This is a genomic window from Pseudomonas sp. H1h, from assembly GCF_000633255.1.
In the GTDB taxonomy this organism is placed as follows: domain Bacteria; phylum Pseudomonadota; class Gammaproteobacteria; order Pseudomonadales; family Pseudomonadaceae; genus Aquipseudomonas.
Genome location: NZ_AYMJ01000015.1, coordinates 339,557 through 397,070 on the forward strand (window position 1 = coordinate 339,557; position 57,514 = coordinate 397,070).

Annotated in this window: 56 protein-coding genes (2 of these 56 cut by a window edge); 5 read left to right on the plus strand and 51 right to left on the minus strand. The window is 59.1% G+C overall.

Features of this window, described 5'->3' with window-relative positions:
* The 20 genes from U862_RS0113265 to U862_RS0113355 all read right to left on the minus strand — a co-directional run.
* Window positions 1-272: the 5' end (the start) of a hypothetical protein gene (locus U862_RS0113265; RefSeq protein WP_025110845.1), read on the minus strand. 757 nt of this gene lie to the left of the window's left edge; 272 of the gene's 1,029 nt are visible here — the first part of the coding sequence; it begins with the start codon at window positions 270-272; the stop codon falls past the left edge of the window.
* 9 nt (window positions 273-281) lie between these two features.
* A complete protein-coding gene (locus U862_RS0113270) occupies window positions 282-494 on the minus strand; it encodes a tail protein X (protein WP_025110846.1) in 213 nt (70 codons plus the stop codon).
* Window positions 487-870: a phage tail protein gene (locus tag U862_RS0113275; RefSeq protein WP_025110847.1), complete on the minus strand. Its 384-nt coding sequence runs from the start codon at window positions 868-870 to the stop codon at window positions 487-489. Before U862_RS0113275 ends, U862_RS0113270 begins: the two co-directional genes overlap by 8 nt.
* Window positions 867-3,293: a phage tail tape measure protein gene (locus U862_RS0113280; protein ID WP_025110848.1), complete on the minus strand. Its 2,427-nt coding sequence runs from the start codon at window positions 3,291-3,293 to the stop codon at window positions 867-869. Before U862_RS0113280 ends, U862_RS0113275 begins: the two co-directional genes overlap by 4 nt.
* Window positions 3,294-3,421: 128 nt before the next feature.
* A complete protein-coding gene (locus U862_RS0113285; RefSeq protein WP_025110849.1) occupies window positions 3,422-4,003 on the minus strand; it encodes a phage tail assembly protein in 582 nt (193 codons plus the stop codon).
* A 154-nt stretch (window positions 4,004-4,157) separates the two neighbouring features.
* The gene (locus U862_RS0113290; protein ID WP_025110850.1) at window positions 4,158-4,664 is read right to left on the minus strand and encodes a phage major tail tube protein; all 507 of its coding nucleotides are present in this window, start codon (window positions 4,662-4,664) and stop codon (window positions 4,158-4,160) included.
* A complete protein-coding gene (locus U862_RS0113295; protein WP_025110851.1) occupies window positions 4,664-5,830 on the minus strand; it encodes a tail protein in 1,167 nt (388 codons plus the stop codon). The genes U862_RS0113290 and U862_RS0113295 overlap by 1 nt, the downstream gene beginning before the upstream one ends.
* Before the next feature lie 2 nt (window positions 5,831-5,832).
* Entirely contained in the window at window positions 5,833-6,018 is a 186-nt protein-coding gene (locus U862_RS0113300; RefSeq protein ID WP_025110852.1) for a hypothetical protein, read from the minus strand.
* Window positions 6,019-6,120: 102 nt separating this feature from the next.
* Window positions 6,121-6,669, minus strand: a complete 549-nt coding sequence (locus U862_RS0113305) for a DUF4376 domain-containing protein (protein WP_025110853.1) — start codon at window positions 6,667-6,669, stop codon at window positions 6,121-6,123.
* 27 nt (window positions 6,670-6,696) lie between these two features.
* Window positions 6,697-9,216: a phage tail protein gene (locus U862_RS0113310; RefSeq protein ID WP_025110854.1), complete on the minus strand. Its 2,520-nt coding sequence runs from the start codon at window positions 9,214-9,216 to the stop codon at window positions 6,697-6,699.
* The gene (locus U862_RS0113315) at window positions 9,217-9,852 is read right to left on the minus strand and encodes a phage tail protein I (protein ID WP_025110855.1); all 636 of its coding nucleotides are present in this window, start codon (window positions 9,850-9,852) and stop codon (window positions 9,217-9,219) included.
* On the minus strand, window positions 9,849-10,844 hold the full coding sequence (locus tag U862_RS0113320) for a baseplate J/gp47 family protein (RefSeq protein ID WP_025110856.1): 996 nt from the start codon (window positions 10,842-10,844) through the stop codon (window positions 9,849-9,851). Before U862_RS0113320 ends, U862_RS0113315 begins: the two co-directional genes overlap by 4 nt.
* Window positions 10,841-11,173 carry a phage baseplate protein gene (locus U862_RS0113325; protein WP_025110857.1) on the minus strand — a complete coding sequence of 111 codons (333 nt, stop codon included), beginning with the start codon at window positions 11,171-11,173 and terminating at the stop codon, window positions 10,841-10,843. Before U862_RS0113325 ends, U862_RS0113320 begins: the two co-directional genes overlap by 4 nt.
* A 14-nt stretch (window positions 11,174-11,187) precedes the next feature.
* Window positions 11,188-11,796 carry a phage baseplate assembly protein V gene (locus U862_RS0113330; RefSeq protein WP_025110858.1) on the minus strand — a complete coding sequence of 203 codons (609 nt, stop codon included), beginning with the start codon at window positions 11,794-11,796 and terminating at the stop codon, window positions 11,188-11,190.
* 3 nt (window positions 11,797-11,799) lie between these two features.
* Window positions 11,800-12,321: a hypothetical protein gene (locus tag U862_RS0113335; protein ID WP_025110859.1), complete on the minus strand. Its 522-nt coding sequence runs from the start codon at window positions 12,319-12,321 to the stop codon at window positions 11,800-11,802.
* A 219-nt stretch (window positions 12,322-12,540) separates the two neighbouring features.
* Window positions 12,541-13,386, minus strand: a complete 846-nt coding sequence (locus tag U862_RS0113340) for a putidacin L1 family lectin-like bacteriocin (RefSeq protein WP_025110860.1) — start codon at window positions 13,384-13,386, stop codon at window positions 12,541-12,543.
* Between the two features lie 36 nt (window positions 13,387-13,422).
* Entirely contained in the window at window positions 13,423-13,581 is a 159-nt protein-coding gene (locus tag U862_RS29605) for a Com family DNA-binding transcriptional regulator (RefSeq protein ID WP_081794879.1), read from the minus strand.
* Between the two features lie 38 nt (window positions 13,582-13,619).
* A complete protein-coding gene (locus U862_RS0113345) occupies window positions 13,620-13,964 on the minus strand; it encodes a phage holin family protein (RefSeq protein WP_025110861.1) in 345 nt (114 codons plus the stop codon).
* A gap of 258 nt (window positions 13,965-14,222) precedes the next feature.
* Window positions 14,223-14,648: a tail fiber assembly protein gene (locus U862_RS0113350; RefSeq protein ID WP_025110862.1), complete on the minus strand. Its 426-nt coding sequence runs from the start codon at window positions 14,646-14,648 to the stop codon at window positions 14,223-14,225.
* A gap of 553 nt (window positions 14,649-15,201) precedes the next feature.
* Window positions 15,202-15,945 (minus strand): XRE family transcriptional regulator, encoded by a 744-nt coding sequence (locus U862_RS0113355; RefSeq protein WP_081794880.1) that lies wholly within the window; start codon window positions 15,943-15,945, stop codon window positions 15,202-15,204.
* A gap of 200 nt (window positions 15,946-16,145) precedes the next feature.
* Between U862_RS0113355 and mutS the strand changes: the two genes are divergently transcribed.
* A complete protein-coding gene (mutS, locus tag U862_RS0113360; RefSeq protein ID WP_007964305.1) occupies window positions 16,146-18,728 on the plus strand; it encodes a DNA mismatch repair protein MutS in 2,583 nt (860 codons plus the stop codon).
* Window positions 18,729-18,891: 163 nt separating this feature from the next.
* Window positions 18,892-19,215 carry a ferredoxin FdxA gene (gene fdxA, locus U862_RS0113365; RefSeq protein ID WP_007908827.1) on the plus strand — a complete coding sequence of 108 codons (324 nt, stop codon included), beginning with the start codon at window positions 18,892-18,894 and terminating at the stop codon, window positions 19,213-19,215.
* A gap of 532 nt (window positions 19,216-19,747) precedes the next feature.
* On the opposite strand, the gene rpoS is transcribed toward fdxA, so the two are convergent.
* The 8 genes from rpoS to U862_RS0113405 all read right to left on the minus strand — a co-directional run bounded on the left by rpoS (window position 19,748) and on the right by U862_RS0113405 (window position 26,965).
* Window positions 19,748-20,755 carry an RNA polymerase sigma factor RpoS gene (gene rpoS / locus U862_RS0113370; RefSeq protein ID WP_025110864.1) on the minus strand — a complete coding sequence of 336 codons (1,008 nt, stop codon included), beginning with the start codon at window positions 20,753-20,755 and terminating at the stop codon, window positions 19,748-19,750.
* A 105-nt stretch (window positions 20,756-20,860) separates the two neighbouring features.
* Entirely contained in the window at window positions 20,861-21,742 is an 882-nt protein-coding gene (locus U862_RS29615; RefSeq protein ID WP_029977643.1) for a peptidoglycan DD-metalloendopeptidase family protein, read from the minus strand.
* Between the two features lie 212 nt (window positions 21,743-21,954).
* The gene (locus U862_RS0113380; protein ID WP_177327338.1) at window positions 21,955-22,590 is read right to left on the minus strand and encodes a protein-L-isoaspartate(D-aspartate) O-methyltransferase; all 636 of its coding nucleotides are present in this window, start codon (window positions 22,588-22,590) and stop codon (window positions 21,955-21,957) included.
* Window positions 22,591-22,631: 41 nt separating this feature from the next.
* On the minus strand, window positions 22,632-23,381 hold the full coding sequence (gene surE / locus U862_RS0113385) for a 5'/3'-nucleotidase SurE (RefSeq protein ID WP_025110866.1): 750 nt from the start codon (window positions 23,379-23,381) through the stop codon (window positions 22,632-22,634).
* Complete coding sequence (gene truD, locus U862_RS0113390) at window positions 23,369-24,427, minus strand: tRNA pseudouridine(13) synthase TruD (protein ID WP_025110867.1); 1,059 nt, start codon at window positions 24,425-24,427, stop codon at window positions 23,369-23,371. The genes surE and truD overlap by 13 nt, the downstream gene beginning before the upstream one ends.
* The gene (gene ispF, locus U862_RS0113395) at window positions 24,424-24,897 is read right to left on the minus strand and encodes a 2-C-methyl-D-erythritol 2,4-cyclodiphosphate synthase (protein ID WP_025110868.1); all 474 of its coding nucleotides are present in this window, start codon (window positions 24,895-24,897) and stop codon (window positions 24,424-24,426) included. The genes truD and ispF overlap by 4 nt, the downstream gene beginning before the upstream one ends.
* 44 nt (window positions 24,898-24,941) lie before the next feature.
* Window positions 24,942-25,787 carry an S-formylglutathione hydrolase gene (fghA, locus tag U862_RS0113400; protein ID WP_025110869.1) on the minus strand — a complete coding sequence of 282 codons (846 nt, stop codon included), beginning with the start codon at window positions 25,785-25,787 and terminating at the stop codon, window positions 24,942-24,944.
* A 65-nt stretch (window positions 25,788-25,852) separates the two neighbouring features.
* Window positions 25,853-26,965, minus strand: coding sequence for an S-(hydroxymethyl)glutathione dehydrogenase/class III alcohol dehydrogenase (locus U862_RS0113405; protein ID WP_025110870.1), 1,113 nt, complete (start codon window positions 26,963-26,965; stop codon window positions 25,853-25,855).
* Window positions 26,966-27,081: 116 nt separating this feature from the next.
* On the opposite strand from U862_RS0113405, the gene U862_RS0113410 reads away from it, so the two are divergent.
* Window positions 27,082-27,978 (plus strand): LysR substrate-binding domain-containing protein, encoded by an 897-nt coding sequence (locus tag U862_RS0113410; RefSeq protein ID WP_025110871.1) that lies wholly within the window; start codon window positions 27,082-27,084, stop codon window positions 27,976-27,978.
* 164 nt (window positions 27,979-28,142) lie between these two features.
* On the opposite strand, the gene ispD is transcribed toward U862_RS0113410, so the two are convergent.
* From ispD to rpsB, 23 genes are all read right to left on the minus strand, one after another.
* Complete coding sequence (gene ispD / locus U862_RS0113415) at window positions 28,143-28,850, minus strand: 2-C-methyl-D-erythritol 4-phosphate cytidylyltransferase (protein ID WP_025110872.1); 708 nt, start codon at window positions 28,848-28,850, stop codon at window positions 28,143-28,145.
* Window positions 28,847-29,125 carry a cell division protein FtsB gene (gene ftsB / locus U862_RS0113420; RefSeq protein ID WP_003222158.1) on the minus strand — a complete coding sequence of 93 codons (279 nt, stop codon included), beginning with the start codon at window positions 29,123-29,125 and terminating at the stop codon, window positions 28,847-28,849. Before ftsB ends, ispD begins: the two co-directional genes overlap by 4 nt.
* A 329-nt stretch (window positions 29,126-29,454) precedes the next feature.
* Window positions 29,455-30,744 carry a phosphopyruvate hydratase gene (gene eno, locus U862_RS0113425; RefSeq protein ID WP_025110873.1) on the minus strand — a complete coding sequence of 430 codons (1,290 nt, stop codon included), beginning with the start codon at window positions 30,742-30,744 and terminating at the stop codon, window positions 29,455-29,457.
* A gap of 156 nt (window positions 30,745-30,900) precedes the next feature.
* Entirely contained in the window at window positions 30,901-31,746 is an 846-nt protein-coding gene (kdsA, locus tag U862_RS0113430) for a 3-deoxy-8-phosphooctulonate synthase (RefSeq protein ID WP_025110874.1), read from the minus strand.
* Window positions 31,747-31,752: 6 nt separating this feature from the next.
* Window positions 31,753-33,384: a CTP synthase gene (locus tag U862_RS0113435; protein WP_016985083.1), complete on the minus strand. Its 1,632-nt coding sequence runs from the start codon at window positions 33,382-33,384 to the stop codon at window positions 31,753-31,755.
* A 274-nt stretch (window positions 33,385-33,658) separates the two neighbouring features.
* Window positions 33,659-34,975, minus strand: coding sequence for a tRNA lysidine(34) synthetase TilS (gene tilS / locus U862_RS0113445; RefSeq protein ID WP_025110875.1), 1,317 nt, complete (start codon window positions 34,973-34,975; stop codon window positions 33,659-33,661).
* Between the two features lie 146 nt (window positions 34,976-35,121).
* A complete protein-coding gene (locus tag U862_RS0113450) occupies window positions 35,122-36,069 on the minus strand; it encodes an acetyl-CoA carboxylase carboxyltransferase subunit alpha (RefSeq protein WP_025110876.1) in 948 nt (315 codons plus the stop codon).
* Window positions 36,070-36,208: 139 nt separating this feature from the next.
* Entirely contained in the window at window positions 36,209-39,730 is a 3,522-nt protein-coding gene (gene dnaE / locus U862_RS0113455; protein ID WP_025110877.1) for a DNA polymerase III subunit alpha, read from the minus strand.
* A 76-nt stretch (window positions 39,731-39,806) separates the two neighbouring features.
* Window positions 39,807-40,433, minus strand: a complete 627-nt coding sequence (rnhB, locus tag U862_RS0113460; protein ID WP_025110878.1) for a ribonuclease HII — start codon at window positions 40,431-40,433, stop codon at window positions 39,807-39,809.
* Between the two features lie 11 nt (window positions 40,434-40,444).
* On the minus strand, window positions 40,445-41,575 hold the full coding sequence (gene lpxB / locus U862_RS0113465; RefSeq protein ID WP_025110879.1) for a lipid-A-disaccharide synthase: 1,131 nt from the start codon (window positions 41,573-41,575) through the stop codon (window positions 40,445-40,447).
* Between the two features lie 2 nt (window positions 41,576-41,577).
* A complete protein-coding gene (gene lpxA / locus U862_RS0113470) occupies window positions 41,578-42,354 on the minus strand; it encodes an acyl-ACP--UDP-N-acetylglucosamine O-acyltransferase (RefSeq protein ID WP_025110880.1) in 777 nt (258 codons plus the stop codon).
* Window positions 42,351-42,791 carry a 3-hydroxyacyl-ACP dehydratase FabZ gene (gene fabZ / locus U862_RS0113475; protein WP_025110881.1) on the minus strand — a complete coding sequence of 147 codons (441 nt, stop codon included), beginning with the start codon at window positions 42,789-42,791 and terminating at the stop codon, window positions 42,351-42,353. The genes lpxA and fabZ overlap by 4 nt, the downstream gene beginning before the upstream one ends.
* 106 nt (window positions 42,792-42,897) lie before the next feature.
* A complete protein-coding gene (gene lpxD / locus U862_RS0113480; RefSeq protein ID WP_025110882.1) occupies window positions 42,898-43,953 on the minus strand; it encodes a UDP-3-O-(3-hydroxymyristoyl)glucosamine N-acyltransferase in 1,056 nt (351 codons plus the stop codon).
* 3 nt (window positions 43,954-43,956) lie between these two features.
* Entirely contained in the window at window positions 43,957-44,460 is a 504-nt protein-coding gene (locus tag U862_RS0113485; RefSeq protein ID WP_003222140.1) for an OmpH family outer membrane protein, read from the minus strand.
* Between the two features lie 45 nt (window positions 44,461-44,505).
* The gene (gene bamA / locus U862_RS0113490) at window positions 44,506-46,893 is read right to left on the minus strand and encodes an outer membrane protein assembly factor BamA (RefSeq protein WP_025110883.1); all 2,388 of its coding nucleotides are present in this window, start codon (window positions 46,891-46,893) and stop codon (window positions 44,506-44,508) included.
* A 74-nt stretch (window positions 46,894-46,967) separates the two neighbouring features.
* Window positions 46,968-48,320: a sigma E protease regulator RseP gene (gene rseP, locus U862_RS0113495; protein WP_025110884.1), complete on the minus strand. Its 1,353-nt coding sequence runs from the start codon at window positions 48,318-48,320 to the stop codon at window positions 46,968-46,970.
* A 54-nt stretch (window positions 48,321-48,374) separates the two neighbouring features.
* Window positions 48,375-49,565, minus strand: a complete 1,191-nt coding sequence (gene ispC / locus U862_RS0113500; protein ID WP_025110885.1) for a 1-deoxy-D-xylulose-5-phosphate reductoisomerase — start codon at window positions 49,563-49,565, stop codon at window positions 48,375-48,377.
* Window positions 49,562-50,368: a phosphatidate cytidylyltransferase gene (locus U862_RS0113505; RefSeq protein WP_025110886.1), complete on the minus strand. Its 807-nt coding sequence runs from the start codon at window positions 50,366-50,368 to the stop codon at window positions 49,562-49,564. The genes ispC and U862_RS0113505 overlap by 4 nt, the downstream gene beginning before the upstream one ends.
* Entirely contained in the window at window positions 50,368-51,123 is a 756-nt protein-coding gene (gene uppS / locus U862_RS0113510; protein WP_025110887.1) for a polyprenyl diphosphate synthase, read from the minus strand. The genes U862_RS0113505 and uppS overlap by 1 nt, the downstream gene beginning before the upstream one ends.
* A gap of 13 nt (window positions 51,124-51,136) precedes the next feature.
* Window positions 51,137-51,694 (minus strand): ribosome recycling factor, encoded by a 558-nt coding sequence (gene frr, locus U862_RS0113515; protein WP_025110888.1) that lies wholly within the window; start codon window positions 51,692-51,694, stop codon window positions 51,137-51,139.
* Window positions 51,691-52,434, minus strand: a complete 744-nt coding sequence (pyrH, locus tag U862_RS0113520; protein ID WP_003222124.1) for a UMP kinase — start codon at window positions 52,432-52,434, stop codon at window positions 51,691-51,693. The genes frr and pyrH overlap by 4 nt, the downstream gene beginning before the upstream one ends.
* A 210-nt stretch (window positions 52,435-52,644) precedes the next feature.
* Window positions 52,645-53,508, minus strand: coding sequence for a translation elongation factor Ts (gene tsf, locus U862_RS0113525; protein WP_025110889.1), 864 nt, complete (start codon window positions 53,506-53,508; stop codon window positions 52,645-52,647).
* A gap of 203 nt (window positions 53,509-53,711) precedes the next feature.
* Window positions 53,712-54,449 carry a 30S ribosomal protein S2 gene (gene rpsB, locus U862_RS0113530; protein ID WP_003222119.1) on the minus strand — a complete coding sequence of 246 codons (738 nt, stop codon included), beginning with the start codon at window positions 54,447-54,449 and terminating at the stop codon, window positions 53,712-53,714.
* Window positions 54,450-54,822: 373 nt separating this feature from the next.
* Between rpsB and map the strand changes: the two genes are divergently transcribed.
* On the plus strand, window positions 54,823-55,605 hold the full coding sequence (gene map / locus U862_RS0113535; protein WP_025110890.1) for a type I methionyl aminopeptidase: 783 nt from the start codon (window positions 54,823-54,825) through the stop codon (window positions 55,603-55,605).
* A 41-nt stretch (window positions 55,606-55,646) separates the two neighbouring features.
* Window positions 55,647-57,514, plus strand: the 5' portion of a protein-coding gene (locus U862_RS0113540) for a [protein-PII] uridylyltransferase (RefSeq protein WP_025110891.1). The gene runs 835 nt beyond the window's last position; 1,868 of the gene's 2,703 nt are visible here — the first part of the coding sequence; its start codon is at window positions 55,647-55,649; its stop codon lies off the right edge, out of view.

Consider the following 57,514-nt stretch of genomic DNA (forward strand, 5'->3'; position numbering starts at 1 on the left):
AGGGTCAGGCGGAACGGGAACAGCGTCGGCGTCAGGCGCGTCACTTTGAACTGGCCCTTGTCGACCAGTCCCGATTCCAGATAACCGATCTCCAGGCCGATTTTCCCGCCCAGGTTCGGCAGCCCCTCGAGGCCTTCGAGATCAATCGTCAAGGTCAACTGATCGGACTCGAAACCGGCAGCATCGATGTGCTCCCAACTGATCAGGCGTTGATTGAGCAGGGCCGAATGGGCCCCGTAGATTCTTATCGCCGGGGTAAAACCCAGTGCCATGCGCCCTCCTTAATCCCAGGCCGTCAGCGGCTTGATCGTGGCCGGTTTCAAATCGAGTTCCGGCAGTACGACCCAGACCCCGGCGGGCAGCACCGGCCCCTGTTCGGCGAGGGTCGGGTTGAGTTTCCACAGCGCCTCTTCGGCGGCGTCATCACTGCGCCCCGTTTCGCGGTAGAGCAGCAGATTCACCGAATCGCCAGCCACGCTTCGTACCTTACGCATTGTTGAACTCCGTTAATCCGACCACCCACTTGATCACCATCGCGGTGCCGTCATCGATGACCTCACTCTGGTTTTCGTCGATGCTGTTGATCCGCCACAGGCCCCAGTTGCGCCCGATGCCGTCAATCAACGGCAGCGGCACCCGCAGTGCCTGAAGTGCGCGTAACTCATCGAGTCGATCCATGGCCACGGCATACATCGAGGTGCCGCTGATGGTCAGCGTTTCCGCTTTTTGCCCGGTCTGACTGGACTTGGGTTTGCTGGTCAGGATCTGTATGTCGGTCCAGCCCCCGTCGGACTTTCGCGCCAGCGTGCTGTACGCGAAGTTGCGCGAGAGGCCGAAGATGAAACTGCCCAGTGCCATTTGCTGTTTCATGTGGCGACTCCATCGGTCAGGGCTGCGTCACGGCGGGTGGCGAGGGGGTTGGTCGGCATGATCTGGGCCAATTGCCCCATCGTCGTCTGCACCACCAGATTGGCCAGCGCCTGGGCGCTGGTCTGGTCCTGACCATTGATGTGAATGGTGGAGTTGAACGTGACAGGCTGACCGGCATTTTCGACTGCAGGTGCCGCCGGGATTGCAGAGGTTGCAGAGGTTGCGATCAGTTCTTTACTGACCTGTGCAGGAGAGCCAAGGCGATCGACTTGATTGCCTAATTTGTCGCCCAGCGATTCACCAATGGCTCCCCCTGCCATGCTTCCGAGCCACCCACCAATCGCCGTGCCCACACCCGGCAGAATCAGCGTGCCGAGCGCGGCGCCGACAGCGGCTCCCGCTGAAGACCCGGCCAGCGAGGCGCCGGATGACACCACTGAGCGGGTGTCTCCGTGCATGACGCCATTGACCAACTCATAACCCGCGCTGAGCAGACGCAGCGGCGGCGCTTTTTTGGCAAGCAATGCGCCAGCCTTGGCGTAGGTACCGGACAACGGTGCCGCACGCATCGGACTGGCGCCCGATGAGCCGGCGAACGCCGTCATGCTCGCGGGCCATTCCCCACCGCCAAGTAATGGCTGCTCCACGACGTCGGAGCTGGGCGCAACAAAGTCTCTGGGATCTCTCAGCGGTTTGCCGCCAACTTTGCTTTTTTTTCTGTAGCGAGGCCGGTTTTTTGCCTGACGGGGCCGCAACGAGCCCCCCTTGGGTTTATCCTTTCCGGATCCACCCGAGTTGTGGTCGGTGGGCGTCGTTGATTCTTTGGCGCTGGCTTCCTTCTCTTCGGGGCGCTCAACTTTGGCTATCCAGTCGCCATAGGGCAATCTGGAAGCAGCGCTCTGTAATAGCTTGTCGGTGAAACGGTCGAAGACCTTTCCAAGCACCACCGCCAAAATCGCCGTAAGCCCAACCGCAGCAACCCCCAAACCGGTGGCAATTTTCGGATTCGCCTCGGCTTTTTCCGCCATCCAGTTCACACCCGTGGTGATCGAATCCACTCGTTGCGCATCCGGCGCTGCCGCTGTCAGCAATCGATTGATACTCGCGTCGAGTGCGTTCCAGCTTTGTTGCGGGCTGCCCCCCGCCGGATCAGCGATCCTTTGCACCGCACCTTTGTATTGCGGCTCCAGACTCTGACTCGGCCCCGCAAGTGGGACCGGCAAGAATGGTGTCTCGGCAGGTTTTGCCATCAATCGATGCAAGCCGTCGCCACCGTTGGACAACCTCTTCAGCAGCTCGGTCTGTGGATCGAGCGGTTTTTTCGCTGTCAGCAGAGCAAAGGTCTTTTCGACGTCTTGCGGTTTTTCCAACAGTTTGCTGACGCCCTGGTCACCGCTGAACAACGTCTTGATAAGCGCAGATTGCTGGCTCGCCGGCTGTTTCTTCAGCGCCTCGAGGGCGACGGAGATCGTTTTCGGTACGTCATCTGTGAGTTGGTCTGGCTGAAGTCCAAGTGTTGCCCAGGCCGTACGTTCGGCAGCTGAGCCTTTGGCACCTTTGACCAGCGCCGCACTGATGCTCTTCACCGAGGCAGCAGCGCCAGACTTGTCCACATCGGCGTTGAGCAAAGCAGCCGCCAAGGCGGCGAGTTGCTCGGGGGCAATACCCGCCGCTACCCCTGCCTCGCCGGAATTTTGTACCACTGAGCCGATGTCGGCTGCCGTCGCTTTAAGCGAATTTTTCTCAAGGTGAACGCTGGCATCGGCCAGACCCTGACTTTGCGTCCGATCGAGCTTGAGCGAGGTTCGCCAGACGGCCAGCATTTCTCCAGCCGCTTTCAGTTCAATGCCAAACGCCGTCGCATTCGCTGCGGCATCACCGCCGAAATCCAGCAGTTCTTTTTCCTTGGCATCCCCAGTGAGATTGGCACCCACACCGGACCTGCTCGCTGCGTGTTCGACTTCGGCCAGATTCACCGCAGTCGCACCACTGCCGGCCACCGCCGGATCACTGGCCATTTTCAGGTTGGCAATCGCCATGCTGCTGAGATCGCTGTCCATCCCCGGCAGTCGTTTCAGCTTGTCCATTGCAGTCGTGAGTGCAATGGAGGGCTGCATGGATGCCGGGGGTGGACGCTGCTCGATCTCCGCCGTCAGTTTTGACTTCGGTGCACTCGCGGTCGCGGGTGCTGCTGCACTGATCTTCGACAGCGATTGCAGCGCGGCCATGACTTCACGGAGCTTGATTTGCTCCTTGATTAGCAACCGGATGTCCTGGCTTGCGGTCACGATCACCAACTTCAGATCCGCCAGCGGTTTGGCGAGCGCATCGGTGACTGACCGCTCATTTGCCAGGCCAGTGTCGCTGAACCCGACGCTGCCATTGATGGTGGCCAGCATTGGCGAATACTTTGTGTCTGCCATGCCGCTCTACTCCTGTTTCACGCCAAGGCGAGTGATCGCTATGTCGTAGCGGCGCAACGCCTTTTCGGCGTCCCATTCCAGAATCTCCGCCTCACTTACCGGGTAAATGAGCGGGACGATATCGAGGATTACTTCGATGTCGCGTTCCGAAAGTAGGCCGCCGGCTGGTTTAAAAAATCGTCGATGCGCACCTGCAATTGGGTCCAGTCAGGGACGCTGAGCTGGGCCAGATCGGGGATCATCAGACCGGTGCAATGGGCGGTGATGAACTCGGCGCGTTCCTTGGCCGTTTTCAGTTTCTTCATCACTTTGGTGGCGCGCAGTGCGGGCATTTCCAGCGACAGCGAGGTCACCGTGCGGCCGGTCACGGCGAGCGGTTGCAGCAGTTGTACTTCGTCGGGATCGGCGGATTTTTCCGCGTCCTCGACCTGCTCCAGAAAGTACGCCGCCGGACGGGTCGACATCTCGTGAACGTACTGGGCGATGCTCACGTAGTCCGGGCGTTTGAGCTGGTCGAGTTCCTTGATCGACAGGCCGGTGGCGAGCAGCGCCAGTTCGAAGAACTGATCGTCTTCATCATCGCCAGCGCGTTCCAGCGCTTCTTTCTGTGCGGCGTAGAACAATGGCTTGAGCTGGATCTGCTCGATCTGCGCGCCGTCGTCGCCGGTGATCGGCGACAGCAGGTCATGCTTGGGTGGCATCCACGACATGAAAGGAATTCCTTTGTGATTCTTGAAGGGGTGTTGCAGTCCCTTGTAGGAGTGAGCCTGCTCGCGATAGCGGTCTTGCAGTCACATCGATGTTGAATGTGCTGGCGTCATCGCGAGCAGGCTCGCTCCTACAGAGGTTGTGCGGTGTAACGGGTTACGGCATCAGCACCGCACGACGCGCATCACCGAGGATGTCGACACCGTTGAGCACGAACTTCTGGGTGCGCACGTCGATGTCGATCACCGGAATGCCGTTTTCCAGGCGGTTGTAGGTGCGGCAGGAGAACTCAAGCGTCGTCAGGGCTTTGCCACCCATTTTGATTGCATCTTCAGCCATGGATTTGAGCTTGCCGCCGATGGTGTGATAGGTGAACCAGGTGTTGCCGTCCTGATCCTGACCGGCTTCACGCACGTTCAGCAGGATGTCGTCCCCCAGTTTCACGCCCATCGCCAGCAGCACTTCAGCGCCAGTGCCTTGCAGCTTGAGCGTGGCATTCAGTGCCTTGGCGCTCTTGGCCATTTCCTCAACGATGAAGCGTCCACCTGTCATGTTCTCCATCTCGAAGTCGATCTTCGGTGGAGTGAACTCTTCCACGGTCGCCGACAACGGCAGGCCTTGCAGGGTGGCCGCGATGGCCTGTCTTACGCGGTTGGTAAACATTAGAGAACGTCCTCCAGGAACTGCTCGATGATTTCATCGCGGGCGTTGAGTTGATAAACCATGTGTTCGTTCGGCGCGTAGCGGCCGTAGTCGATGACCACGTACCAGGTGCCGTTCTTGTACTTCTCGACGCTGTTGAGTTCCGGGTGCAGGTACACGCTGCCGCCAGGAATGGTTTCGTCGGCGACCAGGGTCTGCAGCCAGTCGTTGATGCGCTTGACCTCCTGATCCATGAACGACTTGGTCAGGTTCTTGGCCATGGCTTTCTGGCCGGCCTTGACCAGCTTGCGGCTGATGGCGTCTTCGAGGCCGACGTAGCTGATGAACTTGCCGGTGATCGAACGGTTACCCAGCAGCGAGAAGCCGCCCAGCACGGTGCGAGCGTAGTAGCTGACCCCGTAGCGGTTGAGCAGATCGCCTTCGGTGGAGGTGTCGAGAATGTTGTACTCAACCACCCGCGACACGTCTTCGGCGTAAGTCACCTGGTTGCCCGGGCTCTCCCACTGCTTGACCTTGGCCAGCGCGGCAATTGCCAGGCTGGACGGCGACAGGAAGACGTTTTTCTTCGCCGCTTTCGAGTACACGGCCGGCATGTTGTGCACCACCAGGCAACGGTCGAAACCCAGATCGGCGCCGCCCAGTTCCTGGCTGTAAGCCACTTGGTCAGCGACCGAAGCGTCCTTGCCGTCCAGTACCACACGGGCCTTGATGCGCTTGCCGAACGAGGCGAACTCGCTGGCCACCGCTTTGGTGCCGGTGAAACCCGGCGCGCCGATAATGGTCAGGTCTTCCGGGACACTGCCCAGCGCAGCCAGACCGAGCTTGCGGCCGGTGGTTGGATCAACGCCGCCGATCACCGCGTTAACGGTGTCAGCCGGGGTCGCGCCCGCTTCGACGATCACCACGTACACCGGCACCTTGACCACTTTGAGGATCTGGTAGACGGCGTGATACAGCGTGCCCTCTTCAGCGCCGGTCGGATCGAGCAGCGCGTGAGTGGTGAAGCTGTTGATGCGAAACGGGGCGTTACGCGGAATCAGCGGATCGGCTTTCGGCGCGGTGCCGACCAGACCGATGACGTTGTCACCCAGGCCACCCATGGCCTCGGGGGATTCGGTGGCATTGACGGTAATGCCGTTGTGCTCGAAGTTCAGAACCTCAGCCATGGTTAGTCAGCCTTCTTGGCAGTGGCCTTTTTGGCCTGGGTGGAGGGTGTTTTCAGTTCAAGTCGACCGGCGCTGTGCAGCGCACTGGCTTCGACGTCGAGCAGATCAAGGTCTTGACCGACGCTCGACCAGTGCCCACCGCCGGTGGGGAATGGAACGAGCACGGTGTAGGTTTGGCGGGTTGCCATTTTTCGTTTCTCCATAAACGGGAAAGCCCCTCGTGGGGAGGGGCTTTGGCGGGTGTTGAATACTTTTAAGCGGACAAGAAAACGCCCCGGGGTGCGGGGCGTTTATTGAAGTGCTGGATTGGGTTGGACTGGAGAGGAATCAGGCCAGCCTTCTGTGAGCATTTCGCTGCTATAGGTACCGTTTTCCAATGCCTGGAGCAGAACATGTTCACGATCGAAGCACGCCTGTATATGCACACGGACAGCTTTGGCGATTGCCAGGATCTGTTCTGAGCCGATCTCGACGAAACCTCTCAACGTTTTGAAATTACAGCGATACTCGGGATCAAGCATGACTGATAGTGCCGTGCTGGCAATCAGCGCCTGGCTGTCACGGGTTGTCTCAATGTACAAGCCGTCGACACAAATGCCGGAAACCTCATGGGCGAAACGTTCAACAGCGAACAATGCTGGGTAATCCGTTTCAACTTGAAAGAGTCGTGTCTTGACGACCTTACCGTCAACCAGCATCCAGATGCCGTCATTTTCAGTCCTGGTTGCCATATACAATTCTTCGCTAAGTTCTATCGCCGCTTCGGGAATAGCAGAATGAATCGTGGAGTCATATCGTCCGTTCAGCTCTCCGGCGTCATTGAATGTTGCGTATTTCATAGATAGCTCTTCGTAAACTTCTTTAAGTTAACGGCTAATTGCCAGGTAGATAAATTGCACCGATGTATCGGTTAAATTACGGATCGTAACATTCGCTTTATTCACCGACCGAATCTGAGCTACACAGTTTGTACCGACGGCGCTATCTGCGGCTGAGTTGGAATATGAAGTAAATACGGCTGGATTGGATGCAGTAAAAGCCACGGGAAAAACCTGTACATAATTGGCTCCCGAAGCAATGACGTTCGTAATTCCCCACTGAATTATCAAGCCGCCAAGCCAGCTTGGGAAAACCACGTAGTTCCCTGCAAGATCACCTGCAATGTTGACGGAAAAGCCCCAACGCAACTTCTTCGGTGTGATGATGGTCGTGTCATCCGCGCCAGCATCCGCTTGCAACTGAGTGGCAACTTTCGCAGTCCCTTGATTAAGCTCAGTTGCTTGCTTCGCCAGAGCAGACACCGCAGCAAGATCAATACTTCCCTCATTGACAGGTGCGTTCCAGGCCTTGATGCACCACATGACGGCGAGGTTACGCGGACGAGTTTCTGTCGCATTACCGAAGTTGTAGGTTCTCACGCTACCTATAGACAACTCGGCATTGTCGCCCCCGAATGTAGATCGTAGAGCCCAATCTGCTGCCGTGTCCTTCAGCACAACGGATGGAGTTTCTCCATTTGGATCGACGGCCTGCCCACCTCCCGAGCCTGTTGGAAGGTAATGACTATGTGCCTTGAGCGTGTCCGCCTGATAGCTTCCGGCAGCTCGCCCGGCATCCACGCCGCGTCCATGATCCCAGCCACGCAGGAACTCGCCGCGCGACTCCGGCAAGCGGAAGTTACCCGCCCCCTCATTCCCCTTGTTGTAAGTGGTACCGAGAAATGCAGCCAGATCCGGATAAGTCGCAATGTTCTGAACACTGCCATCCAGCTCCAGATAACCCGGCGCAACAATCCCCGTCGGGAATGCCAGAACTGCACCCACTGGAACGGCAGATTTGAGCCGTTCGACTTCCTTGGCCAGTGCGGCTACATCGATGGTCCCCTGATTGACCGGGGCGTTCCAGGCTTTGATGCACCACATGACGGCGATGTTGCGGGGGCGGGTTTCGCCGTTACCCAGCGAAATGGCTGGACCTGTCTTCAGCCAACTGTCCTCACCGGAGGGGTAGTAAGTTGTATTGGTGCTTACAGAGTTTGTTCCAGCAATACCGATAGCTTCCGCACCGTAAGGCCAACTTCCTGCGCCTGCGCCTATGCCACGCGCACTCTGAATCGACGCAACTGCCGCCGTATCATTCACGCCCGTTACATGCGTGTGCCCCTCTGCCTGCATGGACTGCAGACTACCGAGGCCACGCCCGGCATCTACTCCACGGCCATGATCCCAACCGCGCAAGAACTCCCCACGCGCTTCCGGCAAACGGAAATTCCCGACACCCTCATCACCCTTGTTGAACTTGCCGCCCAGATAAGCGCTCAGGTCCGGGTAAGTCGCACTGCTCTTGACGCTATTATCCAGCTCAAGAAAACCCGGCGGCGGTGCATCCACCGGGAACGCAACAATCGATCCCACCGGCAACGCCGATGCCTTGGCAATCAGCGCTTCGACTTCAGCCTTGGTGTACGAATCCTTGATCCCGAAACCAGCCAAGGTTTCAGGATTCGCGCCAGCAGTCGCCCGACCATATTCGTCAACGGTCAGACTCTTGTAAGTCCCGGCAGCAATCCCGGTGCGCCCGGCCAACATCTTGAAAGTCAGTGCGCTGGTGCCGAGGGTGATCGGCGCGTTGGTCGTCAGGTGCCACAGCGAATCGCCGTTGGCCGTGCCCTCCTCCACCATGACCGTCAGGCCCGGCGTGACCTTGGCGCTGCTGTTGGCATCGGTTGCCCGTACCCAGTCGCCATTGGCGACGATCCACAGGCCGTTGTCCTTGGCCAGGGTCTGGTTCGCCAACAGTACACGGTCGCCGGCAATCACGGCCACGCCGTCGATTTGCTGCGCACCGCTCAACACGATGTTGGTGGATGCTGCGACGCGTACCGATTGCTTGCCATCGAGTTTGCCGAGTTCTTCGGCGAGATAACTCATGACCCAGGCACGCGTGGCCTTGACCACGGTGTCATCGATCAGCAGCGTTACCAGCGACGCATTGCTGGTCTCGAAAATCGAGCGAATGTAGAACTCTTTGCCCGAACCCGAGGTGGCCAGAACCGGTTTGAACGACTCCGGGTATTTGACGATGGCGTAGAGAATTCCGGTGTCAGTCCACAGCCCTGCTTCACGCACGTACCAACCGCCAACATCAGGCGGAATGGTCACTTCGGCAAGCAGCCAGCTCGGGTTTTTCTCGTCCTGGAACAGCGCGTTGAGCGGCCCGCGCCAGACTTCGCGCTTCAGCGCCGTGGCAGTCGCGGCCGGGTTGTAGACCGAGCCGCCGCCATCGCCGACGGAAATCTGCGTCAACTTGATCGGCACGCCCGCGGCCTTGCACGCCGTTTCGTAGGCAATCCCTGCGTTGGTGAGCAGGGTGTAATAGTCAGCCATTCAGGCCCCCTGAGGATAAATTGTGGATGTTTCGACGGTGTACAAAGCTGCGGCCATGAACGCCTCGCCAGAGGTCTCAAGCCCTTCGATGAACACCGGATAGATCGTCGTCAGCTCACCGCAAAAGGTCGCGGCGGCGATGGAGTGACTGCCGAACGCGCTCAAGCCAACCGTTACCGAAAGAATGTCCCGCTCGCTCTTGGCATCCGCCAAACGGCGGTCGAGTCGGGCGTCGATTTCTTCGCTATAGGGTTGGTCGCTGAAGGCGCGTACGGTGAAGCTGTAAGGCGCGCCGGGCGGTGTCTGCTCGTACCAGGCGCGGACTTCCGGGCGCAGTTGCAAACCCTTGGCCGCGTTTTCCAGCGCCTTGCGAGTACCGGCCTGGCGCGCAGTGGGCCAGGCCAGTTCGACGGTCAGGCGTTTTTCCGTTTCCGGTGCAGCAGAACTCCATTCGGCGACGCCGCGATCCGCCGCCAGATACGGCAGGAATGCCACCGGCGTTTCGCTCGGATTCATCAGCTCGGGGAACGGCGGCGCAATGCGGTCAAGCAGCGCGCCCAAACCCAGATCCAGTCCACGTTCGAGTGCCGAGCTGTTGGCCGGCAACAAGGTCGGGCGTTGCGTCGGCTCACTCATAGCGTCAGCACCTCAACCTCGACCGCCGTGCAATAAGGAGCCTGAAAGGCGCTGGTGATGATCGGTTCCAGCGGTTCGAGAATCTGCAGTTGCACAGCGCCAGCGCTGTGCAGCGTGTAGTCGATCCAGCTCGGATCGACCCGACCTTCGAGGCGATGACAACTGTCGGCGTAGGATTGCAATTGCTGCTGTGCGGCGACTTTGGTCAGGCCTGAATCCGGGCCGGAATTGATCTTCGCCAGCACGCGAATCCTGTAGCGCTGAATGTCGGCAGCCTTGACCGTGACGAGGTCGGTTTCCGGTCGAACATCGGGCCGGGCGAAGTGCTGACGCACGCCTTCCAGCAACGCTGCAGACGGGGTGCCATCGCCGTCTCGCGAGAGCACGGTGACCTGCACTTCACCCGGCGCGGTACGGCGACCGTTGCCGTCCTTGACCTGTGCAGCGAGGCCGTCCGGGTTGAAGGTGTAGGTGACATTCACCACACCGGCATCGGTGGATTCGACCTTCACCGTTGGCCGTTCGCCAAGGGTGAACACCTCGCGGCGATACTGCATCCGCGAACCCGCAGCCGGCGCATGCGGCGCCAGGTAATAACGCAACCGCGCATCGTCGTCGCTTTCATGAGTCGGCGGTACCGGCGGGAATGCAGCCGGGTCGCCCGGGTCGAGCAACTGCCGCTCCAGGCCCATGTCCGCCAACCGTGCATCGAGGTTGCTGCCGGTAGCCCACCACGCCAGCATCTGCTTGATACGGGCGTTGTATTTGCGTTCGTGGGTTTGCAGACGCACGCAGAAGGCTTCGAGCGCCAGGGTCAGCAGTTCGCTTTCGTTGTCCAGGCTGGTCTTGAGTTTCGCCGCGCTGTCGGGCGCTCGGGCGCCGACGTATTCGACGACGAAGGTCTTGAACTCGGCGAGCAGGTCTTCGAAGGCGTCGACGGTGATCAGCGCCGGTTCGGCCAACTGGTTCTGGCCGGGGATCAACATGCTCATGTCACTACCTCAAAAGTCTGTTGACGGTTTTTCCAGGTACCGGCGAAACGCAGCAGCAGACCGGCGCCCTGGCGGCTGGCGACGATCACACTCGGCTGAAAATCGCTGATCCCGTTCTGCGTGTTATAGAACGCCTGAGCCGCGTGGCTCTGGGCCAGCAGCAGAACGTCATCACCAAGGTTCTGCCCCAGCAGCATGGGGATCAGCGAGCCATAAAGGGGCCTTTTTTGCCGGGTGCCCAGCGGCGTGGTCAGGGCCCGGGTCGCGCGCTGCACAAATTGCAGCCAGTCGTCGACCGTGGCCCCGCTGTCTCTATCGATTCCGATCATGGGAAGCTCTTGATTCAGGGACTGATAACGCGGCCCTGGTGATCCACCAACGGGCCGCTGAAGTGCACGCCCGAGGCGTCGATGCTCAGGCCGACCGCGCCCAGTTGCAGGCTGATGACCTGCGGCGTCATCAACAGCCGTGCCGGGCCGATGCTCAGTTCCAGCGACTCGCGAGAGCCGGTGAAAGCCGCCGGCCCGTTCTGCCAGTGCAAGGTGTGGCTGGCGTCGTCGTAACCGCTTTCGCTGCCGTCGACATGCACCCGGCGCGTCAGCGTCGGTACAGACGCCGTCGGCGGGAAGCGCTCGCTGTTCAAGCCAAACAACGCCACGCTCTGTGCCCCGCTCTCACCGCTGCCGTAGTTGAACAGCAGGCACTGCTCGCCCACGCTCGGAATCCGCGACTCGCTCTGGGCGCCGGCACTCGGGTTGAAGAACTTGATGGCCGGCGTAAGCAGCCCACCGTGGCTGACCTGACAAGTGTTGCTCGCCGCATCGACAGTCTGACAAATGCCAATGCGACAGAAACTCTCGGCGCGTCGGTGGAGGTCGTCTATTTCCGCTTCCATTTCCGCCAGCCGCTCGATGATCGGCCCCAGTTGCATGCGCAGTAATGCGTCAAACATCAATCAGGCCTCCAACGCGGTGTATTGGTCGGGGTCGTCGATGTTGCTGACTTCCCAGGTGCGGGCGAATTTTGGCGTACCGAGCGGATCGTCGAGCAGGGTCGGGCCGAGATAGAGGGTCTGGTTGAACGTCAGCGCCCAGGCTTTGAACTGCTGCTCGCCTCGAATCAAGAGTGACGGCAAACCATCAATGTTCATCGGCAGATCGCATTGAGCGCCGGGCAGGCCCCAACGGTTGTCGGTGATCAGGTTTTTCAGTACGGCGATCAGATCGCAGGCGGCAAATGCGCTGGCAGAGACTGCCGGGATGACTTGCATTGAGACCGTCAGGACATGTGCGATACGTCCGTCAGCGGCACGTGCACCGGGTGCGTTGCGGTCAAAGTCGATCAACACCCAGGCCTTAGCGCCAGGCGCGGTGAAGTCATCGTGATTGCCAACCTGAACATTCAGGCCGGCAGCGTTGCGCAAGGTTGTCGCCATCGCGGTGAACAGCTGCGAAGGCTGCTGGATCGAAGCGGGCATGCATGACCTCCTTTTCAATTGTCCACGCGCAGCCCCGCCGCATGAGTTGCAGCGAGGCAAAAAAAGTGGGGGTATGGCTGATTGCGGTGATGGTGTGAGATGGCTCGGCCAACGTAGCTCTTTATCGGCTGCCAACGAGAATAAAAGCGCCGCATGACGGCGCCAAACTTGAATATAAAAGCCCCGTTGCTACACGGGGCTCACATCATTAGCTGTACATCAGAAGGTCCAGAGGATTTTACTCAGAGGCAAACTCCAAGTGCTGTTATCCCAATGGTAAACACGCTTCGGCAAAATGGTCGGCGTAAAACCAAATCGAGCCCAGACCGGTTTTTCACTGACAATGGAGAAGCTTCCATTTGCCTGAATTTTTGCAATCGCCCCAGGACGACCAGCCGTGCCGGTAAACCAAAGCGGCGTATTGTTCGCGCCATAGATCACGAAGTTTCCGTCATCCTGCATCACGGCCCGAGTCGCACCCTTGTTTTGTGTCCAACTCGCCCAGAGAACACCGAGCGGTCCGTTCGAAACGACCAGATTACCGTCCGACTGGAAGACCAGCGTAGTGCCACCGACCACGTACCGTCGGTCGACTTCGAGAGTCGTCCCGGCTGGGATATAGATCGATTCCACAGAGGGACTGATCGGGATCGCAGAGTTACTTGCCCAGACCGGGATCGAGTCGATCACGACGAGATTGCCGTCATTTTGCAGGGACAGATAGGCCCGATTGTAAGCGGCCCAGATGTCCGCGTTGAGCGGCGTGCTGTTGGCAGTGCCCCACATGCGGCCCCGCGTTGGATCATTGAGAAACGCGTAATACATCAGGTAGAAATAAATTTTTGAGTTATCTATCTGCTTTCCGGAACTTGTATACGGTTGACCGGCAATGGCCACCCAAACTGTATTGCCCCCCTCATAAATGGCCAGATTGCCATCGGGCTGGACAATTAACTTGAAGCGTTTGTCCGGTGACTCAAGATATTGCCCAGCGGACATCTCATGCAGAGGCAGCAAAATCGAACTGCCGTTCGTAGTAAACGGATAGCGTGGAAGCGTAGCCATATATTCACCTATTGACCGATTGGTTATTGTGGGCAGTCAATGCTGCGTTGGGTCGCTCACAGGCGGGCTGACGAGACCTCGGGTCTTCGTGTGATTCAATGTCCTGCACCGAGGACATTTGATTTGCACTTGATGAAGTGCATCTACTTTTGCAAGTAAACGATTGCATTTACCGCAACGGAAATCGCTCAGCATGAATTGAACTCCCTCTCAAATGCCGCTGTAACGCCTCTTCACTCCTTGTTTGTATTGCCAGGCGGTACTTCGCAGACGCCAATGCGTTTGGCGGCCCAGCGTTCGTAAAGACCGATGGCCACATCGGCACCGGCCATGGCGGTCAGGCAACCGAATGCGCCGGCGGCCCAGATCGACAACCCTGCGGCATACAGCAGCATGATTGCCGACACGCCGCAGATCATGCAGGCGCCGGAGCGCAAGGCCAGGCGCCGAAGCAGCGACCAGCCACGGGCGCCTTCCTTGTCGGCGCGCCACATTTCGCCGGACACTCCGCCCACTACAGCGAGGAGGATGACCAGCCAGATCGGCATGTCCGCCAATGCTTGTTGCTCGTTTGTCATGTCACGCCTCCGGGGGGTGAGTTATTCGCTTTTTATGTCCGTTCAAACGATATCTCTGAAAGCGGGCATGCCAGGAATGCCCGGAGGAGTACACGCTGAATTGTGACGAGACCAATCTTGCTGCTGAAAGCAAAAAGGGCTTTAGTACTGGCTCGTTCTTTGATCGTCTGACTGAACACAGGCACTTTGCAGACGAGGCTAAACAGTCGCGCCAATGCACAATGCAATCCCGATGCTGAATTTATTCAAGGTGGTCAATTAGAAAGGAGCAACTGGCCAGTTGATTGTGTAGGGATAGCCAGTTTGTTTTTTGATCTCACTGATTGCGATGCAATACTGCTTATAGGCAAGCAGCAGTTCAGTCTCGGAAGTGCTGGCAACACCCAAGTCGAGTTTGTATTGCAGAGGATTGACTGTCAGCCAATTGGCTGCCTGAGTAAATAGCTGGCGCGCTCGAGCATCGAGGACAGCGACGTTTTCTTGATAAGTCAGCTCAGTGAACACCCAGCTATTGTTAATGTAATCCCCCTTCCACCCCACTTGTACCGGAGTATTGATAGACACTTGTATCCAATATCCAGACGGCCCTGGTGGCGTAAACTGTGGCGGCTCATCTGCATCCACAATTTGTACAGCGCGAGTAAAGGGCGCGCTGTACTGGTCAATAAATACGTAGCGATTCATTATCTTTCCTTGTTACGAAGTTTCAATAATGGTGTTTTCATTCTGTAAACCTTGCGTTAACCACGACTTGGGTAAACGGCAATGACGACAGGTCGACATTCCAAAAAGCCCGGCAATGCACCGGGCTTTTCAGTAATGCGTTCCTTCGCCTTCCTTCAAATCCTGTGTTCAGGAAGGAAGCTGACTTTTCGGCGCTACTGGCGCGGTACGAGTCCATTCAGATTGTTTTTCCGACCGCGGTCCCTGCCCGCCGGATAACTGCTCTTGGTGCTTTACGCTGCACACCCGGGTCAGTTGCCAACCCTCTGAACCATTAAGGCCGGTTCATCGCTGCCTGTTCTTGTGGAACTAAAGAGCTGTTGTTGCCAGCCGCTTTGTCGAGCGGCTTGGTGGCAAGGATATGCATGGATGCATATCCAGTCAATGCGTAAATGCATTTATTTATGCACAAGAAATGCACGAGCGCATGAAAGCCCCGTCATTCAAGGGTTTGAGGTTTTTGCGCGGACGAAAAAAAACCCGCCTAGGCGGGTTCTATCTGAAGGGGTTCAGGTTAGCGGGCGTACATGCCCCACCAGAAGACGTGACCGAGGATGACGATCTGCTCTTCCTGCATATCCTGGAAGCTGTAGTCCTCGTCCGGATGCTCATCGCGGTTGAAGCTACGCAGACGGATACCCGTCGGCAGGCGATAGAGCTGCTTCACGCGCAACTGGCCGTTGTGATTGATCGCGTACAGGTCACCATCGATGATGTCGCCGATGCCACACTTGCCCGCATTCACACCAACAGTGGCGCCATCGCGCAACACCGGCAACATGCTATTGCCGCGCACCGTCACGCATTTGGCCTGGTCGAACTGCACACCGTTATGGCGCAGGCTGCGCTTGCCGAAGCGCAGGCTAGAGCGTTCGCTCTCTTCGATGACGAATCTTCCTGATCCAGCAGCCAATTCAACCTCGCGAAGAAAGGGCACCGACACCTCGTCGTCATCGACAGGGGTATCGTCGTCCCACAGGCTTATGTCCTTGAGTTCCGCATGCACGTCATCGCGCGCGCCGCCGGTCGCGGGGGCGACGTCTGCGCGGCCGCGCAATTGATCGGTGCTCACATTGAAGTATTCGGCGATCTTCGAAATGTGTTTATCCGAAGGATCGACGATCTTCCCGCTGAGAATCCGCGAGAGCGTGGATTGAGGCACGCCGGTGCGACGGTGGAGCTCCGTAGGGGAGATCCCGTGCTGGTCGAGCAGTGCTCTTAAGACGGAGGATACGTTGCGTTTTTGCATAACGCGCATAGTGCTTGAAGTTTTTGAGGATGACAAATGCTGATTTGCATAAAACGTGCATAAACCACAATTAATCGCCGAAAAGTGTCAGCGGACCGTCGTGCCTGCGTCAAGCAGACCACCCATGGTAACCTTGCGCCCATCGCGGAAAAGCCCGGCCGTTGCCCTGCTTTTGCCCTACATCTTTTAACGAGTTGCCTGACAATCCGATGAATAAAGCCGTCTCCGACCTGTCCTCCCACACTCCGATGATGCAGCAGTACTGGCGCCTGAAGAATCAGCACCCGGATCAGCTGATGTTTTATCGCATGGGCGACTTCTACGAGATCTTCTACGAAGATGCGAAGAAGGCTGCCAAGTTGCTCGACATCACCCTGACCGCGCGCGGCCAGTCGGCGGGACAGGCGATTCCGATGTGCGGGATTCCTTACCACGCGGCAGAAGGTTACCTGGCGAAACTGGTCAAGCTCGGCGAGTCAGTGGTGATCTGCGAGCAGGTCGGCGACCCGGCCACCAGCAAGGGTCCGGTGGAACGTCAGGTAGTGCGGATCATCACCCCGGGTACGGTCAGCGACGAAGCACTGCTCGACGAACGCCGCGACAACCTGATTGCGGCGGTACTGGGCGATGAGCGCCTGTTCGGCCTGGCGGTGCTGGACATCACCAGCGGCAATTTCACCGTGCTCGAGATCAAGGGTTGGGAAAACCTGCTGGCGGAACTGGAGCGGGTCAACCCGGTGGAGTTGCTGATCCCGGATGACTGGCCGAAAGACCTGCCGGCGGAAAAACGCCGTGGCGTGCGTCGCCGCGCGCCGTGGGATTTCGAGCGCGATTCGGCGTTGAAAAGTCTCTGCCAGCAGTTCTCCACGCAAGACCTGAAAGGCTTCGGTTGCGAAACCCTGACCCTGGCCATCGGCGCCGCTGGTTGTTTGCTGGCCTATGCCAAGGAAACCCAGCGCACCGCCCTGCCCCATTTGCGCAGCCTGCGCCATGAGCGCCTGGATGACACCGTGGTGCTCGACGGCGCGAGCCGTCGCAACCTCGAACTCGACACCAACCTGGCCGGCGGCCGCGACAACACCCTGCAATCGGTGGTCGATCGCTGCCAGACCGCCATGGGCAGCCGCCTGCTGACCCGCTGGCTGAACCGTCCGCTGCGTGATCTGACCGTGTTGCTGGCGCGGCAGACGTCGATCACTTGCCTGCTCGACGGTTATCGCTTCGAAAAGCTGCAGCCACAACTCAAGGAAATCGGCGACATCGAGCGGATTCTGGCGCGGATCGGTCTGCGCAATGCGCGGCCGCGTGACCTCGCTCGCCTGCGCGATGCCCTCGGCGCCCTGCCGCAACTGCAAGTGGCGATGACCGACCTTGAGGCGCCGCACCTGCAACGCCTGGCGACCACTACCAGTACCTACCCGGAACTGGCGGCCCTGCTGGAAAAAGCCATTATCGACAACCCGCCAGCAGTGATCCGCGACGGCGGTGTGCTGAAAACCGGTTACGACAGTGAACTCGACGAGCTGCAATCGTTGAGCGAAAACGCCGGCCAGTTCCTGATTGACCTTGAAGCCCGGGAAAAGGCCCGCACCGGCCTGGCCAACCTGAAAGTCGGCTACAACCGCATTCACGGCTACTTCATCGAGCTGCCGAGCAAGCAGGCCGAATCGGCTCCGGCGGACTACATCCGCCGTCAGACGCTCAAAGGCGCCGAGCGCTTCATCACGCCGGAACTGAAAGAATTCGAAGACAAGGCGCTGTCAGCCAAGAGCCGCGCCCTGGCCCGCGAGAAGATGCTCTACGAAGCGCTGCTGGAAGATCTGATCAGCCAACTGCCGCCATTGCAGGACACCGCCGGCGCGCTGGCCGAACTGGATGTGCTGAGCAACCTTGCCGAACGTGCGCTGAACCTTGACCTGAACTGCCCGCGCTTCGTCAGCGAGCCCTGCATGCGCATCACCCAGGGTCGTCACCCGGTGGTCGAGCAGGTGCTGACCACGCCGTTCGTGGCCAACGACCTGAGCCTGGATGACAATACCCGGATGCTGGTGATCACCGGCCCGAACATGGGTGGTAAATCCACCTACATGCGGCAAACCGCGTTGATCGTGCTGTTGGCGCATATCGGCAGCTTCGTGCCGGCAGCCAGTTGCGAGCTGTCGCTGGTGGACCGGATCTTCACCCGGATCGGCTCCAGCGATGACCTGGCCGGTGGCCGTTCGACCTTCATGGTCGAGATGAGCGAAACCGCCAACATCCTGCACAACGCCACCGAGCGCAGCCTGGTGTTGATGGACGAAGTCGGACGCGGTACCAGCACCTTCGACGGTCTGTCCCTGGCATGGGCGGCGGCCGAGCGTCTGGCGCATCTGCGTGCCTATACTCTATTTGCGACGCACTATTTCGAACTCACTGTGTTGCCGGAAGCCGAGCCGCTGGTAGCCAACGTGCACCTCAACGCTACCGAGCACAACGAGCGCATTGTGTTCCTGCACCACGTATTGCCGGGGCCTGCCAGCCAGAGCTACGGCCTGGCGGTGGCGCAGTTGGCCGGCGTACCGAGCGAAGTGATCGTGCGTGCCCGTGAGCACTTGAGCCGACTGGAAGACACCGCATTGCCGCATGAAGCGCCCAAGCCTGCCGTCAAAGGCAAGCCAGCCGCTCCGCAGCAGAGCGATATGTTTGCCAGCCTGCCGCACCCGGTGCTGGATGAGTTGGCCAAAGTAGACCTCGATGACCTGACCCCGCGTCGAGCGCTCGAATTGTTATATGCACTTAAGAACCGGATCTAAGCATTGAAGAACCGGATATAACGCAAACGGCGTCAAGCTGTTAGAATCTCGCGCGGTTTGGGATGCTGCTGGCTAATAGCCTGGCTGGCAGACATCGCTCCCGAACCTGGCGACCCCAACCGTGAAGGGGCAACGCTGCCGCCGCCTGAGGAGAAAATTAGAAATGACCTTCGTCGTCACCGACAACTGCATCAAGTGCAAGTACACCGACTGCGTAGAAGTGTGTCCGGTGGACTGCTTTTACGAAGGCCCGAACTTCCTGGTGATTCACCCGGATGAGTGCATCGACTGCGCCCTGTGCGAACCAGAATGCCCGGCCGTGGCCATCTTCTCCGAGGACGAAGTTCCGGAAGAGATGCAGGAGTTCATTCAACTGAACGTTGAATTGGCCGAGATCTGGCCGAACATCACCGAGAAGAAAGAATCGCTGCCGGATGCCGAAGAGTGGGATGGCGTCAAAGGCAAGATCAAAGACCTCGAACGCTGATCTGTCGCGCGTTCTGAAAAGGCCCCTTGCGGGCCTTTTTGCTTTCTGTCGTTTGCTTTGCTACGGGCAAAAAAAAGGGGCGGTTTGACCCGCCCACATTTTTTCCCTATTCCCTGTATTCCTTTTCATCGTCCTGATGAATCGCTTCCTGCGATGTCCATTCCCCTCTTCCTTGAAGGGCGTGTCTATCCGTCGACACAGTGCTGATACTAAAGAGTTCCCAGCCCGGATCAATCGACCCCGATGGCCGTAAAGCGCTGTAATAAGCACTTCACATTAAAAAATAAACATATAAAACAATGAGTTAAATAACAGCACCGGGAGCAATCGACGTCTGCCGGCCTGTAAACATAGGGAACACTTACGAAAGAGTAAGCCAAGGCTTACACCGCAAGACTACAAACGATGGAAATGCCTACCGTATGTCCGGCAATGAGCCCCCTCGCCATAGAACACCGCCCTCCGTACTGGTGCAGACAACAAAAAGCCCCGAACCAGTCGGGGCTTTTTGTTGGCGGTCGATCAAAGGCGCTTACTGAAACAGCGACTCGCTCGACAGGCCATTCTTCTCGAGGATTTCGCGAAGGCGCTTGAGGCCTTCCACCTGGATCTGCCGCACCCGTTCCCGGGTCAGGCCGATCTCCAGGCCTACATCTTCCAGCGTGCTGCTCTCATGGCCGCGCAGACCGAAGCGGCGTACGACCACCTCGCGCTGCTTGTCGGTCAGTTCCGAGAGCCATTGATCGATGCTCTGCGACAGGTCGTCATCCTGCAGCAGTTCGCATGGATCGGTCGGACGGTCATCCGTCAGGGTGTCCAGCAGGGTTTTATCCGAATCCGGCCCCAGCGAGACGTCGACCGAAGAAACCCGCTCGTTCAGGCCAAGCATGCGCTTGACCTCGCCCACCGGTTTTTCCAGCAGGTTGGCGATTTCTTCGGGTGAAGGTTCGTGATCGAGCTTTTGCGTCAGCTCCCGTGCAGCCCGCAGGTACACGTTGAGCTCCTTGACCACATGGATCGGCAACCGGATGGTCCGGGTCTGATTCATGATCGCACGCTCGATGGTCTGACGAATCCACCAGGTGGCGTAGGTCGAGAAGCGGAAGCCGCGCTCGGGATCGAACTTTTCCACCGCGCGGATCAATCCAAGGTTGCCCTCTTCGATCAGATCCAGCAGCGACAGCCCCCGATTGACGTAACGCCGGGCGATCTTCACGACCAGCCGCAGATTACTTTCAATCATGCGCTTGCGCCCCGCCGGATCGCCACTTTGCGACAGACGCGCAAAATGAACTTCTTCCTCGGGGGAGAGCAGTGGAGAAAAGCCGATTTCGTTGAGATACAACTGCGTGGCATCGAGTGCACGCGTGTAGTCGATGTACTTGTGTTGTTTAAGTGAAGCGGAGTGTTTGGATTTGGAACGAACGGAAGGTGGAGCAGCCCCTTCATCATTCGACATCGAATCCGAATCGATGCCGGCCTCCATAAGGAGAACCTCATCGTCGATGTCAAACTCCGGCACTTCTTTACTGAGAGCCATTGTTATAGTCCTTTGGTGAGTTCGACCCCAAGCTCAAGCGACGCCTTTATCCTTGGCAGCGCTGGAGCCTGTCCCCTCTACGCGACGGAACAGGCTGGCCTCAAATCAACGTCTGGGCAGGAACTGCAGCGGATCTACAGGTTTACCTTGTCGGCGAATCTCAAAATGCAGTTTCACCCGGTCTGTACCCGTTGACCCCATTTCGGCAATTGTCTGTCCGACTTTGACCTGCTGCCCCTCCCGTACCAACAGCCTGCGGTTATGTCCGTAGGCACTGACGTAGGTTTCGCTGTGTTTGATGATGACTAATTCGCCGTAGCCCCTTAAGCCACTCCCGGCGTAAACCACCGTCCCATCAGACGCAGCTAAAACAGGCTGTCCCAAATCTCCGGCGATATCAATTCCTTTATTCAAACTACCGTTTGAAGAGAATTTTCCAATAAGAATGCCATTAGATGGCCATCCCCAGCCGGTCGGGGCTGGTCCCGGTGGAGGCAGTGGAGCCGGTGCCGGTTTGCTTGCGACGGACGGTGCAGCCCCCGCGGAAGCGGCCCCCGAGCCGGTCACCGTGGTGGTAGTCGTGCCGTTCGCCTGGCGCCGGATTACCGTGGTTTTGCTCGACGATGATGGCGAAGCGCTGCTGTTGCTCACCACAGCCGTTGGTGTTGAACCGGTGCGGCCGTCGAAGCGAATTGTCTGACCCGGATGGATCGTATACGGCGTAGGAATATTGTTCCGGGCGGCGAGGGCTTTGTAGTCCCAGCCGTAGCGAAAAGCGATCGAAAACAGCGTATCGCCCGGACGGACTACATACTGCCCGGTCGTGACGGCAGGACGCTGGGCCGCCGCACTGTTGCGATCGACCACGCGCACGTTGCTCGATTTGGTGCTGGAGCAACCGACCAGCAAGGTGCTCAATACAAGGCCAGTCACCAGGCGCTGAAAGCTCGTGTTACCCATACGCTGCGCAATGACTGTGAGACTCACCCGCCGCTCCCTTTGTGGTGGCTGAAATATGTGGAATGCCGTATTGCGGCACGTAGTGTCGCAAGTATAACGGGCCGCACAGGCTTTACCGTTAAAGATGCGAAAACGCTTCACGCACACGTTTGCCCGTGGGCAATGGGTTGCGTTTAAACCTTCACTGCCGGTGTAAGACCCAGTCCAGCGCAAGGAATTCAGCGCTCGCAAACAAATGCTCAGGCCAGCGGGCCATTGAGCAATGGCACGAAGCGCACAGCCCCCAGAACGTGACGGGAAAAGCCGTGTTCTTCACGCACGATCAGCATCAGTTGCTGCACTTCCCCCGAGCCGACCGGAATCACCAGCCGCCCACCCGGCGCCAGTTGGTCGAGCAACGCCTGCGGGACATCGGTCGCGACCGCCGTGACGATAATGCCGTTGTACGGTGCCAGTGCCGGCCAGCCTTCCCAGCCATCGCCCCAGCGGAATACCACGTTGCGCAGGTTCAGTTCGACCAGGCGCTCCTTGGCCCGGTCCTGCAGGACCTTGATGCGCTCGACCGAGAATACCCGCTCAACCAGTTGCGACAGGACCGCCGTCTGATAACCAGAACCGGTACCGATCTCCAGCACCTTGTCCAGCGGCCCCGCCTCCAGCAGCAGCTCGCTCATGCGCGCCACCATATAAGGCTGGGAAATGGTCTGGTTGTGGCCGATCGGCAGCGCGGTGTCTTCGTAGGCGCGGTGCGCCAGCGCTTCATCGACGAACAGATGACGCGGCGTACGGCGGATCACCTCCAGCACCTTGGCGTTGGACAGGCCTTCTTCATAAAGACGCTGGATCAGACGTTCGCGCGTGCGCTGCGACGTCATGCCGATGCCGCTGCGCAGTCGGTCTTCGTGTTCACGAGCCATCAGCGCAGTCCCTCCAGCCAGCCGTCGAGACTTCTGAAGGCATCGTTAAAGGTGCGATCGAGCTGCAATGGCGTGATCGACACATAACCCTGCATCACCGCATGAAAGTCAGTGCCCGGGCCGCCATCTTCGGCATCGCCGGCAGCGGCAATCCAGTAACCGGCCTTGCCACGCGGGTCGACCACTTTCATCGGCGCTGCTGCGCGGGCGCGATGGCCCAGACGGGTCAGCTGAATGCCACGAATGTGATCGATCGGCAGATTGGGAATGTTCACGTTCAGCACCGTGCGCGGCGGCAGGTCCAGCCCGGCGTGGGCCTCGACCAGTTTGCGCGCGAAATGTGCCGCTGTCGCCAGATTGTCCACCTGCCGCGAAGCCAGCGAGAACGCAAACGAGGGGCGCTCGAGGAAGCGCCCTTCGAGGGCTGCCGCCACGGTGCCGGAATACAGCACGTCATCGCCCAGATTGGCGCCGAGGTTGATCCCGGAAACCACCATGTCCGGCTGGCGCTCGAGCAGGCCGTTGAGGCCCAGATGCACACAGTCGGTCGGCGTACCGTTGAGACTGATGAAACCGTTGGCCAGGTATTGCGGGTGCAACGGACGGTCGAGCGTCAGCGAACTGCTGGCGCCGCTTTTGTCCTGCTCCGGGGCGATAACCACGCATTCGGTGTAATCCGCCAGCGCAGCATAAAGCGCGGCGAGACCGGGTGCGGTTACCCCATCGTCGTTAGAAATCAGAATACGCATGGGCTGTCCGTCTGCCCCACCGGCACCAGATCAACGAGTTCGCGCACCAATACGGTGGCGAAGCATCCGGCCGGGAGGACGAATTCCAGTTGCAGAATGTCAGGCTGGGGATAATGCCACGACAACCCGCCAATGGGCAGCCGCAGGATGCGTCGTTCGTGGCTCATTCCAGCATTGATCAACCAATCGCGCAGATCCGCTTCACGCTCGGCGATCCCCTGCTCCAGTTCATGGACAGCGCCTGCGGTCGGCGAGTCACCTTCGCCCCACTGCGGACCGGTCGGGTGCAGATCGAGAATCGCCAGGCGCGGATCACTGCATTCGGCCTCACCGGCCGGAAAAAAACTGCGACTGTCGGTGAACGCCAGCAGATCGCCCACCTGCGCCTGCTGCCAGGTGCCGTCGGCAACCCGCGCGGCCAGCACTTGATTGAACAGAAAACTGCGCGCCGTCGACAGCAAACGCGAGCGCACATTGCGCTGCTCCGGCAAGGCCTTGCGCGCCGCCCAGGCACGCGCATCAACGACGTTGCCGCCGTCATGGCCGAAACGCTGGGCGCCGAAATAGTTGGGAATGCCTTGCTTGGCGATCAGTTGCAGACGCTGTTCGATCGCCGCCTTGTCGCCAGCAAACTGGGTCAAGCGCAAGGTAAAGCCGTTGGCCGAATGCGCACCGCGTTGCAGCTTGCGTTTGTGGCGCGTGGTCTTGAGGATCTTCAGCGTGTCGTTTTCCGCCGCCGACAGGTCCGGATCAGCCTTGCCCGGCAGCTGCACACTGAACCACTGACGGGTCAGCGCCTGACGATCCTTGAGCCCGGCATAGCTGACGGTGCGCAATGGCACGCCAGCCGCCTTGGCAATCCGCCGCGCTGCTTCCTCGGTGTTCAGACCGCGTTTTTCCACCCAGATCCACAGATGTTCGCCATCGCCGCTGAACGGGATATCGAGCACTTCATCGACCTGAAAATCTTCGGCGATGGCTTTCAGTACTGCAGTACCGAGGGGTTCGCCATAGGCGCGCGGGCCGAGCAGTTGCAGTTCGTTCATGCGCGCAGCAACAAGGCAACGGAATGCACGGCAATGCCTTCTTCGCGTCCGACAAAGCCAAGCTTTTCGGTGGTGGTAGCTTTCACGTTCACTTGGTCCAACTCAACTTGAAGATCGGCGGCGATCAACGCGCGCATCGATTCGATATGCGGGGCCATTTTCGGTGCCTGGGCAACGATGGTGTTGTCGACGTTGCCGATTTTCCAGCCCTTGGCGTGGATCAACGCGACCACATGACGCAGCAGCACACGGCTGTCGGCGCCCTTGAATTGCGGGTCGGTGTCCGGAAAGTGTTTGCCGATATCACCCAACGCAGCCGCACCGAGCAAGGCATCGCTCAAAGCGTGCAGCAGGACGTCACCGTCGGAGTGAGCGAGCAGCCCGAAGCCGTGTGCAATGCGCACGCCGCCCAGAGTAATGAAATCGCCTTCAGCGAAACGGTGCACATCGTAGCCGTGGCCAATACGCATAAAAAAAACGCCCCGATTTTTGTCAGGGCGTGATTCTACCTGCATTAGGCCCGAAGGGCGCGTGCGTGATGCTGCAAGTGGTCGTCAACGAAGCTTGAGATGAAAAAATAGCTGTGGTCGTAGCCCGGTTGCAGGCGCAACGTCAGCGCATGGCCCGCTTGTTTTGCCGCTTGTTGCAGAGCCTCGGGTTTGAGCTGGTTTTCAAGGAAATCATCGCGATCCCCCTGATCGACCAACAACGGCAGTTTCTCGTCGGCCTCTGCAATCAGCGCGCAGGCATCCCATTCTTTCCACTTGGAGCGGTCTTCACCCAGATAACGGGAGAACGCCTTCTGCCCCCAAGGGCAGTCCATCGGATTGTTGATCGGCGAAAACGCCGACACCGACTGGTAGCGTCCCGGATTGCGCAGCGCACAGACCAACGCACCGTGGCCGCCCATGGAGTGGCCGCTGATACTGCGTTTGTCCGACGCCGGGAAATGCGCCTCGACCAGCGCAGGTAATTCCTGCACAACGTAATCATGCATCCGATAGTGCCGCGACCACGGTTCCTGCGTGGCGTTCAGGTAGAACCCCGCGCCAAGGCCGAAATCCCAGGCGCCATCCGGGTCACCCGGTACATCCGGGCCACGCGGACTGGTGTCCGGCGCGACGATGATCAGGCCAAGTTCGGCCGCCATGCGCATCGCTCCGGCCTTCTGCATGAAGTTCTCGTCGGTGCAGGTCAGCCCCGACAACCAGTACAGCACCGGCAACTGACCGCCCTGCTCCGCTTGTGGCGGCAGGTACACGGCAAACACCATGTCACAACCGAGCACCTCGGAGCGGTGGCGATAGCGCTTGTGCCAACCCCCGAAACTTTTCTGACAGGAGATGTTTTCCAGACTCATGTAAAGACTCCTACGCGGTCACGGCTAAAAGCTTTCAACGCTTGTAGCCGTGGCGCCACGAATGATCAGAAATGAATGACGGTACGGATGCTCTTGCCTTCGTGCATCAGGTCGAATGCCTTGTTGATATCTTCCAGGCCCATGGTGTGGGTGATGAACGTATCCAGCGGGATCTCGCCGCTCTGGGCCATGTCGACGTAGCTTGGCAACTCGGTACGACCACGCACGCCGCCGAACGCCGAACCGCGCCAGACGCGACCGGTCACCAACTGGAACGGGCGGGTCGAGATTTCCTGGCCGGCACCGGCCACGCCGATGATCACCGACTCGCCCCAACCCTTGTGACAGCACTCAAGGGCTGCGCGCATCAGTTGCACATTGCCGATGCATTCGAAGGAGAAGTCGACGCCGCCGTCGGTCATGTCGACGATTACTTCCTGGATCGGACGGTCGAAATCCTTCGGATTGACGCAATCGGTAGCGCCCAGTTGTCTGGCGATTTCAAACTTGGCCGGGTTGATGTCGATGGCAATGATGCGCGCAGCCTTGGCTTTCACCGCACCGATGACTGCCGACAGACCGATGCCGCCCAGACCGAAGATCGCCACGGTGTCACCTGGCTTGACCTTGGCAGTGTTGATCACCGCACCGATCCCGGTGGTCACGCCGCAGCCGAGCAGGCAAACCTTTTCCAGCGGCGCATCTTTGGAGATCTTGGCCACGGAAATTTCCGGCAACACGGTGTATTCCGAGAACGTCGAAGTACCCATGTAGTGGAAAATCGTCTCGCCCTTGTAGGAAAAGCGCGAAGTGCCGTCCGGCATCAAGCCTTTGCCCTGAGTCGCGCGAATGGCCTGACACAGGTTGGTCTTGCCCGACTTGCAGAATTTGCACTGGCCGCATTCCGGGGTGTACAGCGGAATCACATGATCGCCGACGGCGACGGAGGTCACGCCCTCGCCAATGGCCTCGACGATCGCGCCGCCTTCATGGCCGAGGATCGACGCAAAGATGCCTTCCGGGTCAGCGCCGGACAGGGTGTAGGCGTCAGTGTGGCAAACCCCGGAAGCCACTACGCGCAGCAACACTTCACCGGCCTTGGGCATGGCGACATCGACTTCTACGATTTCCAGCGGCTTCTTGGCCTCGAAGGCAACGGCGGCGCGCGACTTGATCATGCTGACTCTCCAGTGAATCCATTGAATAAAAAACCAGACCGCGAGTGTAGTACAGCGCGTTCTGATGAATAATCCGGACAAAAGCAAAACATTATTGCCATACAGGGATAATCCCGATGTCCGAAAACCGCTGGGAAGGTATCGACGAGTTCGTCGCCGTCGCCGAGTGCAGCCAATTCACCGCCGCAGCAGAACGCCTTGGGGTTTCTTCCTCGCACATCAGTCGACAAATCGTACGGCTGGAAGAGCGCTTGCAGACGCGCCTGCTCTATCGCAGTACCCGTCGCGTCACCCTGACCGAAGCCGGACAGACCTTTCTGCAGCATTGCCAACGCCTGCAGGACGGTCGCGAAGAAGCCCTGCGCGCGGTCGGCGACCTGACCAGCGAACCCAAAGGCATGTTGCGCATGACCTGTGCCGTGGCGTACGGCGAGCGGTTTATCGTGCCGCTGGTGACGCGGTTCATGGGGCAATACCCGCAATTGCGCGTCGATATCGAACTGAGCAATCGCCAACTCGATCTGGTGCATGAGGGGCTGGATCTGGCGATCCGCCTGGGTCGCCTGCAGGATTCGCGACTGGTCGCCACACGGCTGGCGCCACGACGCATGTACCTGTGCGCATCGCCGTCCTACCTGGAACGGTACGGTCGCCCACACAGTTTGTCGGAACTGAGCCGGCACAATTGCCTGATCGGCAGTTCGGACCTGTGGCAACTGGAACAGAACGGGCGCGAATTTTCCCAGCGTGTACAGGGAAACTGGCGCTGTAACAGTGGGCAAGCGGTACTGGACGCGGCGCTGCAAGGGGTCGGGTTGTGCCAGTTGCCGGACTATTACGTGCTCGAGCATTTGCACAGTGGCGCGTTGATTTCGTTGCTGGAAGCGCATCAGCCGCCGAATACGGCGGTGTGGGCGCTGTATCCGCAGCAGCGGCACCTGTCGCCGAAGGTGCGCAAGCTGGTGGATTTTTTGAAGGGAGGGTTGGCCGAGCGGCCGGAATATCGGAGCTAAACAGTCATCGGTGTGTCAGCAAAGTATTGGTTGGCTGAAACATCGCCTTCGCGAGCAGGCTCGCTCCCACAGTGGATCCTCAGTGGATGCAAATTTGTGTTCGGCGTCATTCAAAGGTGGGAGCGAGCCTGCTCGCGAAAGCGATCTGACAGGCGCCACTGCACTCAGCGGCGGTTAGCCCAACGCTGGCGCAGCCATTCGAGGTCTTCAGGCCGGGTGACCTTGAGGTTGTCCGCCCGACCTTCGATCAGGCGTGGCGCCAGGCCGGCCCACTCCATCGCCGAGGCTTCATCGGTGATCAGCGCATCAGCCACCAGGCTATCCGCCAACGCCCGATGCAGCGCGCCGAGACGGAACATCTGTGGCGTGTAGGCCTGCCAGATCACGCTGCGATCGACGGTTTCGACCACACGACCGTGCTTGTCGATGCGTTTAAGCGTGTCGCGTGCCGGCACTGCCAGCAGGCCACCCACCGGGTCATGCGCCAGCTCAGCCAGCAGTTTGTCGAGATCGTCGCGACTCAGGTTGGGCCGTGCCGCATCGTGCACCAGCACCCAATCCTCATCGTCGGCCCCTTGCGCATGCAGATGCAGCAAGGCGTTGAGCACCGACCCGGAACGCTCCGAGGCGCCCTCGACGCGCTGAATCCGCGAATCGCTGGCGCACGCCAGGTTTGGCCAATAAGGATCATCAACAGCAAGACTGACCACCAGGCCCTTGAGGCTCGGATGATCAAGAAAACAGCCAAGGCTGTGTTCAAGAATTGTGCGTCCGCCCAGTTGCAGGTATTGCTTGGGACGGTCCGCGGCCATTCGGGCACCGACGCCCGCGGCAGGAATCACGGCCCAGAAGGCCGGCAGGGAATCGATCATTGGGCCAACTGGTAAAGGGTTTCACCGTCCTTGACCATGCCCAGCTCATGGCGAGCCCGTTCTTCAACGGTCTCCATGCCTTTCTTCAGTTCGCTGACTTCCGCGTCCATCACCCGGTTGCGCTCCAGCAGGGCTTCGTTCTCGGCGTGTTGATCAGCAATCTGCTGATTCAGCTCGGCAACCTGCGCCAGACTGCCATTGCCCACCCACAGGCGGTACTGCAGACCGGCCAGCAGCAAGAGCAAAACGAGAAACAACCAGTAAGGACTGCGCATCGAATATCAGGTATCCAGTGAAAAAAGACAGCCATGCCAAAACTTTGAAACGTCTGATAGCACGAAGCCTGGAAGATCCAGGCTTGTGCATATAAGGCATCAGATTAGTGGCAAATCCATCGCTGTCACGACTTTTCCGACACAATCCGGTGTCTTTTTTACCATCAGTGCCTTGCTTCACCAATACGCTTCACTTTTGGCGAGTGACTGTTGCCGTCAAGCAAGGCGCCGCGACGAGTCATAGCGCGCTATGGCGAGGAGCGGCAACGCAGCATGACGGTAACAGGCGCCGCCAAAATGAAGCAGTATGGGTGAGGCAGGGCACTTACTCAGCCGCGGAACTCGCTGCGACCGTTGTACTTGGCTTTGCCATTCAACTGCTCTTCGATACGCAGCAGTTGGTTGTACTTGGAAACGCGGTCGGAACGGCACAGCGAACCGGTCTTGATCTGGCCAGCCGCAGTGCCCACAGCCAGGTCGGCGATGGTCGAATCTTCGGTTTCGCCCGAACGGTGCGAGATCACTGCGGTGTAACCGGCAGCCTTGGCCATCTGGATGGCTTCCAGGGTTTCGGTCAGGGTGCCGATCTGGTTGAACTTGATCAGGATCGAGTTGGCGATCTTTTTATCGATGCCTTCTTTCAGGATCTTGGTGTTGGTCACGAACAGGTCGTCGCCAACCAGTTGGGTCTTCTCGCCGATCTTGTCGGTGAGGATCTTCCAGCCAGCCCAGTCGGACTCGTCCAGACCGTCTTCGATCGAGATGATCGGATAACGTTCAGTCAGGCCTTTGAGGTAGTCGGCGAAACCTTCGGCGGTGAACACCTGGCCTTCACCGGACAGGTTGTACTTGCCGTCTTCGAAGAACTCGCTGGCCGCGCAGTCCAGGGCCAGGGTCACGTCAGTGCCCAGCTTGTAACCGGCGTTGGCCACCGCTTCCGAGATCACTTTCAGCGCGTCTTCGTTGGACGCCAGGTTCGGTGCGAAACCGCCTTCGTCGCCAACGGCGGTGCTCAGGCCACGGGCCTTCAACACAGCTTTGAGGTGATGGAAAATCTCGGTGCCCATGCGCAGACCTTCCGAGAAAGACTTGGCGCCAACCGGCTGCACCATGAATTCCTGGATGTCGACGTTGTTATCGGCGTGTTCGCCACCGTTGATGATGTTCATCATCGGAACCGGCATCGAGTACACACCCGGAGTGCCGTTCAGGTTGGCGATGTGTGCGTACAGCGGCAGGTCCTGATCCTGTGCAGCAGCCTTGGCCGCAGCCAGGGACACGGCGAGGATAGCGTTGGCACCCAGGGTTGCCTTGTTTTCGGTACCGTCGAGCTTGATCATCGCGTGATCGAGGGCTTTCTGGTCGCTTGGGTCGGTGCCCAGCAGCAGATCGCGGATCGGACCGTTGATGTTGGCTACCGCCTTGAGCACGCCCTTGCCCAGGTAACGGCTCTTGTCGCCATCACGCAGCTCGAGCGCTTCACGCGAGCCAGTGGATGCACCGGACGGCGCGCAAGCGCTGCCGATGATGCCGTTGTCGAGAAGCACGTCCGCTTCCACGGTGGGATTGCCACGGGAGTCGAGGACTTCACGACCTTTGATGTCGACGATTTTTGCCATTGTTGTAAACACTCCAAAGTTGACGAAAACGACGCAGCTAGAGGAAATCTTTTTACCGTCGGCAAGTGGTGTACAGCGGGCAGCTTGCAGACGACAACGCACATGCCCGAGGGCATGTGCGACAAATCGTGCGGTACTTTACCGGAGAAATGAGGTTTACGCGGTTTCTACCGTCGGAAAACTCTTCACCAGTTCGTCCAAAGCTTTGAGCTGGGCCAGGAATGGCTCCAGTTTGTCCAGACGCAAGGCGCAAGGGCCGTCGCATTTGGCGTTGTCCGGGTCCGGGTGCGCTTCGAGGAACAGACCTGCCAGCGACTGGCTCATGCCCGCCTTGGCCAGATCGGTGACTTGGGCGCGACGGCCGCCGGCGGAGTCGGAACGACCGCCAGGCATTTGCAGCGAGTGGGTCACGTCGAAGAATACCGGGTACTCGAACTGCTTCATGATGCCGAAGCCGAGCATGTCCACCACAAGGTTGTTGTAGCCGAAGCTCGAACCACGCTCGCAGAGGATCAATTGATCGTTACCCGCTTCCACGCACTTGTTCAGGATGTGTTTCATTTCCTGAGGCGCGAGGAACTGGGCTTTCTTGATGTTGATCACGGCGTTGGTCTTGGCCATCGCGACGACCAGATCGGTCTGGCGCGACAGGAAGGCCGGCAGCTGGATGATGTCGCAGACTTCAGCGACGACCGCGGCCTGCTCAGGCTCGTGGACGTCGGTGATGATCGGCACGCCGAAGGCTTGTTTGATGTCCTGGAAGATGCGCATGCCCTCCTCCAGGCCAGGACCGCGATAGGAGGTCACAGAAGATCGGTTGGCCTTGTCGAAACTGGCCTTGAACACGTAAGGGATGCCGAGTTTTTCGGTGACCTTCACGTACTCTTCGCAAACCTGCATGGCCATGTCACGGCTTTCCAGCACGTTCATGCCACCGAACAGCACCATGGGCTTGTCGTTGGCGATCTCGATGTTGCCAACGCGGATGATCTTCTGTGCCATCGGGGATTACGCCTTCTTCTGGTGTTGTGCCAACGCTGCCTTGACGAAACCGCTGAACAGCGGGTGACCGTCACGTGGCGTCGAGGTGAACTCAGGGTGGAACTGGCAAGCGACGAACCATGGATGATCCGCGGCTTCGACCACTTCAACCAGCGCGGCGTCAGCGGAGCGACCGGAGATCTTCAGGCCGGCTTCGATGATTTGTGGCAGCAGGTTGTTGTTCACTTCGTAGCGATGACGGTGACGCTCGACAATCACGTCCTTGCCGTAGCAATCGTGCACCTTGGAGCCGGCTTCAAGCAGGCATTCCTGAGCGCCCAGGCGCATGGTGCCGCCCAGATCGGAGGACTCGGTACGCACTTCAACTGCGCCGGTGGCGTCTTCCCACTCGGTGATCAGACCCACGACCGGGTGACCGCTGGCGCGATCGAACTCGGTGGAGTTAGCGTCTTTCCAGCCCATGACGTTACGAGCGAACTCGATGACCGCCACTTGCATGCCCAGGCAGATACCCAGGTACGGAACCTTGTTTTCGCGAGCGTATTGAACGGCAGTGATCTTGCCTTCAACGCCACGCAGACCAAAACCGCCCGGTACGAGGATCGCGTCGACACCTTCAAGCAGCGCAGTGCCCTGGTTCTCGATGTCTTCGGAATCGATGTAGCGCAGGTTGACCTTGGTACGGTTGCTGATGCCGGCGTGACTCATCGCTTCGATCAGCGACTTGTAAGCGTCCAGCAGCTCCATGTACTTGCCGACCATCGCGATGGTCACTTCGTGTTCCGGGTTCAGCTTGGCGTCAACCACAGCTTCCCACTCGGACAGATCGGCGCTGCCGCACTGCAGGCCGAAACGCTCGACAACAAAATCGTCCAGACCCTGCGAGTGCAGGATGCCCGGGATCTTGTAGATGGTGTCGGCGTCTTCCAGCGCGATCACCGCACGTTCTTCAACGTTGGTGAACTGCGCGATCTTGCGACGCGACGAGACGTCGATCGGGTGATCGGAACGGCACACCAGCACGTCTGGCTGCAGACCGATCGAACGCAGCTCTTTTACCGAGTGCTGAGTCGGCTTGGTCTTGGTCTCGCCGGCGGTGGCGATGTACGGAACCAGCGTCAGGTGCATCAGCATCGCGCGCTTGGCGCCGACTTCGAAACGCAGTTGACGGATGGCTTCGAGGAACGGTTGCGACTCGATGTCACCGACGGTGCCACCGATTTCGACCATGGCCACGTCAGCGTCGCCAGCACCCTTGATGATGCGGCGCTTGATTTCGTCTGTGATGTGCGGAATCACCTGGATGGTTGCACCCAGGTAGTCACCACGGCGCTCTTTGCGCAGCACGTGTTCGTAGACACGGCCAGTGGTGAAGTTGTTGTTCTGGGTCATGGTCGTGCGGATGAACCGCTCGTAGTGGCCCAGGTCCAGGTCGGTTTCGGCGCCGTCGTGGGTGACGAACACTTCACCGTGCTGGAACGGGCTCATGGTGCCCGGGTCGACGTTGATGTACGGATCCAGCTTAAGCATGGTGACCTTAAGCCCCCGCGCCTCCAGGATGGCCGCCAATGAAGCCGAGGCAATGCCTTTCCCCAATGAAGAAACAACACCGCCCGTGACGAATATGTAGCGCGTCATGAAAAACCCTAGAAGTCTGCGTTAAAGCGGTACGAGCCGCCGGGGAAAGCGAAGGAAGGCCGAAGCCCCCGATCACCTGCATTAATCACAGTGCACCTTTCAAAAAAACCGCCGCGTTGGGACAGACCGGCAGATAAAACACCGGTACGTTGCTCGCTACACATTTTTTGGAATCGCCCAGCAAAGACTGCTTGGTAATCGGCAACTCCTGCAATTCAGGCGAATCCACAGAAGTTGTATCAAGAAGGGAGCGTAGTCTACCGGAATGCTCCTTTCAGCTCAAACCTTGATCTTCGTCTGTTGCCTGCCAATGCAATTTCCAGCCGTCCTGCACATTGCCATCAAGACCCGGCAGGTTCGCCACCGCGAGCAATTCTTCGCCGCAAAACAGCAGCGGCAATCTGCCACGGACAAAGGCCGGGACCGCGCGCTCATTGAGCAGGCGCTTGAGATCGCGGTGGCCGCGCTCCGCCAGATGCATGACTTCGCCGCCCTGCCGATAGCGAATCTGCAACGGCCCGATGGGAGTCTGCCCGCTGAACATGACACGCCCGTTATTCGGCAAATGGAGTGGCGTCGACGGATCAGGCCACTCAACGCTGACCGCTGGCGCGAGCAGCCAGTCGCCACTCAGCCACCATATCCGGCCGGCGCTGCGATGCAGCTCGCCATCGGCCAGACGCCACACGGGGGAAGCATCATTGGCCGCGTCGCAAAGAGTGGCCCAACCCGACCAGTGGTCAGTGTCCGGCAGTCGGGTCAACGGTGCGAGCCAATGGCTGAGCGCGTTGCGCTGACGAGCGGCGGACAATGTTGTCAGTGGCGCCAGTGCCAGCGACGGCAGGCCAAGCCATTGAAATTCACTCGGCAAAGCAGCTTGTGCCAGATCGATCTGCGCCAGCTCATAGAGCAAACCTTGCGCCTCACGCAGATGCGCTGCGCTGCGGGCCATGCTCGCCTGCGCCTGCGGCCAGCGTTCGGTCAGCGCCGGCATGACCTGATGGCGCAGGTAATTGCGCGAGAACTGCCGATTCTGGTTTGACGGGTCTTCGATCCAGCGCAACTGATGCCGCCGGGCGTACACCTCGAGCTCCGCACGCGTGACGTCGAGCAATGGCCGCACCAGCGTGCCCTGCCCCAGCGGTCGCTGCGCCGGCATCGCCGAGAGCCCGCGAACGCCGGCACCGCGCATCAGGCGAAACAACAGGGTTTCGGCCTGATCATCGCGGTGCTGCCCGGTCAGCAGCACGTCACCCGCCTCGGTCAGCGAGGTGAACGCCGCATAACGCGCCTCCCGCGCCGCCCGCTCAAGACTGGCACCGGGTTGCACCGTCACCCGAACGACCTGCAAAGGAACGCCCAGCACATCGCAGACCGACTGACAATGCTGCGGCCATGCATCAGCCGCAGCCTGGAGGCCGTGATGGATATGAACAGCGCTGAGCGCCGGCAGGGGATGGTGTTGGGCGAGATTGGCAAGCAGATGCAGCAGGACGGTAGAGTCCAGGCCACCGGAGAAAGCCACGCGCCAAGTCCTGGCATTGCGCCAGGCTGCAAGGTTCAGCAGAAGCCGGGAAGACAGATCACTCACAGACTGGCCTCTATCTCACTCTTTGCCCAAATCAAATGTGGGAGCGGGCTTGCTCGCGAAGGCGTTTCAACATTCAACACATCTGTCGACTGTTATACCGCTTTCGCGAGCAAGCCCGCTCCCACATTGGGTATTGCGTGTTTCGGTTAGAGACCGTAGCTCATCAGTCGATCGTAACGGCGCTTGAGCAGCGCTTCGTTGTCGAACTTCTGCAGCATCGCCAGTTGCGAGCTCAGCTCGGCGCGGATCGAGGCAGCGGCAGCGGCCGGATCACGGTGGGCGCCGCCCAATGGCTCGCCGATCACCTTGTCGACGATGCCCAGGCCTTTCAGGCGCTCGGCAGTAATGCCCATCGCTTCAGCAGCGTCTGGCGCTTTCTCGGCGGTTTTCCACAGAATCGAAGCGCAACCTTCCGGCGAAATCACCGCGTAGGTCGAGTACTGCAGCATGTTCAGCTGATCGCAGACACCGATGGCCAGTGCGCCGCCAGAACCACCCTCACCGATAACGGTGGCGATGATCGGGGTTTTCAGGCGCGACATCACGCGCAGGTTCCAGGCAATTGCTTCGCTCTGGTTACGCTCTTCGGCGTCGATGCCAGGGTATGCACCCGGGGTGTCGATGAAGGTCAGGATCGGCATTTTGAAACGCTCGGCCATCTCCATCAAACGGCAGGCCTTGCGGTAGCCTTCCGGACGCGGCATGCCGAAGTTGCGGCGCACCTTCTCACGGACTTCACGGCCCTTCTGGTGACCGATGATCATCACCGGCTGATCTTCCAGACGGGCGATACCACCAACGATTGCCGCGTCGTCAGAGAAGTGACGATCGCCGTGCAGTTCGTCGAACTCGGTGAAGATGTGCTCGATGTAGTCGAGGGTGTACGGGCGTTTCGGGTGACGCGCCAGGCGAGCGATCTGCCAGCTGGTCAGCTTGCCGAAGATGTCTTCGGTCAGCGTGCGGCTCTTGTCCTGCAGGCGGGAGATCTCATCGCCGATATTCAGCGAATTGTCATTACCGACCAAGCGCAACTCTTCGATCTTGGCTTGCAGGTCGGCGATCGGCTGTTCGAAATCTAGAAAATTCGGGTTCATAGGCGTCCGTCTTGGGTCGTGTCCCAAGTGAGCTTGGGCCGGCCGGTTGTCTATTCGCGCCCTACCTTAAGGGAGAGGCGCGCTGAGGTCGAGATTAAAAATTCAGGTTGTGGGCAAGCGCAATGATGGCACTTGCCGGTCAACGGTATTGGAGGAAGACGTTGTCTCGCCCGAACTCGTCACGCAGGGCTTGAATCAACGCATCCGCTGGATCGATTCGCCAGGTCTCGCCGAACTGCAGCAAGGTCTTCGCATCGGGGCTGGTGTACTCCATGGTGATCGGGCACGCCCCGCGATGACGCTTGAGCAGCTCACCCAACCAGCGTAGCTGATCGCCTTTCAAGTCCTGAGTCTGCAGTTTCAGGCGCAGACTTTCGGCAAGGTTGGTGCGCGCATCTTCCATGCTCATCACCCGTTTGACCCGCAGCCGCAGGCCGCCGGAGAAGTCGTCGTTGCTGACCTCGCCTTCGACCACCACCATCGCGTCGGTCTGCAACAGCGATTGCGCAGAGTGGAACGCATCGGCAAACAGCGACGCTTCGATGCGCCCCGAGCGGTCGTCGAGGGTGATGAAACCCATCTTGTCGCCCTTTTTGTTCTTCATCACCCGCAGGGCAATGATCATCCCGGCAACCGTCTGGGTATCGCGAGCCGGTTTCAGGTCGATGATGCGCTGACGGGCGAAACGGCGAATCTCGCCTTCGTATTCGTCGATCGGGTGACCGGTCAGGTACAGGCCCAGGGTGTCTTTTTCACCCTTGAGACGTTCCTTGAGCGTCAGCTCCTTGGCCTTGCGATGCGTCGCGTAGACGTCGGCATCTTCCTCGACGAACAGCCCGCCGAACAGGTCGGCATGACCGCTGTCATGGGTGCGGGCAGTCTGTTCCGCGGCCTTGATCGCCTCTTCCATCGCCGCCAGCAGCACGGCGCGGTTGCGGTCGATGTTGGCCTGATAAGCCTTCTGCTCATCGTGGAAGTACGGGCCGAGGCGATCCAGCGCGCCGCTGCGGATCAGACCGTCCAGCGTACGCTTGTTGATGCGCTTGAGGTCAACCCGGGCGCAGAAGTCGAATAGATCCTTGAACGGACCGGCCTGACGCGCCTCGGTGATTGCTTCCACCGGGCCTTCGCCGACGCCCTTGATCGCGCCGAGGCCGTACACGATGCGGCCGTCGTCGTTCACCGTGAACTTGAACTCCGAGGTGTTCACGTCCGGCGCGTCGAGGCGCAGCTTCATCGTGCGCACTTCCTCGATCAAGGTCACGACCTTGTCGGTGTTGTGCATATCCGCCGAGAGCACCGCCGCCATGAACGGCGCCGGGTAGTGAGCCTTCAGCCAGGCGGTCTGGTACGACACCAGGCCGTAGGCGGCGGAGTGGGATTTGTTGAAGCCGTAACCCGCGAATTTCTCTACCAGGTCGAAAATGTTGCCCGCGAGGTCGGCGTCGATATTGTTGGTCGCGCAACCTTCAATGAAACCGCCGCGCTGCTTGGCCATTTCCTCGGGTTTCTTTTTACCCATGGCTCGACGCAGCATGTCCGCACCGCCGAGGGTGTAACCGGCCATGACCTGGGCAATCTGCATCACCTGTTCCTGATACAGGATGATGCCGTACGTTGGCGCCAGTACCGGCTTGAGGCCTTCGTACTGGTAGTCGGAGTGCGGGTACGCCAGTTCGGCGCGACCGTGCTTACGGTTGATGAAGTCATCCACCATGCCGGACTGCAACGGGCCCGGACGGAACAGCGCCACCAGTGCGATCAAGTCTTCCAGGCAGTCGGGCTTGAGCTTTTTGATCAGCTCCTTCATGCCGCGCGACTCAAGCTGGAACACCGCGGTGGTCTCGGCTTTCTGTAGCAGGCTGTACGTCGGCTTGTCGTCGAGCGGGATAAACGCGATGTCCAGCGGCGCTTCGCCGACCTTGGCGCGGTCGCGGTTGATCGTCTTCAGCGCCCAGTCGATGATCGTCAGGGTCCGCAGGCCGAGGAAGTCGAACTTCACCAGACCGGCGGCCTCCACGTCGTCCTTGTCGAACTGGGTTACCAGGCCGTCACCGGCCTCGTCGCAATAGATCGGCGAGAAGTCAGTCAGCTTGGTCGGCGCGATAACCACGCCACCAGCGTGCTTGCCGACGTTACGCACCACGCCCTCGAGCTTGCGCGCCATCTCCCAGATTTCTGCCGCTTCCTCATCGACCTTGATGAAGTCACGCAGGATTTCTTCCTGCTCGTAGGCTTTTTCCAGGGTCATGCCGACTTCGAACGGAATCATCTTCGACAGACGATCCGCCAGGCCATAAGACTTGCCCTGCACCCGCGCCACGTCACGCACTACAGCCTTGGCGGCCATGGAACCGAAAGTGATGATCTGGCTTACCGCGTTGCGCCCGTATTTCTCGGCCACATAGTCGATCACCCGGTCACGACCGTCCATGCAGAAGTCAACGTCGAAGTCGGGCATCGATACCCGTTCCGGGTTAAGGAAACGTTCGAACAGCAGGTCGTATTCCAGCGGATCGAGGTCGGTGATCTTCTGCACATAAGCCACCAGCGAGCCGGCACCCGACCCCCGGCCAGGCCCCACCGGCACGCCGTTGTTCTTGGCCCACTGGATAAAGTCCATCACGATCAGGAAGTAACCGGGGAAGCCCATCTGGATGATGATATCCAGCTCGAAATTCAGCCGGTCGACGTAGACCTGACGCTTGGCTTCGTAGTCTTCGGTGGTGTCCTTGGGCAGCAGCACCGAAAGTCGTTCTTCGAGACCTTCGAAAGACACTTTGCGAAAGTATTCGTCGATGGTCATGCCATCGGGAATCGGGAAGTTGGGCAGGAAGTGCGTGCCCAGCTTCACTTCAATGTTGCAGCGCTTGGCAATCTCGACGGTGTTCTCGATCGCGTCGGGAATGTCGCTGAACAGCTCGGCCATTTCCTCGGCGCTTTTGAGGTATTGCTGGTCGCTGTAATTCTTCGAGCGCCGCGGATCGTCGAGGGCACGGCCCTCACCGATGCACACGCGGGTTTCGTGGGCAGCGAAGTCCTCCTGCTTGATGAAGCGCACATCGTTGGTCGCCACCAGCGGCGCGCCAAGCTTGTCAGCCAGGGCCACAGCGCCGTGCAACTGCTCTTCATCGTTAGGGCGATTGGTGCGCTGGATTTCCAGGTAGAAACGATCCGGGAACACCGCCATCCATTCACGTGCAAGCGCTTCGGCCTCGGCCGGGTTGCCACCAATCATGGCCATGCCGATCTCGCCTTCTTTGGCGGCGGACAGCATGATCAGGCCTTCGTTGGCCTCGGCGACCCATTCGCGCTCGATGATGATCATGCCGTTGCGTTGACCGTCGATGAAGCCGCGCGAGATCAACTCGGTAAGGTTGCGATAGCCCTTGGCGTTCATCACCAACAGGCTGATCCGGCTCAGCGGCGCGTCCGGATCCTTGTTCGACAGCCACAGGTCGGCGCCGCAGATCGGCTTGATGCCTGCGCCCATGGTGTTTTTATAGAATTTGACCAGAGAACACATGTTGTTCTGATCAGTGACCGCCACGGCCGGCATGTTCATGCCGGTCAGCGCCTTGACCAGTGGCTTGATCCGCACCAGCCCGTCGACCAGGGAGTATTCAGTGTGCAGGCGTAGATGAACGAATGAAGCCGGCATAGTGATCCTGTCCAGTTACATAGAGACAACAAGGCCCGGATTGTACCGGGCCTCGAACAAAACATCAGCCTTGCGACTAAACCTGCGTCAGGCCTTCGAGCGCCTCATAAGCCTGACGCACCGGGGCGAACGAGCGCCGGTGAATCGGTGTCGGCCCCAACCGTGCCAGCGCTTCCAGATGAACGGGCGTCGGGTAGCCTTTATGGCCGCCGATACCGTAGCCCGGGTAGATCAATTCGAACGCGGCCATTTCACGGTCGCGACTGACCTTGGCCAGGATCGACGCGGCAGCGATGGCCGGCACCTTGCCGTCGCCCTGCACCACCGCTTCGGCGCGCATCGGCAGTTTCGGGCAGCGGTTGCCGTCGATCATCGCCAGTTTCGGCTGCACATGCAGCCCGGCCACCGCGCGCTGCATGGCGAGCATGGTCGCGTGCAGAATGTTCAGCTCGTCGATTTCCTCGACTTCGGCGCGGGCAATGCACCAGCTCAGGGACTTCTCGATAATCTCGTCGTAGAGCTTCTCGCGCCTGGCTTCGGTAAGTTTCTTCGAGTCATTGAGTCCGAGAATCGGTCGGTTCGGATCAAGAATCACCGCCGCCGTTACTACCGCACCGCACAACGGGCCACGACCGACTTCATCGACACCAGCCACCAGTTCTTCAACTTCGGCGACCAGGGTGAAATCCAGGCCCATCTGCATATCTTTCTTGCTCATCGTGATTGACCGATCAGGTTGAGGACGGCGTCCGCCGCCTGATTGGAAGCGTCCAGCCGCAGCGTGCGGTGAATCTCGTCGAAGCCGCGGGTCTGCTCTTCACCGCCTTCGATCAGCGGCGACAGGGTCTGCGCCAGGGCCTCGACCGTCGCATCATCCTGCAACAATTCCGGCACCAGCAAACGCTGGGCCAGCAGGTTCGGCAAGGACACGTATGGACTCTTGACCATGCGCTTGAGAATCCAGAACGTCAGCGGCGCCAGACGATAGGCGACGACCATCGGCCGCTTGTACAGCAACGCTTCAAGCGTGGCCGTGCCGGAAGCAATCAACACCGCGTTGCACGCCGCCAGGGCCAGATGGGATTTGCCGTCGAGCAGGGTTACCGGCAAGTCACGACCGGCGAGCAGTTCCTCGAGCTGAGCACGACGCTCGGCATTGGCGCACGGTATGACAAACCGCAGCCCCGGACGCATGGCCTGCAGACGTTCGGCCGTATCAAGGAACAATGCGCCCAGTCGGCCAACTTCGCCGCCGCGACTGCCGGGCATCAATGCAACCAGCGGACCGTCGGGCAAGCCCAGTTCGGCACGCGCAGCGGCGCGATCAGCCTGCAGCGGAATGGTATCGGCCAGCGTGTGACCGACGAACCGTACCGGCACGCCTTTCTCTTCGTAGAATTTTGCTTCGAACGGCAACAGCGTCAGCATCAGGTCGCAGCCTTCGCGAATCTTCAGCACGCGCTTCTGTCGCCACGCCCACACCGACGGGCTGACGTAGTGCACGGTCTTGATACCGGCCTGCCGCAGCTTGAGTTCGATATTGAGATTGAAATCCGGGGCGTCGATGCCGATGAACACATCCGGTTTCTCGGCAATCAACGTGGCGATCAGGTCCTTGCGGCGCTTGAGCAACTCGCGCAGCCGCCCGAGCACTTCCACCAGCCCCATGACCGACAAACGCTCCATGGGGAAGTAGGAGGTCAGTCCTTCGGCCTGCATCAACGGACCGCCGACACCGATGAACTCGACTGCCGGGTGACGCGCCTTGAGGGCGCGCATCAGACCGGCGCCCAAAATATCGCCGGAAGCTTCGCCCGCCACCAGTGCAATACGCAAATTGGCCATGATCAGCGGGTGATGCCGCGAGTCGACGACTGAATCGAGTCACGAAACAGCGCGACTTCCGGGAACTGTGCAGCCGGTTCGGCCAGCTCGGAAAGCGCCTGTTCCACGGTCAGCCCTTGGCGGTACACGGTTTTGTAAGCGCGACGCAGGGCGTGAATGGCGTCTTCACTGAAACCGCGGCGGCGCATGCCTTCGAAGTTCATGCTGCGCGCTTCAGCCGGGTTGCCGAATACGGTCACGAACGCCGGAACGTCCTTGCCGATGGCGGTGCCCATGCCGGAAAAGCTGTGGGCGCCGATGTGGCAATACTGATGAACCAGGGTGAACCCGGAAAGGATCGCCCAGTCGTCGACATGTACATGTCCGGCCAACGCCGTGTTGTTGACCAGAATGCAGTTGTTGCCGATCACACTGTCGTGACCGATGTGGGCATAGGCCATGATCAGGTTGTGGTCGCCCAGCGTAGTTTCGGAGCGATCCTGGACAGTGCCACGGTGAATGGTCACGCCTTCGCGGATGACATTGTGGTCACCAATCACCAGACGGGTTTCTTCACCTTTGTATTTCAGATCGGGCGTGTCTTCGCCTACCGAGGAAAACTGGTAGATGCGATTGTGCTTGCCGATCCGGGTCGGGCCTTTGAGGACCACATGCGGTCCGATCACGGTACCCTCGCCGATTTCCACACCTGCGCCGATGATCGACCACGGGCCGACCTCGACGCCGTCAGCCAGAACGGCCGACGGATCGATGATTGCGCGAGGGTCAATCAAACTCATAGCTTGCGTTCCGCGCAGATGATTTCTGCCGAGCAGACCGGCTTGCCATCGACCGAAGCCTGGCACTCGAACTTCCAGATCTGACGCTTGCAACTGATGAACCTGGCTTCAAGAATCAGCTGGTCACCGGGCAATACAGGCTGGCGGAAACGCAGCTTGTCGGAACCGACGAAGTAATAAAGCGTGCCGTCGGCAGGCTTCACATCGAGCATTTTGAAACCGAGGATCCCGGCAGCCTGAGCCATCGCTTCGATGATCAGCACGCCCGGCATGATTGGATGTGCCGGAAAGTGGCCATTGAAGAACGGCTCGTTGATGCTGACATTCTTGTAGGCGCGAATGCGCTTGCCTTCAGTGTCCAGTTCCACCACCCGGTCCACCAGCAGGAACGGGTAACGGTGAGGCAGGTATTCGCGAATCTCGTTGATGTCCATCATTTCGGGGGGAAGCCTATGTAAAGATTGGGAGCGCGACTGACGCGCACTCCTCTAGCAAATCAAGGAGGCAGTCTAGAGGCTGTGCACACTTGATATGGAAATGGTATCAGCCATCAGATGAAGCATTGCCGCTGGGGGTCACTTCCCCAACGCGCTTTTCCAGCTGTTTCAAACGTCGCGCGAGGTCATCGAGCTGACGGATGCGGGCCGCGCTTTTGCGCCATTCGGCCGCCGGTTGCATGGCTGTGCCGGAAGAATAGGCACCCGGCTCGGTAATCGAGTGGGTCACCATGGTCATCCCGGTGAGGAAAACGTTGTCGCAAATATCAATGTGGCCCACCAGACCGACACCGCCAGCGAGCATGCAGTGCTTGCCGATTTTGGTGCTGCCGGAGATCCCGACACACGCAGCCATCGCGGTGTGATCACCGACCTGAACGTTGTGCGCGATCTGAATCTGGTTGTCGAGCTTCACGCCATTGCCGATCACGGTATCGGCCAAGGCGCCACGGTCAATGGCGGTATTCACGCCAATCTCCACATCGTCGCCGATGGTGACGCCACCAATCTGGGCGATTTTCTGCCAGATACCTTTTTCGTTGGCAAAGCCGAAGCCTTCGCCGCCGAGCACGGCACCGGACTGGATCACCACACGCTTGCCGATACGCACGTCGTGGTACAGCGTCACCCGCGGAGCGAGCCAGCCGCCCTCACCGATTTCACTGCGGGCACCGATGACGCAATGTGCGCCCAAGGTAACCTGCGCACCGATACGCGCGCCGGCCTCAATCACCACGAACGGGCCGATGCTGGCGCTTGGATCAACCACCGCATCCGGCGCAATCACTGCTGTGTGATGAACACCCGCAGTAGCTTTTGGCTTGGGATCGAACAGGTGCGAGATGCGTGCGTAAGCCAGGTAAGGGTCCGGCACCACCAGCGCATTGCCGGCAAAACCGTCGGCATCGGCCTCTTTGAGCAACAGCGCAGCCGCCTGGGAACTCGCCAGGTATTTGCGATATTGAGGATTTGCCAGAAAGCTCAACTGAGCTGGGCCAGCCTCCTGCAAGGTGGCTAGCCCAGTAATTTGCGTCTCGGGGTCGCCACGCAGGGTGGCGCCGAGGAACTCGGCCAACTGGCCGAGCTTGATAGTCACGGTCATGGGTTACTTCAGCTGATTCATGCGCTCGATAACCTGGCGCGTGATGTCGTACTGAGGTTTGACATCGATCACTGCGCCACGCTCGAACACCAGGTCAAAACCACCTTTCTTGATGACTTCTTCCACTGCGCTATCCAGTTTCGGCTTCAGTTGCTTGAGCATTTCGCGGTCGGCAACAGCCTTGGCTTCGTTGAGCTCCTTGGACTGGAACTGGAAGTCACGAGCCTTTTGCTTGAATTCAAGCTCCAGACGCTCGCGCTCACCCTGCTGCATTTTGTCGCCACCGGCCATCAGACGATCCTGAATGCCTTTGGCGCTGCTTTCCAGCGTCTTGAGCTTGGTCAGTTGCGGGCCGAACTTCTTCTCGGCATCCACGGCGTACTTCTTGGCCGCGTCGGACTCCAGCAGCGCCATCTGATAGTTCAGAACAGCGATTTTCATGTCGGCGAACGCCGGGCCTGCCACCAGTACGGAGGCCAGGAGAACCAATTGAGTCAACTTACGCACGATGCACTCCTACAAAATCCATTGTCGTTATCTTGGGTCAGACGCTTAGAACGTCTGGCCGAGGGAGAATTGGAACACTTGAGTTTCAGCGTTATCCGGTTTCTTGATCGGTGTGGCCAACGCGAAGCTCAAAGGTCCCAGTGCGGTTACCCAGGTCACGCCAACACCGACGGAACTGGCCATGTTGCTCAGGCTGATGTCGTTGCATTGAGTGTTGGCCTTTGTACCGTCAGCGTTGCTGGTCGACTTGCAGGTCGAATCGAACACGTTACCGACGTCCCAGAATACCGAGGTACGCAGGGAGCGCTGATCTTTCACGAACGGCAGCGGGAACAGGACTTCAACACCACCCTGGATCAATACGTTGCCACCGAACGGCAGCGGATCCTGGTCCGGGTCGGCGATGGTGCCTACGTTACCAGTCTTGTCGAAACCGCGACTTGGGGTACTGCGAGGACCCAGAGTACTGTCCTTGAAGCCGCGAACCGAGTTGAAACCACCAGCATAGTAGTTTTCATAGAACGGCAAGCCATCGGTCGAACCATAACCGTCGCCATAACCCAGCTCGGTGTGCAGACGCAGGGTGTAGTTTTCGGTGATTGGCTGGAACAACTGACCACGGTAGTCGAGTTTGTAGAACGACAGGTCGCTGCCTGGAATCGTGGTTTCCAGCGTCAGGCTCTGGGAACGGCCACGGGTCGGCAATACGCCCTTGTTCAGGGTCGATTCGGACCAGCCGGCCGAAGCCTTGAAGTTCAGGTAGTTGTCGCCTTCCTTGTTAACGAAGTCGAAAATCTCGTCAACGGTGTACTGGCCGGTCTTGATCTTGTCCTGTTGAGCGGACAGACCGAAGGTCAGACGCGAAGTCTCGCTGATCGGGTAGCCAACGTTCACGCCGGCACCCAGGCTGTCTACCGCATAGCTTGCTACGTCGACGTCGAGGTCTTTGTAATCGGTGGTGCGATAGAACGCGTTGTAACCCAGACTCACGCCATCGGCGGTCCAGTACGGGTCAACGTAGCCGAAGTTGTAGCGGCTCTGGTATTCGCTGCGGGTCAGGCCGACGCTGACACGGTTACCGGTACCGAGGAAGTTGTTCTGGGTGATCGAACCACCGAGGATCAGACCGGCACTCTGGGCGAAACCGACACTGGCGGTGATCGAACCGGAAGCCTGTTCTTCAACGGCGTAGTTCACGTCAACCTGGTCGTCGACGCCCGGAACAGCCGGCGTTTCAACGTTCACTTCCTTGAAGAAGCCCAGACGCTCAAGACGGGTCTTGGACTGGTCGATCAGGTAGGTCGAAGCCCAGCCACCTTCCATCTGACGCATTTCACGACGCAGCACTTCGTCTTCGGACTTGGTGTTGCCACGGAAGTTGATACGGTTGACGTAGGCGCGCTTGCCCGGATCGACAGCGAACAGGATGTCCACGGTGTGATCGTCATCATGCGGCTGAGGCACACCGTTGACGTTGGCGAAGGTGTAACCCTCGTTACCCAGGCGACGGGTGATCAGTTCGGACGTGGTGGTCATCAGCTTGCGCGAGAACACCTGGCCTTTCTGCACCAGCAACAGGGACTTGACCTGGTCCTCAGGGACTTTCAGGTCACCGCTGAGCTTGACGTCACGTACGGTGTACTTCTCGCCTTCGGTGATGTTGACGGTGATGTAGACGTGCTTCTTGTCCGGGGTGATGGACACCTGGGTCGAAGCGATGTCCATGTTGATGTAGCCACGGTCCAGGTAGTAGGAACGCAGACGCTCCAGGTCACCGGAGAGTTTTTCGCGGGCGTACTTGTCATCGTTCTTGAAGAACGACAGCCAGTTGGTGGTTTTCAGCTCGAACAGGTCGATCAGATCGTCATCAGGGAAGACCGTGTTACCCACCACGTTGATGTGCTGGATTGCAGCCACGGTGCCTTCGTTGATCTTCACTTTCAGCGCAACGCGGTTACGCGGCTGCGAAACCACTTCGGTATCGACCGTAGCCGAGTAACGGCCCTGGGCAACGTACTGGCGTTGCAGCTCGTTACGAACACCTTCGAGGGTGGCGCGCTGGAAGATTTCACCTTCGGACAGACCGGACTGCTTGAGGCCCTTCATCAGGTCTTCGGTGGAGATCGCCTTGTTGCCTTCGATCTCGATACTGGCGACGGACGGACGTTCGACGACCGTAATCACCAGAACGTTGCCTTCGCGGCCCAGCTGGATATCTTGAAAGAAACCGGTTTTGAACAACGCACGAGTGGATTCCACCAGGCGACGATCATCCGCCTGCTCGCCGACGTTCAACGGCAAGGCACCAAAGACGCTACCCGCGGAGACCCGCTGGAGGCCATTGACGCGAATATCAGAGATAGTGAAGGACTCGGCGTGAACTTCGGCGATCATCAATACGGTGAGAACCGCAGTTAGCAGCAGACGTTTCATGAAGTCCTTTCTTATTCCAACTGGCAATAAACAAACTGCCGCAAAATGCGGCAGATTCGCAATTCAGCGAAGCTTTACAGTCGACCCAGATCATTGACCAGAGCAAGCAACATCACTCCGACCACCAAACTGATACCGATCTGCACCCCCCAACCTTGCACCCGATCCGACAAGGGACGACCACGCGCCCACTCAATCAGATAAAACAACAAATGCCCCCCATCCAGTACAGGAATGGGCAGCAAATTCAGAACTCCCAGGCTAATACTCAGATAAGCAAGGAAATTCAGGAAATCAGCGACGCCCGACTGGGCAGAAGCGCCCGCCACTTTAGCAATGGTTATCGGTCCACTCAAGTTTTTTACCGAGAGCTCGCCGAACAGCATTTTCTTCAGTGAGTCCAGCGTCAGAACGCTCATGGTCCAGGTACGACGGGCGCCCTCGCCAATCGCGGCCAACGGACCATAACTGACCTCGCGGATCATTTCCGGCGGCCAGTCTACGGCTTTTACACCTGCACCGAGATAACCGCTCGGCGACTTGCTTTCGCCGCGTGCCGCCAGGGTCACCGGGATGTCGATTTGAGCACCGTCGCGCTCGATACGCAGCATGATTTTGGTATCAGGACGCGTACGAACGGTATCCACCACTTGCTGCCAGTCACCCAGCGCCTGGCCGTCGAGCGAAAGCAGGCGGTCACCGGTTTTCAGACCGGCGGCTTGCGCCGGACCTTTTGGATCGAGTTCAGCCAGCACCGGCGGCAACGCCGGACGCCACGGGCGAATACCCAGCGAGCGAATCGGATCGGGCTCGTCGGCCCCTTTGAGCCAATGATCCAAAGCCAGCTCACGCGGCGTGTCCACGCTAGAGCCCTGCTCGCGCACGAGCAATTGCAGGGAACCGCTTTCCCCAAGTCGACGAACCAACTGCAGATTGACCGCCGCCCAACCGGAGGTCGGCTCGCCATCGATGGCGACGATTTCCTGACCAGCGCTCAAGCCGGCCTTGGCCGCGAGACTGCCGGACTCGACTGCACCAATGACCGGGCGGATCTGCTCGCTGCCGAGCATGGCCAGCACCCAGAAGAACACCAGGGCCAGCAGGAAGTTGGCAATCGGCCCCGCCGCGACAATGGCGATACGCTGGCGAACCGATTTGCGATTGAAGGACTGATGAAGCTGATCGGCCGGCACTTCGCCTTCACGCTCATCGAGCATCTTGACGTAGCCGCCCAGCGGAATCGCAGCAACGACAAACTCAGTGCCCTGCTTGTCGTGCCAGCGCAACAGGGGCATGCCGAAGCCCACGGAAAAACGCAGAACCTTGACGCCACAGCGACGCGCGACCCAGAAGTGGCCGAATTCGTGAAAGGTGACCAGCACACCCAAAGCGATCAGGGTGCCGGCAATCATATAGAGCGCGCTCATCTACTTTCTCCGCAATCCTGTTCAGTGTCGCGTGACGCCAGGGTCCTGCAACGGCTATCGGCCGTGACGACTCAGCCATTGTTCGGCCAGAATCCGCGCTTTCGCGTCTGCGGTAAACACCGCATCCAGATCTTCCAGCGCAACCACAGGCTCAAGATTCAACACATCCTCGATGATACTCGCGATTTCCAGATAACCCACGCGTGCGTCGAGAAACGCCGCGACCGCCACTTCGTTGGCCGCATTGAGCATGGCTGGTGCGCTGTTGCCGGCCTCGGCCGCCTGTCGCGCCAGGCGCAGACAGGGGAAGCGTTCTTCGTCCGGCGCCTCGAAATCCAGACGCGCAACGGCAAACAGATCCAGCGGCGCCACCCCCGAGTCGATACGCTCGGGCCAGGCCAATGCATTGGCAATCGGCGTGCGCATGTCGGGATTGCCCAACTGCGCCAGCACCGAGCCATCCACATAGTCGACCAGTGAGTGAATCACGCTCTGCGGATGGATCACCACCTCGACCTGCGCAGGTTTGGCGTCGAACAACCAGCAAGCCTCGATCAACTCCAGGCCTTTGTTCATCATGCTGGCCGAATCCACCGAGATCTTGCGCCCCATGGACCAGTTCGGGTGCGCACACGCCTGATCCGGCGAAACATGCGCCAATTCACTCATTGGCGTCTGCCGGAAAGGACCACCCGACGCCGTGAGTAAAATCCGCCGTACTCCGACGGCACTCAGCCCACGGGCAAAATCCTGCGGCATGCACTGGAAGATCGCGTTGTGCTCGCTGTCGATCGGCAGCAATACCGAGCCGCTCTTGTGCACGGCTTGCATGAACAGCGCGCCGGACATCACCAGCGCTTCTTTATTGGCCAGGAGGATTTTCTTGCCAGCCTCCACCGCTGCCAATGTCGGACGCAGGCCCGCGGCACCGACGATGGCAGCCATCACGGCATCGACTTCAGGCGCGGAAGCGACCTGACACAGGCCCTCCTCCCCGACCAGCACACGAGTGGGCAGGCCTGCAGCGCGCAAATCGTCCTGCAGACCGCGAGCCGCAGCCACTTCAGGCACCACAGCGAACTGCGGCACATGGCGAATGCACAAGGCCAGCAACTCGCTCAGGCGGGTGAAGCCGCTCAGCGCGAAAACCTGATAGCGCTCAGGATGACGAGCGATGACGTCCAGGGTGCTCAGACCGATCGAGCCGGTAGCCCCCAGAACGGTAATCTGTTGAGGACGGCTCACGGTGCAGCCATCCACAGCAATACAGCGAAAATCGGGATCGCAGCGGTCAGGCTGTCGATGCGATCAAGCACACCGCCATGACCGGGCAGCAGGTTACTGCTGTCCTTGATACCGGACTGGCGCTTGAACATGCTTTCGGTAAGGTCGCCCACCACCGAAATGAAGACGATCAACGCAGCACCGATCAAGCCCTTGAGCAACTCGCCCACGGTCCAGTCACGAACCAGACCGACGATGGCGGTAATCACCAGACTCAGCGCCAGGCCACCGTAAACACCTTCCCAGCTTTTGCCCGGACTGACTTGCGGCGCCAGCTTGCGCTTGCCAAAGGCACGACCGGAGAAATAGGCACCGATGTCAGCACCCCAGACCAGCACCATCACCGCCATGATCAGCCAGTTGCCCAGCGGGTATTGTTTGATCTGCACCAGCCCTTGCCAGGCCGGCAGCAGGATCAGCAAGCCGATCACCAGCTTGGTGGCCGCTGTCGACCAGTGTTCGCTGGAGCGCGGATACGTCAGCACCAGATAGGTCGCCACCGCCCACCACAACACCGAAGCGCCCAACACCCAAGGGGCGAGGCCCGGCAGGACATACATGACGAACAGCATCAGCGCGACGACAGCGGCATAGCCGACACGGAACGACTGCGCAGTGAAGCCCGCCAGACGCGCCCATTCCCAGGCGCCCAGGCTGACGACCAGACCGATGAACAGCGCAAAACCGGAACCCTCGAGCAGGAAAAACCCGCACAGGGCGATCGGTAGCAGGATCAGCGCAGTGATGATTCGTTGTTTAAGCATTAAACCCGGGCTCCAGCTTCGACCTGCTCGCTCGTTTTACCGAAACGACGCTGACGCGAAGCGAAATCGGCCAGCGCAGTGCGCATGGCTTCGTGTTTGAAGTCCGGCCAGAACAGGTCGGAGAAGTACAACTCGGCGTATGCCAGTTGCCACAGCAAGAAATTGCTGATGCGGTGCTCGCCGCCGGTGCGGATGCACAGGTCCGGCAACGGCAGGTCACCGGTCGCCAGACATGTTTGCAGCAAGTCCGGGGTGATGTCTTCCGGACGCAAATGCCCGGCCTGAACCTCACGCGCCAAGCGCTGTGCTGCTTGCGCAATATCCCACTGACCGCCGTAGTTGGCGGCGATCTGCAGGATGAAGCGGCTGGCACCGGCCGTCATGGCCTCGGCCTCGCGCATCGCCGCCTGAAGTTCAGGGTGGAAGCGCGAGCGATCGCCGATGATGCGCAAGCTGATGTTGTTGTCATTGAGGCGCTTGGCCTCACGACGCAGGGCCTTGAAGAACAGATCCATCAAGGCACTGACTTCGTCAGCCGGCCGTTGCCAGTTTTCACTGGAAAAGGCGAACAAGGTGAGCACTTCGACCTTGGCCTCGGCGCACACCTCGATCACTGCCCGCACAGCGTCCACGCCAGCTTTATGCCCGGCGACACCCGGCATAAAGCGCTTTTTCGCCCAGCGATTGTTGCCATCCATGATGATCGCGACATGGCGCGGCACCGCGGACGGCGCAGACTGCTTGGTCTTTTCCATTGAAACGCGACCCTTATACGGCCATCAGGTCTTTTTCTTTCTCGTCCGTGGCCTTGGTGATCTGGGCCTCGAAGTCTTTGGTCAGCTTGTCGATATCAGCGGTGGCACGACGCTCTTCGTCTTCGCTGATTTCTTTATCCTTGACCAGTTTTTTGAGCTCGCCCAGCGCATCGCGACGGATGTTACGCACCGCTACACGAGCATCTTCTGCTGCGCTACGAGCTTGCTTGGTAAATCCCTTACGGGTTTCCTCGGTCAAGGCTGGCATGGAAATCAGCAACAATTCGCCCAGGTTGGTCGGATTGAGGTTCAGGCCAGCGCTCTGGATTGCCTTGTCGACAGCCGCGAGCATGTTGCGCTCGAACGCCACGACTTGCAGGGTGCGCGAGTCTTTTACAGTGATGTTGGCCACTTGGGTGATGGAAGTGTCTGCGCCGTAGTACGGCACCATCACACTGCCCAGAATGCTTGGGTGGGCTTTACCGGTACGAATCTGGCCAAATGCGTGAGCCAGGGATTCGAGGGATTTCTGCATGCGCTCTTGAGCGTCTTTCTTGATTTCGTTGATCATTGTTGACCTTCCTCGATCAGGGTGCCTTCAGCGCCGCCATGCACGATGTTCAGCAGGGCGCCGGGCTTGTTCATGTTGAATACGCGCAGTGGCATCTTATGGTCGCGACACAGGCAAATTGCTGTCAGATCCATTACACCCAGCTTGCGATCCAGGACTTCATCATAAGTCAGATGATCGAACTTCTCGGCATGCGGGTCTTTGAACGGGTCTGCGGTGTAGACGCCATCAACCTTGGTCGCCTTCAGCACGACGTCGGCATCGATTTCGATGGCACGCAGGCAGGCTGCCGAATCCGTGGTGAAGAACGGATTGCCGGTACCGGCTGCGAAGATCACGACGTCTTTGGAGTTCAGGTGACGCATCGCTTTGCGGCGATCATAGTGATCGGTCACGCCAACCATGGAAATGGCCGACATTACGATGGCCGAGATATTGGCACGTTCCAGCGCATCGCGCATGGCCAGGGCGTTCATCACAGTGGCCAGCATGCCCATGTGGTCGCCTGTCACCCGATCCATGCCAGCCTTGCTCAGGGCTTCGCCACGGAACAGGTTGCCACCGCCGATCACCAGACCGACCTGTACGCCGATACCGACCAGTTGGCCGACTTCCAGCGCCATGCGATCCAGTACTTTTGGATCGATCCCGAACTCTTCCGAGCCCATCAGGGCCTCGCCGCTAAGCTTGAGTAGAATGCGTTTATAGCGAGCCTGATAACCACTGCCCTGCTGAGCCATTGCGAATCTCTCCTGCGGCGTATTTAAAAATTCTTTGCGAGCTGTTTACAGCTGGCGTTCACTCTAGCTTGGCGCTGCTTCAGCGCCATCGGAACATGGCTTTGTAAGTCAGTTCCAAGTGGAAACCAATAAAAAATTGGTAACCCCATCTGAAAAGAGGCTGCGCGCGTGAGCGGGCAGCCTCTTTCGGGCGACAGTTGAAAAACCGTCTTATTGCTTGGCGGCAGCCAGCTGGGCAGCAACTTCTTCAGCGAAGTTGTCGACCGGCTTCTCGATGCCTTCGCCTACTTTGAAGTAGGTGAAGGAAACGATTTCTGCGCCGCCTTTCTTGGCCAGCTCGCCAACCTTGATTTCAGGGTTCTTGACGAACGCCTGCTCAACCAGGCTCGCTTCCGCCAGGAACTTGCTGATACGGCCTTTGACCATGTTCTCAACAATGTTTTCTGGCTTGCCTTTGATTTTCTCTTCGTTCAGCTGCAGGAACACAGCTTTTTCACGCTCGATCGCTTCAGCCGAAACTTGCGAAGGCAGCAGGAACTCAGGGTTGCTGGCAGCTACGTGCATCGCGATGTCTTTGGCCAGCTCGACGTCACCGCCTTTCAGAGCCACAACAACACCGATCTTGTTGCCGTGCAGGTACGAACCTACAACGTCACCTTCGATACGGGTCAGACGACGGATGTTGACGTTCTCGCCTACTTTGGCAACCAGTGCTTCGCGAGCGGCTTCTTGAGCAGCGATCAGCGGAGCAGCGTCGGTCAGCTTGTCAGCGAAGGCTTTTTCAACGCTGGCAGCAACAAAGTTTTTGAAGTCGTCTTGCAGGGCCAGGAAGTCGGTCTGCGAGTTCACTTCCAGGATAACGGCAGCTTTACCGTCGTCCTTGATTGCGATTGCGCCTTCAGCGGCAACGTTGCCAGCCTTTTTCGCAGCCTTGATCGCGCCCGAAGCACGCATGTCATCAATGGCTTTTTCGATGTCGCCGTCAGCCTTTTCCAGGGCTTTCTTGCAGTCCATCATGCCTTCGCCGGTACGCTCGCGCAGTTCTTTAACCAACGCTGCAGTAATTGCTGCCATTTTCAAATTCCTCTTGGATAGGTTTTCAACCATTCCACCCGATCGAACGGGCGTTCAATTCTTCCCGAATCACCTTGTACCCGCCGCACGTTACAGATGCAGGGGATGCGCCACCACAAGTGGGCGCCAACAAACGGTTTTCGAGGTGGCAAAAAGGGGGCCAAGCCCCCTTTTTGCTTACTGAGTCAACGCCAGGGCGTCAATTACTCAGCTGCAGCCTGAGTTTCTTCAGCTGCGAATTCAACAGTACCGCCAGCAACATTGTTGCGACCGCGGATCACTGCGTCAGCCATCGAACCCATGTACAGCTGGATAGCGCGGATTGCGTCATCGTTGCCTGGGATGATGTAGTCAACGCCTTCCGGGCTGCTGTTGGTATCGACAACGCCGATTACCGGGATGCCCAGCTTGTTGGCTTCGGTGATCGCGATGCGCTCGTGGTCAACGTCGATCACGAACAGTGCGTCTGGCAGACCGCCCATGTCCTTGATGCCGCCCAGGGAGCGATCCAGCTTTTCCAGGTCACGGGAGCGCATCAGCGCTTCTTTCTTGGTCAGCTTGGCGAAAGTACCGTCTTCGGCTTGAACTTCAAGGTCACGCAGACGCTTGATGGAAGCACGAATGGTTTTGAAGTTGGTCAGCATGCCGCCCAACCAGCGGTGATCGACGTACGGCGAACCGCAACGTGCTGCTTCTTCAGCAACGATCTTGCCAGCGGAACGCTTGGTGCCGACGAACAGAATCTTGTTTTTGCCCTGGGCCAGACGTTCTACGAAAGTCAGAGCTTCGTTGAACATTGGCAGGGTTTTTTCAAGGTTGATGATGTGAATCTTGTTACGCGCGCCGAAAATGTACTTACCCATTTTCGGATTCCAGTAACGGGTTTGGTGACCGAAGTGCACACCGGCCTTCAGCATATCGCGCATGTTGACTTGGGACATGATAGTTCCTTAATAAGTCGGGTTTGGCCTCCACGTATCCCAATGACCAACCAGTGGCATAAAGCCAAAAGCACCCAGGTCATCGTGTCGACACGTGTGTGGATTTAAGCTTTTCGGGGTATCCCCGGAAAGCGGCGCATTTTATACCACAGGGTGCGCAGAAACGGAACCCGGAATCTGCAATCGCACCAAGGACATGGGCGCAGCCCCCTTGGAATCGCCTTCGGGCACACCATTGTATAGAGAGACACGATGCACGCAGGCGCGGATTTGCTCCTTTCGTCTGTTAGAATCGGGTTTTTCAGGGTCGCGAAAAGAACACTCGCCACCCAATCCGTATCAGCAAGCGCCGCCGAGCGCAGAGAGAGCCTGTATGACCGTCAACCTCAAAACCCCCGAGGACATCGCTGGCATGCGTGTCGCCGGCAAACTGGCCGCCGGTGTGCTGGAAATGATTGCCGAACACGTCAAACCGGGCGTGACCACCGATCAGCTGAACCAGATCTGCCACGACTACATCGTCGACGTGCAGCAGGCCATCCCTGCTCCGCTCAACTACAAAGGCTACCCGAAGTCGATCTGCACTTCGATCAACCACGTGGTCTGCCACGGCATCCCGAACGACAAGCCACTGAAAAACGGCGACACCCTGAACATCGACGTCACCGTGATCAAGGACGGCTACCATGGCGACACCAGCCGCATGTTCCACGTCGGCGAAGTGCCGGTCTGGGCCGAGCGCCTGTCGCAGGTCACCCAGGAATGCATGTACAAGGCGATCGAAATCGTCAAACCCGGCTGCCGCCTCGGCGACATCGGCGAAGTCATCCAGAAGCACGCTGAAAAGAACGGCTTCTCGGTAGTTCGCGAGTTCTGCGGTCACGGCATCGGCAAGGTCTTCCACGAAGAGCCGCAGATCCTGCACTACGGCCGCGCAGGCACCGGCATGGAACTGAAGGCCGGCATGACCTTCACCATCGAGCCGATGATCAACCAGGGCAAGGCCGACACCAAGGTGCTGGGCGACGGCTGGACCGCCATCACCAAGGACCGCAAGCTCTCGGCGCAGTGGGAACACACCCTGCTGGTGACCGATACCGGCTACGAGATCTTTACCCTGCGCGCCGACGACACCATCGCGCGCATCTCGGCCTGATCCACACAACGCTCCCAGCCTTATAGAAGGAAAGCCAATCGATGCCGCAGGTGGATCCCGAACTCTTCGACCGCGGCCAGTTCCAGGCTGAACTGGCCCTGAAAGCGAGTCCCATCGCGGCGTTCAAGAAGGCGATCCGCCAGGCTCGCGAGGTCCTCGACACGCGTTTTCGCAATGGCCGCGACATCCGCCGGCTGATCGAAGACCGTGCCTGGTTCGTCGACAACATCCTGCAAAAGGCCTGGGAGCAGTTCAACTGGAGCGAAGACGCCGACATCGCACTGGTCGCAGTCGGCGGCTATGGTCGGGGTGAGCTGCATCCCTACTCCGACATCGACTTGCTGATCCTGCTCGACAGCGCCGATCACGAGGTTTTCCGCGACTCCATCGAGCGCTTTCTGACGCTGCTGTGGGATATCGGCCTGGAAGTCGGCCAGAGCGTGCGCTCGGTCGACGAATGCGCCGAAGAGGCCCGCGCCGACCTGACCGTCGTCACCAACCTGATGGAAAGCCGCACCATCTGCGGCCCCGAGCGCCTGCGTCAGCGCATGCTCGATGTCACCAGCACTGCACACATGTGGCCGGCCAAGGAGTTCTTCCTGGCCAAACGCGCCGAGCAGAAGGCCCGTCACCACAAGTACAACGACACCGAATACAACCTGGAACCCAACGTCAAAGGCTCGCCCGGCGGCCTGCGGGATATCCAGACGATTCTGTGGGTGGCCCGTCGTCAGTACGGCACCCTGAACCTGCGCGCCCTGGCCGGCGAAGGTTTCCTGGTGGAGAGTGAAAACGCGCTGTTGGCGTCCTCCCAGGAATTTCTCTGGAAGGTACGCTACGCCCTGCACATGCTCGCCGGTCGCTCCGAAGACCGCCTGCTGTTCGATCATCAACGGACCATTGCCGGCCTGCTGGGCTTTGAAGGCGACGACGCCAAACAGGCCGTCGAAAACTTCATGCAGCAGTATTTCCGCGTGGTGATGAGCATCGCCCAGCTCAGCGACCTGATCATTCAGCATTTCGAGGAAGTGATCCTCGCCCCGGAAGACGAAGCACCGCCGCAGCCGATCAACTCGCGTTTCCAGTTGCATGACGGTTACATCGAGGCGCGCAACGACAACGTGTTCCGCCGCACGCCGTTCGCCATGCTCGAAATCTTCGTACTGATGGCCCAGCAGCCGGAAATCAAAGGCGTGCGCGCCGACACCATTCGTCTGCTGCGGGAAAACCGTCACCTGATCGACGACAACTTCCGCAACGACATCCGCAATACCAGCCTGTTCATCGAGCTGTTCAAGTGCAAGATCGGCGTCCACCGCAACCTGCGCCGGATGAACCGCTACGGCATCCTCGGGCGCTACCTGCCGGAGTTCGGGTTCATCGTCGGGCAGATGCAGCACGACCTGTTCCACATCTATACGGTCGACGCGCACACCCTGAACCTGATCAAACACCTGCGTAAGTTGCAGTACACCCAGGTGTCGGAAAAATTCCCGTTGGCCGCCAAGCTCATGGCCAAACTGCCCAAGCCCGAACTGATCTACATGGCCGGTCTGTACCACGACATCGGCAAGGGCCGGCATGGCGATCACTCGGACATCGGCGCAGTCGATGCCGAAGCGTTCTGCCAGCGTCATCAACTGCCAACATGGGACAGCCGCCTGATCGTCTGGCTGGTGCAAAATCATCTGGTGATGTCGACCACCGCGCAGCGCAAGGATCTGTCCGATCCGCAGGTGATCCACGATTTCGCCCAGATCGTCGGCGACGAAACCCGTCTGGACTACCTGTATGTGCTGACCGTGGCCGACATCAATGCGACGAACCCGACGCTGTGGAACTCGTGGCGCGCCAGCCTGTTGCGCCAGCTCTACACCGAGACCAAACGCGCCCTGCGCCGTGGTCTGGA

Coding starts and splice junctions, on each gene's coding strand:
- U862_RS0113270 (WP_025110846.1), bottom strand. CDS start 494: ATGCGTAAGGTACGAAGCGTGGCTGGCGATTCGGTGAATCTGCTGCTC.
- U862_RS0113275 (WP_025110847.1), bottom strand. CDS start 870: ATGAAACAGCAAATGGCACTGGGCAGTTTCATCTTCGGCCTCTCGCGC.
- U862_RS0113280 (WP_025110848.1), bottom strand. CDS start 3,293: ATGGCAGACACAAAGTATTCGCCAATGCTGGCCACCATCAATGGCAGC.
- U862_RS0113285 (WP_025110849.1), bottom strand. CDS start 4,003: ATGTCGTGGATGCCACCCAAGCATGACCTGCTGTCGCCGATCACCGGC.
- U862_RS0113290 (WP_025110850.1), bottom strand. CDS start 4,664: ATGTTTACCAACCGCGTAAGACAGGCCATCGCGGCCACCCTGCAAGGC.
- U862_RS0113295 (WP_025110851.1), bottom strand. CDS start 5,830: ATGGCTGAGGTTCTGAACTTCGAGCACAACGGCATTACCGTCAATGCC.
- U862_RS0113300 (WP_025110852.1), bottom strand. CDS start 6,018: ATGGCAACCCGCCAAACCTACACCGTGCTCGTTCCATTCCCCACCGGC.
- U862_RS0113305 (WP_025110853.1), bottom strand. CDS start 6,669: ATGAAATACGCAACATTCAATGACGCCGGAGAGCTGAACGGACGATAT.
- U862_RS0113310 (WP_025110854.1), bottom strand. CDS start 9,216: ATGGCTGACTATTACACCCTGCTCACCAACGCAGGGATTGCCTACGAA.
- U862_RS0113315 (WP_025110855.1), bottom strand. CDS start 9,852: ATGAGTGAGCCGACGCAACGCCCGACCTTGTTGCCGGCCAACAGCTCG.
- U862_RS0113320 (WP_025110856.1), bottom strand. CDS start 10,844: ATGAGCATGTTGATCCCCGGCCAGAACCAGTTGGCCGAACCGGCGCTG.
- U862_RS0113325 (WP_025110857.1), bottom strand. CDS start 11,173: ATGATCGGAATCGATAGAGACAGCGGGGCCACGGTCGACGACTGGCTG.
- U862_RS0113330 (WP_025110858.1), bottom strand. CDS start 11,796: ATGTTTGACGCATTACTGCGCATGCAACTGGGGCCGATCATCGAGCGG.
- U862_RS0113335 (WP_025110859.1), bottom strand. CDS start 12,321: ATGCCCGCTTCGATCCAGCAGCCTTCGCAGCTGTTCACCGCGATGGCG.
- U862_RS0113340 (WP_025110860.1), bottom strand. CDS start 13,386: ATGGCTACGCTTCCACGCTATCCGTTTACTACGAACGGCAGTTCGATT.
- U862_RS29605 (WP_081794879.1), bottom strand. CDS start 13,581: ATGCTGAGCGATTTCCGTTGCGGTAAATGCAATCGTTTACTTGCAAAA.
- U862_RS0113345 (WP_025110861.1), bottom strand. CDS start 13,964: ATGACAAACGAGCAACAAGCATTGGCGGACATGCCGATCTGGCTGGTC.
- U862_RS0113350 (WP_025110862.1), bottom strand. CDS start 14,648: ATGAATCGCTACGTATTTATTGACCAGTACAGCGCGCCCTTTACTCGC.
- U862_RS0113355 (WP_081794880.1), bottom strand. CDS start 15,945: ATGCGCGTTATGCAAAAACGCAACGTATCCTCCGTCTTAAGAGCACTG.
- mutS (WP_007964305.1), top strand. CDS start 16,146: ATGAATAAAGCCGTCTCCGACCTGTCCTCCCACACTCCGATGATGCAG.
- fdxA (WP_007908827.1), top strand. CDS start 18,892: ATGACCTTCGTCGTCACCGACAACTGCATCAAGTGCAAGTACACCGAC.
- rpoS (WP_025110864.1), bottom strand. CDS start 20,755: ATGGCTCTCAGTAAAGAAGTGCCGGAGTTTGACATCGACGATGAGGTT.
- U862_RS0113380 (WP_177327338.1), bottom strand. CDS start 22,590: ATGACGTCGCAGCGCACGCGCGAACGTCTGATCCAGCGTCTTTATGAA.
- surE (WP_025110866.1), bottom strand. CDS start 23,381: ATGCGTATTCTGATTTCTAACGACGATGGGGTAACCGCACCCGGTCTC.
- truD (WP_025110867.1), bottom strand. CDS start 24,427: ATGAACGAACTGCAACTGCTCGGCCCGCGCGCCTATGGCGAACCCCTC.
- ispF (WP_025110868.1), bottom strand. CDS start 24,897: ATGCGTATTGGCCACGGCTACGATGTGCACCGTTTCGCTGAAGGCGAT.
- fghA (WP_025110869.1), bottom strand. CDS start 25,787: ATGAGTCTGGAAAACATCTCCTGTCAGAAAAGTTTCGGGGGTTGGCAC.
- U862_RS0113405 (WP_025110870.1), bottom strand. CDS start 26,965: ATGATCAAGTCGCGCGCCGCCGTTGCCTTCGAGGCCAAGAAGCCGCTG.
- U862_RS0113410 (WP_025110871.1), top strand. CDS start 27,082: ATGTCCGAAAACCGCTGGGAAGGTATCGACGAGTTCGTCGCCGTCGCC.
- ispD (WP_025110872.1), bottom strand. CDS start 28,850: ATGATCGATTCCCTGCCGGCCTTCTGGGCCGTGATTCCTGCCGCGGGC.
- ftsB (WP_003222158.1), bottom strand. CDS start 29,125: ATGCGCAGTCCTTACTGGTTGTTTCTCGTTTTGCTCTTGCTGCTGGCC.
- eno (WP_025110873.1), bottom strand. CDS start 30,744: ATGGCAAAAATCGTCGACATCAAAGGTCGTGAAGTCCTCGACTCCCGT.
- kdsA (WP_025110874.1), bottom strand. CDS start 31,746: ATGGCACAGAAGATCATCCGCGTTGGCAACATCGAGATCGCCAACGAC.
- U862_RS0113435 (WP_016985083.1), bottom strand. CDS start 33,384: ATGACGCGCTACATATTCGTCACGGGCGGTGTTGTTTCTTCATTGGGG.
- U862_RS0113450 (WP_025110876.1), bottom strand. CDS start 36,069: ATGAACCCGAATTTTCTAGATTTCGAACAGCCGATCGCCGACCTGCAA.
- dnaE (WP_025110877.1), bottom strand. CDS start 39,730: ATGCCGGCTTCATTCGTTCATCTACGCCTGCACACTGAATACTCCCTG.
- rnhB (WP_025110878.1), bottom strand. CDS start 40,433: ATGCAGATGGGCCTGGATTTCACCCTGGTCGCCGAAGTTGAAGAACTG.
- lpxB (WP_025110879.1), bottom strand. CDS start 41,575: ATGGCCAATTTGCGTATTGCACTGGTGGCGGGCGAAGCTTCCGGCGAT.
- lpxA (WP_025110880.1), bottom strand. CDS start 42,354: ATGAGTTTGATTGACCCTCGCGCAATCATCGATCCGTCGGCCGTTCTG.
- fabZ (WP_025110881.1), bottom strand. CDS start 42,791: ATGATGGACATCAACGAGATTCGCGAATACCTGCCTCACCGTTACCCG.
- lpxD (WP_025110882.1), bottom strand. CDS start 43,953: ATGACCGTGACTATCAAGCTCGGCCAGTTGGCCGAGTTCCTCGGCGCC.
- bamA (WP_025110883.1), bottom strand. CDS start 46,893: ATGAAACGTCTGCTGCTAACTGCGGTTCTCACCGTATTGATGATCGCC.
- rseP (WP_025110884.1), bottom strand. CDS start 48,320: ATGAGCGCGCTCTATATGATTGCCGGCACCCTGATCGCTTTGGGTGTG.
- U862_RS0113505 (WP_025110886.1), bottom strand. CDS start 50,368: ATGCTTAAACAACGAATCATCACTGCGCTGATCCTGCTACCGATCGCC.
- uppS (WP_025110887.1), bottom strand. CDS start 51,123: ATGGAAAAGACCAAGCAGTCTGCGCCGTCCGCGGTGCCGCGCCATGTC.
- frr (WP_025110888.1), bottom strand. CDS start 51,694: ATGATCAACGAAATCAAGAAAGACGCTCAAGAGCGCATGCAGAAATCC.
- pyrH (WP_003222124.1), bottom strand. CDS start 52,434: ATGGCTCAGCAGGGCAGTGGTTATCAGGCTCGCTATAAACGCATTCTA.
- tsf (WP_025110889.1), bottom strand. CDS start 53,508: ATGGCAGCAATTACTGCAGCGTTGGTTAAAGAACTGCGCGAGCGTACC.
- rpsB (WP_003222119.1), bottom strand. CDS start 54,449: ATGTCCCAAGTCAACATGCGCGATATGCTGAAGGCCGGTGTGCACTTC.
- map (WP_025110890.1), top strand. CDS start 54,823: ATGACCGTCAACCTCAAAACCCCCGAGGACATCGCTGGCATGCGTGTC.